This is a genomic window from Kribbella sp. NPDC055110 (genome assembly GCF_053607525.1).
This window is the reverse complement of the sequence record NZ_JBSGTS010000008.1, coordinates 1-55455: the sequence shown is the minus strand read 5'-3', so window position 1 is coordinate 55455 and position 55455 is coordinate 1. Positions and strand designations below refer to the sequence as shown.

The window sequence follows — 55455 nt, the reverse complement described above, 5'->3', positions numbered from 1 at the left end:
TGACGGACAGTGCGACCGCGAAGGGTGAGCAGACGCGTGAGCTGATCCTGTCGACCGCGTTGCGGTTGTTCCGGGAGCAGGGGTACGGGAAGACCACGATGCGCGCGATCGCCAACGAGGCGGGCGTGTCGGTGGGGAACGCGTACTACTACTACGGTTCCAAGGACCACCTCATGCAGGCGTACTACGACCTGCTGCAGGACCAGCACCGCGAGGCGGTCGAGCCGATTCTCGCGACCGAGAAGGCGTTCGTGCCGCGGTTGGCCGGCGTACTGCGGACGTGGCTGGACGTGGCTGCGCCGTACCACGAGTTCGCCGGCACGTTCTTCAAGACGGCGGCCGATCCGCGCAGCCCGTTGTCGCCGTTCAGCGAAGAATCCCGCCCGGCGAGGGACGCGAGTGTGGAGATCTTCCGGCAGGTCATCGACGGCTCCGACCTGAAGCTGTCCGCCGACCTCAAGTCCGAGCTCCCCGAGCTCCTCTGGCTGCTGCAGATGGGCGTGGTCCTCTTCTGGGTCCACGACCGGTCCGAGGACGTCCGCCGTACCCGCGCTCTGATCGACCGAGCCGTCCCGCTTGTGGACCGCCTACTCCGCCTGACCCGCATCCCCGGCGTCCGAGGCGTCACCACCGACATCGTCGCCCTGATCAACTCGATCAAGCCGTAGATCTACTCGCCGGTGGCGCCGTCCAGGCGTTCGCGGAGGAGGTCGGCGTGGCCGTTGTGGCGGGCGTACTCCTCGATCATGTGGATGTAGAGGTAGCGGAGCGAGTACGGCGGTTCGTGGCCGGGGCGGAGGAACGTGTCGTCCAAGGCGTAGGCCGAGGCCAAGGAGTCCGAGGTCTTGACGATCTCGCGGAATTCCTCGAGATCTCGCTCGGCCGCGGCGGGATCGGCGAGATCGAAGTCGCCGTCGGGATGCTCGGCGCTCCAGTGCTTCGGCGGCGAGTCGTGACCCGCCAGCGCGCGATGGAACCAGTACTTCTCGACCTCGCTCAGGTGCCGGACGAGTCCGATCAACGACATGCTGGACGGGTCCACGGTGCGCTGGACGAGCTGTTCACCGGTGAGCCCGGAGACCTTCCAGAGGAGCGTCCCGCGATGGTAATCGAGGAACCCCTGCAGCAGCACCCGCTCGTCGGCGGCGGTCGGCGGATCGACCCGAAACTGTTCCGTCACGAGCAGAACCTAACCCGTGTGACGAGCGTCCCGTAAGAAACGGCCCCGTTGTGCCGTAAACTAAGAGAGACGGCCCGCCCAGTTCTGCCTCGGGCCGGTGAGCGCAATTACTGTGCGCCAGCAGTCGACCACCACGCGCCGCGGCCCACCGGCCGCGCCGGGCAGGACGACCCCCGATCTTTTGGAGTACCACTATGGCGGCTCGCCGCCTCACGTCTACAACCACGTCCAACCAGTCCACCTCCCAGACCCGCAAGCCTGCCGGCGACAAGCCGGTCAGGGACGCGCGGGCCGGGCAGGGACGGCCGCGTCGCCGTCGCCGGTCGAGCGCCGGCGGCAGCCAGCAGCCCGCCGGCACCGACCAGCAGTTCGAAGTTGCCATCAGCAACGATGACGAGGTGACCGAACCGGTTGCCCCCGACAACCGCAGCTTCGCCGAACTCGGCGTACCCGCTCGGCTCGTCGCCAACTTGGCCGCGGCCGGGGTGGAGAAGCCGTTCCCGATCCAGGCGGCCACTCTGCCGGATTCGCTGGCCGGCAAGGATGTCCTCGGTCGCGGACGCACCGGCTCGGGCAAGACGTACGCCTTCGTCCTGCCGGTCCTCGCGCGGCTCGCGACCAGCGGCACGAAGCGCCGTCCGAACCACCCGCGCGCGCTGATCCTCGCTCCGACCCGTGAACTCGCGACCCAGATCCAGGCCTCGATCACGCCGCTCGCCGACGCGCTCGGCCTGAACTCCATGACGATCTTCGGCGGTGTCGGTCACGGCCCGCAGATCACCGGCCTGCGCAAGGGCGCCGACATCGTCGTCGCCTGCCCAGGGCGGCTCGAGGACCACGTCAAGACCGGTCACGCGAAGCTCGGCGCCGTCGAGATCACCGTGCTCGACGAGGCCGACCACATGGCCGACCTCGGGTTCCTCCCCGCCGTACGCCGGATTCTCGAGGCAACGCCTGCCACGGCGCAGCGGCTGCTGTTCTCCGCCACGCTGGACGCCGGCGTCGACGTCCTCGTACGGCGCTTCATGACCGACCCGGTCACGCACAGCGTCGACTCCGCGCGCTCGCCGGTCTCCCAGATGACGCACCACGTCCTGCACGTCCAGCCCGACACCCGGCTCCCGGTTCTCGTCGACCTGACCGCCGCACCGGGCCGCTCGCTGGTGTTCACCCGGACGAAGTACGGCGCCAAGTCGCTCACGAAGAAGCTGATCGCCCAAGGCGTCCCGGCCGTCGAGCTGCACGGCAACCTGTCCCAGGGCGCCCGTACGCGCAACCTCGAGGCCTTCTCCGACGGTACTGCGAAGACGCTGGTCGCCACCGACATCGCGGCCCGTGGCATCCACGTCGACAACGTGACGCTGGTGATCCACGCCGACCCGCCGATCGAGCACAAGGCGTACCTGCACCGCTCGGGCCGCACCGCCCGCGCCGGCGCCGAGGGCACCGTCGTCACGCTGATGACCGACGAGCAGGTCCGGGACGTTCGCGACCTGACCCGCAAGGCCGGTATCGCGCCGAAGGTCACCAAGCTCGGCGCCGACCACCCGCTGCTCGCCGAGCTGGCCCCGGGCGAACGAACCTTCGTCGAGCCGACGGCCAGGCCGGTCCAGCAGGAACGCGTCGTGGGCTCGGGCGGCAGCGGATCGGGCCGAGGCTCCCGCCGCCGGCGCGCTTCGGGCCCCGCCCAGCAGGCGACTGGCAAGCAGTCAGGCCAGAAGGCTTCCGGCCAGGCGACTCGTGCGGCAGGTGGCTCGCGGAATTCCGGTCGCTCCAAGGCTCGCGCCGGCTCGGGCGGCCCGAAGAGCTACAGCACGAGCACTCCGGGTTCGGCGGCTCGTCCCGCGGGAGCCGCTGCGTTCTCCGCAGGCTCGCGCGCCGGCGGCTCGCGCCGAGGTCGCTGACCCACTGAACGGCGCTTCTGTCGGGTTACGGTTCCACTGCTGGTGCCGTGACCCGACAGAGAGGTACTGATGCGGATCCGTACGGTCCTGAACGACCTCGCGCCGGACGCGCTCGGCATGACCGACTCGCACGACCACCTGTTCTTCCGCTCGGCTGCACTCCCCGGCCAGGAGCTGCACGACGAGGCGGCAGCCGTTGCCGAGGTACGGGCGTTTGCGGACGCGGGCGGCCAGGCGATCGTGTTCCGGAGCAATCCAGCGCGCGCCTTCGCGGCGGATTGGCGAGCGTAGCGGTACGTTCCCCGCATGAGCGTGATCGCGCAGATCTTCGTCGGTATTGCGGGTGTGTTCCATGTGGTCGTGTTCGCCATGGAAAGCGTGCTGTTCCGGAAGCCGAGCACGTACAAGCGGTTCCTGGTGAAGGACACCGAGGTCGAGACCGCTCGGCCGTGGGCGTTCAATCAGGGCTTCTACAACCTGTTCCTGGCGATCGGTGCGCTTGGCGGGCTGATCTGGGGTGGCGACAAGGGCCACGCCATCGCGCTCTTCGCCTGCGCGTGCATGGCCGGCGCGGGCATCGTGCTCGTCGCCTCCGATCGCCGGATGGTTCGTGCTGCCGCCACCCAAGCTGTGCCGCCGCTTCTCGCGCTCGTTCTCGCCGCGGTTCTCTAGTTGACTTAAAGCGCAGTTGAGCAACGATGGTCGTCGGCATGACCGTCGTTGCCGAGCCCCCTGTTGAGACGGGCGGCGTCCTTTCACCGAAGTACCGTGCACTGACCGTCGGGATGGTCGCGCTGATCACCCTGGTCGCGTTCGAGTCCCTGGCGGTCGCGACCGCGATGCCGACTGTTGCGCAGGCGCTCGACGGCCTTCCGCTGTACGCGCTCGCGTTCGGCGGCCCGCTCGCCTCCGGCGTGGTCGCGATGGTTGTCTCCGGCACCTGGAGCGACCTGAAAGGACCGACCCGTCCGCTCTGGCACGGTACGGCGTGGTTCCTGGCCGGCCTGTTGATCGCCGGTCTGGCGCCGTCGATGGAGATCCTCGTCGCGGGCCGGATCATCCAAGGTTTCGGCTCCGGCCTGCTCACGGTCGCGCTGTACGTCGTCGTGGGTCAGCTGTACCCGGCCCGCCTCCGCCCGCGGATCTTCGCCGCGTTCGCGACCGGCTGGGTCGTACCGTCCCTCGTCGGACCCGCGATCGCCGGCCTCGTCGTCGAGCACACGAGCTGGCGGATCGTCTTCCTCGCCGTACCGGTGATCGCGATTCCGGCCGCACTCGTGATGCGTCCCGGTCTGGCCCGTGGCAGCGCGTACGACGTACGTCCGGGGAAGTTGTGGGACAAGCGGGCACTGTGGGCAGTCGCGGCTGCTGTGGGTGTTGGGCTGCTGCATTACGGCGGACAGCAGCGTGGTGTCCTACAGATCGGGCTGCTCGTGGTCGGTCTGGCTGGGGTGATCGCGTTCGGGCCGCGGCTGCTGCCATCCGGGACGTTCGCGTTCGGGCGCGGGCTGCCGTCGGTGGTCGCACTGCGCGGGCTGGTGGCGGCGTCCGGGTTCGGCGCGGAGGTGTTCCTGCCGTTGATGCTGACCCGGGAACGCGGCCTGTCGCCGGCGCTCGCCGGTCTTGTGCTGACGGTCAGCGCACTGAGCTGGTCCGCCGCGTCCTGGTATCGCGGCCGGCCGAACCAGCCGTTCTCACACGCCGTCTTCCTGCAGGCCGGCATGCTCGCGATCCTGGTCGGCATCGTCACGGCGGCGCTGACCCTCAACCCGGACGTCCCGGTGCTGGTCGGCATCCTCGGCTGGAGCTTGACCGGTCTGGGTATGGGGACCGTGTTCCCGACGCTGTCGGTGCTGGTCCTGGAGTACTCCGAACGCGACGAGCAGGGCGCCAACAGCTCTGCCCTGCAGCTCAGCGACTCGTTGTCGACAGCAACAATCCTCGCGATCGGGGGATCGTTGTTCGCGGCAATGGAACCGCACTCCGCGGTGCTGGCGTACCTCGTCGCCTTCGGCCTCCCCGCGTTGCTCGCACTCCTCGGAGTACCCGCGGGCCGACGTACCGCTACTCCTTAGACCCTGTCACCGCGATGCTCGCGCCGAGGCCGATGATCATCAGGCCGCCCGTCCCGCCAACCAGCTCGAGCCGGCGCGGCGAACGAGCGAACCACTCGCGCGCCGTTCCGGCCACGAACGCCCACACGCTGTCCGAGCCGAGCGCGATCACGATGAAGATCAGCCCGAGCACCAAGATCTGCGCCCACGCCGGCGCCCCAGCCCCCTTGTCGACGAACTGCGGCAGCACAGCCGCAAAGAACACCGCCGTCTTCGCATTCGTCACCCCGACCAGGAACCCCTGCCGGATCGTCCGCCGCGCAGTGCTCGGCCTCGCCGTACCCTGCATCGCCTCGACCAGCGACTTCCGCGAACGGAACGCCTGTACGCCGAGATAGATCAGGTACGCCGCCCCGACGAGCTTCACCACGGTGAGCGCGATCGCACTCGCAGCGATCAACGTCCCGAGCCCGACCGAGATCCCGCCGAGCAGGACCGCCGCGCCCAGCGTGTTCCCCACCATCGTCAACACGGCCTCCCGCCGCCCCACCGCAAGCGCCCGCCCCACAATGAACAACACGCTAGGCCCCGGGACAACGATGATGATGAACGCAGTAATCGCAAACGCAAACAAGTGCTGAGCGGACGGCATCCCCCAAGGATAGATGCGACCAGCCGCTCGGCGCCCCGGGTTTCTGGAGGGTCTTCCCGCGCCCGCCGCCACACCGAAGGTTGGATAGCCGGCTCTTGTGACTGAGGTGTGGGTGGTCGACGGGTTCCAGGGCGGTGCCGGGCTTGGTGTGATGTGCACGCTCGACAGGACATGTCGGGTGGCCGGGTAGTGCACCTGAGCGTGAACGTGCCCGCGTGTACACCGTCTCGCCGGTGCACTACCTGTCGACCTTGCACATCACCCCCGCCCGCAAGCCGCCACGCCACTACCAACCCGATCACCCAGCCGGCACCACCACACCCCCACCTCGGGCACAAGAACGGATATCCCCTCGAATGGTGGGTTCTCCCCTCTAACACCAACAGAGAAGCCACAACACCATCGGATATCCCCTCGTGTGCGCGGGCTCTTGTCGCGCTCGGTCCGGGCCGTTCGGTGGGACGGTTCACCGGGCGGTGCATACCGGGTGCGGTGCGTGCGAGCCGCGCGTGCGGTGGTGTGGTGCGGTGGGGACTGGGGACAGGCGCTGGTGGGTGGGGACAGGAAATGTCGGGTTCCTGCACCCCATGGCCTGTCTCAAGTCCCGCATACCGCCACCAACACGCACGCATCGGGCCGAAGCGTCAGATAACCCCTGACGTGGTGTCCACACTGCGTGGGCTCGGGTGGGATAGGTCACCGGCGCGCCGTGGTGCGTTGACCGGGGGGTGGGCGGGCCCCTACGGTTCGAGGGTCAACCTGCGGTGCCATGAGGGAAGCCGGTGAGAAGCCGGCGCGGCCGCGCCACTGTGATCGAGTTTCGGCTCGTAAGTCAGGACGCTCGGGCACTCGCAGCCTTTCTAAGGGGACGCGCACTTCCCCAGGAGGTCAAGTTCAATGGCAGCTCCTGCCCAGTCGGTCGCCGTACCGGCTCTCTCTCCCAAGCTCCTTGCCGCCGCGCTGCTCAGCGTCGGCCTGATGCTGTTGCTCGCGTATCTGGTCGGGTTCGACCAGGGTGCGGTGTCCCGTTCGGGGATGTACCTGCACGAGCTGATGCACGATGGTCGCCACCTACTCGGCGTGCCCTGCCACTAGATCAGATGCGCACCTTTGGATCGCTCCTGGTGCGCGGACTGATCGTCGGACTCTTCGCCGGCCTGTTGGCCGGAACGTTCGCCTACGCGTTGGGCGAGTCGCGTGTCGACGCCGCGATCGCGATCGAAGAGGCCGGTGCCGCGCACACCCATGATCATGACCATGCTGTGCAGGCGGAGGAGGAAGAGCCGCTGGTCAGCCGTGAAGGCCAGAAGGCCGGCTTGTTCCTCGCTACCAGCCTGTACGGCGTTGCGCTCGGCGGACTGTTCGCCGTCGCGTTCACGCTGCTCCGCCGCAAGCTCCGGACCGGGAACGACGCGTACGCCGCGCTCGGACTGGCCGCGGCGGGTTTCGTCGGCATCGTGCTGGTCCCGTTCCTCAAGTACCCGCCGAATCCACCGGCGGTCGGTGATCCGGACACGATCACGCGCCGTACGGTCACGTATCTCCTGACGCTCGTGATCGGCCTGCTCGCGGTCTGGGCCGGTGTCGCGCTGTCCCGGTGGGCGGCGCGGTACGGCGAGGTCGCCCGGCTCGCGGGCGGTGTCGTCGGGTTGGTCGTCACCGTGGTGGCGGCGTACCTGATTCTGCCGCGAATCAACGAGGTTCCGGAGACGTTCCCCGCTACGCTGCTGTGGCAGTTCCGGTTCGCCTCGCTCGGTACGCAGGCGACGCTGTGGCTCCTGCTCGGATTCGGGTATGCGGTCGCGGTGGACCGCCGGCCGATCCGATCGAAGGTGGCTGCCGCTTGACCGCACCACCCCAGGCGCTGACCGTGGTCGCGCATGCCCTGACGCCCGCGTTGCGCGGACTCGTGCTCGGTGGTGACGCCGAGCCGGATCCGTCGAGTGTCGAGGCTGCGCGCGAGCTGAAGCTGTCCGCTGATGTCGTGTACGCCGGGCCGGAGCAGGCCGCCGTACGCACGGCCGACGTACTCGGGTTCGACCCGGTGGTGGAGCCCGCGCTGCGGGACCGTGAGTACGGCGACTGGACCGGGCGCGGGCTGGAGGAGCTGCTCGCGGCCGAGCCGTCGCAGGTGGCGGCGTGGCTCGAGCGGCCGCACACCGCCACGCCTGGCGGCGGCGAGACCGAGAACGACGTACTCGCGCGGGTCGCCGACTGGCTGGGCGATCTGGCGGCGCGCGAACACGGCTCCGCGCTGGCGATCGTCCATCCGGCGGTCGTCCGCGCGATCGTCCTGTACGTCGTCGACGCGCCGGCCGAGTCGCTCCGACACGTCGACGTACGCCCCCTGGCCACCGTCAACCTCTCGTACCACTCCGGCAACTGGTCACTGGCCTTCGTACCTTAGGCCTGACAAACTGCGGTTGGCTCGGTTGCACGCCCAGGTGACCGGCTGTCACGGGGAGTCACGATGACTGAGTCCGACCTGCTTGCCGAACGATTCCGCGCCAACCATGCCGTGCTTGTCGCGGCTCGCGACCGCCTGCAGGCCGCGGTTGACGCCGGCACTGCGAGTGACGACCAGCGGAAGCGGCTGGACACCGTCAAGGACCTGCTCACTCCGGTCAAGACGACGTCGGTGGATGCCGAAGGCAACGTCGTCGAGGTGGAGCGGCCGCGGCAGTTCTACGCGGTGGACCCCGAGGGGAAGGGCCGTGCGGTCGAGGTCCTCGGCGATCTCCAGGCGGCGAAGAACGTCGCGGTGCTGGTTCCGGGGATGGGGAACAGCCTGGACACGTTCCGCGGGCAGTCGGACCGCGGCGACCTGATCAAGCAGGAGGCCGGCCCCGGTACGGCGGTCGTGGTGTGGCTCGACTACGACTCGCCGCAGGGTCTGGTGCAGGCCGCGAGCAAGGATGCGGCGATCGCGGGCGGGCCGCCGCTCGCGGAGTTCCTGGACGAGGTCGACGAACTGAAGGCCGAGGACGCGGACGTCACGCTGGTCGCGCATTCGTACGGCACCGACGTGGCCGCGCAGGCGGTGATGGCGGGCGCCCGACCGAGGCGGCTGGTGATGACGGGCTCGCCGGGAATCGCGAAGTACGTCGACGAGGCCGCCGACTTCGTGCAGCCGCCGACCCGGCTGTACACCGAGCGCGCGCCGGGGGACTACGTCTCGTACTCCGAGTGGCACGGACCGGATCCAGCGAACTTCCCGGACGGGATCCGGATGGCGACCGCTGATCCGCGGGCCGGCGACGACCCGGTGTCGGTGCACTGGCACAACGAGTACTACCGGCCGAACAGCGAGGCGCTGCGCAACATCGGCCGCGTGGTCCGGGGCGACCTGACCCACATCACGACCACGAACACGAGCCGATCCGCCGAGACCAAGCTCCTCCTCGGTACGTCGTGGGGCGGCCCGCTGAACGCTGTCGCCGGAGCGGCGTCCAAGGTGTACGACGGAGTTGTGGCCCTCACCAAACCGTCGAAGGAGTCGGCCGGAGCCGCCGCCGGACAGGCTGCTCCGAGCCGGTCGAACGGTGCGGGCCGGGCGAACGGTACTGGCCAGACAAACGGTGCGGGCCAGACACACGGTGCGGGACGGGGCTCGGAAGGGCGGCGGCGATGACAGGCGAGCGGGAGTTCCTGCGGAGCGAGTTGCTGGCGGTGGCGGAGGCCGTCGTACCTGATCAGCGGCCCGTCGTGACGCACGATCCGGGGCCGGTGAATCCCGGCGTATTGTTCGACGGGCGCGGGACGGCCACGGTCTCCAGGGTCACCGTCGAGACCGGCAACCCGCGGTCGCCGGACCCGGCGGCGGCCGTCGAAGCCGCGGCCGAGGCGTTGCGCGCCCGCGGCTGGACCGCGGACGTCGTACCCGAGGAGAACGGTCATTTCCGGGTCGCCGCCACCCGGGACGGCTTCGATGTCGCGGTCCACGCGTGGGCGACGGACTGGCGGATAGCGTTCACCGGGGAGACACCGGTCGTTTCCTGACGATCGAAACGCGGCGTGACCTCGCGAGGGTTGGCCGGACGGTGTATCACGGAAGCGTGACCTTGACCGAAGCTCGCAACCACCTCCGCTCGGAACTCCTCGCGGTGGCGGCAACCGTCGTACCCGGCCAGAAACCGGCGGTGACCCAGGACGTCGGTCCCGTCGACCAAGGCGCCCTCTCCGACGAAAGCGGGCCGGAATCGGTCTGCACGATCACCGTCGAGACAGGCGACCCGACCACCACCCCGGACCCCGAGGCGCAGATCGGCTTCGCCGCCGAAACCCTCGAGTCCCGCGGCTGGAAGGTCACCGTCTCCGAACCCGCCGACGGCCGCCACGAACTGACCGCCCGCCGCCAGGGCTACGACCTCACCGTGACCGCCCAGAACACCGACTGGCGCCTGACGTTCACCGGCCAGACACCGTACGTCGACGATCTGTAGGAGCCTGCCAGATCCTGACACCACCGCGGGCAACGTTCAGCTCGTCGCGGCGCGTTCGGTGGCGCTGCGGAGGACGCAGAACTCGTTGCCTTCGGGGTCGTGCATGACCACCCAGCCGGTGCCGTCCGGGTTGCGGTGGTCGTTGGCGATCGTGGCGCCGAGGGTGAGAAGCCAGGCGACTTCCTCGTCGCGGGTGGTGTCGGGTTCGAGATCCAGGTGGCCGCGGTTCTTGACGACCTTCTCGTCGTTGTTCTGTTCGAAGAGCACGGTGAGACCGTCGGACTCGACCGAGGCGTACGGGTCGCCGGGATGGTCGTCGTCGGGGCGCTCGGCATTGAGGACCTGCAGCCAGAACCCGGCGATCTCGTAGGGGTCGTGGGCATCGAACGTCACCGTACGCACGCGAGAAGTCATGGGCAGAGGTTACTTCCGCAACAGCAGCCGGTCGTCGGGAATTTCGGAGTCCAGGTACGGCGTGAAGCCCGCCGCGACCGCGAGCTCGGTGAGGGCCGACGCGGTCCACCGGTGGACGTAGATGTTCATCGGATGGCCGCCGTAGCCGGACGTCTTGTGAGTCGACTCCTCGCCGACATGGAAACCCATCAGGAGGATGCCGCCGGGTGCCAGCACCCGGTGGAACTCGGCGAACGCCTGCGGGACGACGTCGCGGGGAAGGTGGATGATCGACCACCACGACACGACGCCGGCGACCGAGTCGTCCGGTACGTCGAGCGCGGTCATCGAGCCGACCCGGAACTCGAGCTCCGGGTGGTCGCGGCGGGCGACCTCGATCATCCCGGGCGAGAGGTCGATCCCGACGACCTGCAGCTCGCGCGCAGCCAGCAGCCCGGTCGTCCGCCCCGGCCCACATCCGACATCCAGCACCGCCTTGGAGTCGCTGGGCAGGAGGCCGGCGAAGAGGTCGAAGGCAGCGTCTTCCCATTCGGCGCCGGTCACGACGAGTTCGGCGTACGACACCGCGACGTTGTCGTACGAGCTGCTGATATCGGCGAGGAAGTCGGTCACCCGGCCGACTCTAAAGCCGGCCGGGGACAGTTTTCAGGCCTTGCCGAGGGACTGCTTCTGGCGGCCGAGGCCGTCGATCTCCAGCTCCATCGTGTCGCCGGGCGACAGGTACGGGAACCGGCCGGAGAGCGCGACGCCTTCCGGCGTACCGGTGTTCACGATGTCGCCAGGGCTCAGCACCATGTACTGCGAGAGGTCGCGGATCAGCGCGGCGACCGAGAAGATCATGTCGGCCGTGTTCGAGTCCTGCCGCGGCTCGCCGTTCACCCACGAGCGCAGGTTCAGGTTCGTCTGGTCCACCTCGTCGGCCGGAACCAGCGACGGCCCGAGCGGGTTGAACGTCTCGCAGCACTTCCCCTTCGACCACTGGCCGCCGGAGACCTCGATCTGGAACGCCCGCTCGGACACGTCGTTCGAGACGGTGTACCCGGCGACGCAGGCGAGCGCGTCTTCGTCGGTCTCGACGTACCGCGCCTCCTTGCCGATCACGACCGCGAGCTCGACCTCCCAGTCGGTCTTCGCGGAGCCGCGTGGTACCAGCACGTCGTCGTACGCGCCGACGACCGTGTTCGGGTGCTTGAAGAAGACGATCGGCTGCTTCGGCGGCTCGGCGCCACCCTCGGCCGCGTGGGCCGCGTAGTTCATGCCGATGCAGACCACCGCGCCCGGCCGTGCGATCGGCGCGCCGACCCGCAGGCCCTCGGTGTCGGCGACCGGCAGCTCGCCGGCTTCGAGCGCGGCGCGGGTGCGGGCGATGCCGTCGGCGGCGAGGAAGGCGCCGTCGATGTCTCCAGTGAGCGGGCTCAGGTCGTGAACGGTGCCGTCGGCGGCGCGCACGTACGGGCGCTCCTCACCGACCGCGCCCAGGCGTAGCAGTTCCACAAATGTCTCCCTAGGACGGATCAGCCTTGTCGAAGATGGGCCGCAGCCTGGCGCGGGAGGCCTCGATGTGCGACCGCATCGCCGCGGCCGCCTCCTCCGGGTCGCCCTTCCGGACGGCGGTCACCACTACCTTGTGCTCTCGCAACGCCTTCGTCGCGATGCCGCCACCGTAGTACAGCCGGAACAGGTGCAGGTGGCAGTGTGTCCGCTGGAAGGACAGCCGGGCGGTGTCGTTGCCGGCCAGCTCCAGAACCAGGTCGTGGAACCGCTGGTCGTGCGCGGCCATCGCCCGGTAGCTCTCGTACGACGGACGGTCCGGTACGTCGGTGTAGCTGAGCATCTCCGCCTTGAGCCGGGCCAGGTCGTCGGCGCCCGACCGCTCGGCGGCGCGCCCGGCCGCCCACGGCTCGATGTGCAGGCGGTACTCGAACAGGTCCTCGAACTCCTCGCGGGTCAGCCGGGACGACACCCGGTACCCGCGCAGCGGCTCCTTGATCACCAGGCCGTCGGACTCCAGCCGGGCCAGCGACTCCCGGATCGGGGTCTGGGAAATGCCCAGCTCACGGGTCAGTGCGTCGATGTTCAGCCGGGTGCCCGGCTCCACCACGCTGTCCATGATCAGGCCCTTGACCGTCTCGTAGACGTCGTCACTCAGCACCTGTCGCTGGGGCAGGCGGGCGAGCTGACCCGCCAGGCCCACGTGCGCATCAGTCATGTCGCTCCTCCCGGGAAGCTCACATTCTGCCGGACGTCATCGTTACCTCGACGAGTCTTGACGGCTCCAGTGTGAGGGGGCAGCATCGGATTCGCAATATCCTATAGGATCTGGAGCCGCCCCATGAACCTCACCATCCGTCGGACCGTGCTGTGCCTGGCCACGGTCGCGCTCGCAGCCGGCTGTACGACGAAGAGCGCCAACGAGTCCAGCGGTACCGGTACGGGCGACGGCGCGTCGACGTCGGCGTCCTCGGGACCGGTGACGCTGAAGGACGGCTCCCAGGTCAAGCTGGCGCTGATCCCGGGCGGCGCGCACCCGTACTTCCAGCCGTGGAAGACCACCGCCGACCAGGACAAGACCGAGTTCAAGCTCGGTGGCGTGACGTTCAACGAGACCGGCGAGTGGGACCAGGGCAAGCAGAACAACGTGATCAACTCGCTGGCCGCGCAGGGGTACAACGCGTTCGGCATCTTCGGGGTGTCGCCGACCGACATCAACTCGACGTTCGAGGACCTGAAGGCGAAGGGTTTCGCGGTCGGTTCGCTGGCGTCCTGCCCGGCCGGTGACACCAACTCGGCCGACTTCTGCCTGTCCACGGACGTCGAGACGGCGGCGTACAAGGCGGCCAAGGCGACCATCGAGGCGATCGGCGGCCAGGGCACGATCGTGCACCTGACCGGCAACAACGTCGACTCGAACACCCAGCGCCGGATCGCCGGCGTGAAGAAGGCGATCGCCGAGACCGGTGGCAAGGTCACCGAGCTGCCGGTGATCACCGATATCGACAAGGACCTCTCCACCGCACAGAAGGCGGTCGCCGACCTACTCGCGTCCAAGGGTAAGGAGATCAAGGGCATCGTCACCACCGCGTACAACCCAGCCGTGGCCGCCGCCGACGGCGTTGCCAGCAGCAAGCTTCCGATCAAGGTGGTGGCGATCGACGACGACGCCAAGATCTTGGCCGGCATCAAGTCCGGCGGTGTCGCCGCCACGGTCACCCAGAACCCGGTCGGTCAGGCGTACGTCGGCGGCTGGCTGCTCGCCCTGCTGCAGTCGAAGCAGTGCACGATGAAGGACCCGGGCGTGATCGTGGACTCCGGGTCGTTCGTGGTCACGAAGGCCAACGTCGACACGTACGACGACGAGCGCAAGGCGAAGACCAAGGAGCTCCAGTCCGAGTTCGTCAGCCACCTGAGCTGCCAGTGAGCACGATCACCAAGGCCGACGCGTACCTGGTCGACCTTGAGGTCGAGACAGTCCGAACCGACGCGGTACAGGCGTTCCTCAAGCAGGAGACGATCTTCGTCTCTTTGTCGACATCCGATGGGCTGACGGGGCTCGGGTATTCGTACACGATCGGCACGGGCGGCACCGCCGTACTGGCGTTGCTGCGGGACCACCTGTTGCCGCGACTCGTCGGCAAGGATGCGCGGAACGTCGAAGGGATCTGGTCGGACCTGTTCTGGTCGACGCACGCTACGACGGTCGGTGCGATCACTTCACTCGCTCTGGCTGCTGTAGACACCGCGCTGTGGGACCTGCGGTGTCTGCGGGCCGGTGAGCCGTTGTGGCGGCTGGCTGGTGGGTACAGGCAGCAGGTGCCGCTGTACGACACAGAAGGCGGCTGGTTGCACCTGACAACGGATGAGCTGGTGGCGGGTGCTCTCGCGTCGCAGAAGGCCGGCTGGCCCGGTGTCAAGCTCAAGGTCGGCAAACCGCGTGTACACGAGGATGTGGAGCGGCTGCGGGCAGTGCGGGACGCAGTGGGTCCGTCGCTGGACATCATGGTCGATGCGAACCAGTCCATGACATACCCCGAGGCTCGTCGTCGTGCTGCGGCGTTCGAGGCAGTGAATCTCTCGTGGTTCGAGGAGCCGTTGCCTGCCGACGACGTGACCGGCCATGTTCAGTTGGCGTCGTCCACCTCGATTCCGATCGCTGTGGGGGAGTCGCTGTACTCCGTCTCGCAGTTCCGGGAGTACGTCGCTTCCGGTGGCGCCGGGATCGTGCAGGTGGACGTGGCGCGCATCGGTGGGATCACGCCGTGGTTGAAGGTCGCGCATCTGGCGGAGACGTTCAACCTGGAGGTGTGTCCGCACTTCCTGATGGAGCTGCACGTCAGCCTGACCGCCGCGGTGCCGAACGGGCGGTACGTCGAGCACATCCCGCAACTCCGGGCGATCACGCGATCGGAGATGGCGGTGGTCGACGGGCATGCGGTAGCGCCCGACGTACCGGGTCTGGGGATCGACTGGGACCCGGACGCCATTGACGATCGGCGGGTCGGATGAGCGTCTCCTCGACCGCCACCGAGGCGCTGCAAGAGGACGCGCCGGCTGCTGAGGTACGCCGTCCGCCTTGGTGGGCCAACCAGCGGATCGGGTTGCTGATCCTGGTGGTACTGCTCTCCGCGCTGTTCGGCGTACTGCGGCCGGCGTTCTTCAACCAGCAGCTCGTGGTGTTTCCGTTGCTGCGGGACATCGCCATGTTCACCGTGGTCGGGCTGGCGCAGTTGTGCGTGCTGTCGATCGGCCACATGAACCTGGCCGTCGGGCGGATGGCCGCCTTCTCGATGATGATCACCGGCATCTCGTACGACCTGTGGCATTTCGGTCTGTACGCCGGATTGCTGGTCGGACTCGTTGCCGGTACGGCGATCGGCGCGCTGGCGGGATGGGTGATCGCCCGGACCGGGGTGAACTCGTTCGTGGTGACGCTGGCGCTGGACTTCCTGCTGCTCGGGCTGATTCCGCTGGTGTACACGGCGTTGACGGAAAACGCTGCATTTGTGACCAAGCCGGCCGGGATGCGGGAGCTGCGCAACTACTCGCTGGCTGATGTCTGCGTGGGGAATGTGTGCGGGTCGCCTGCGGTACCGCAGCTGGCGATCTTCGCGGTCGTCGCGATGGCGGTCGTCGGGTGGATCTACGCGCGGACGCGGCTCGGTCGTGAGCTGCTGATGACGGGCTCGTCGGTGCGGGCCGCTGAGTTGTCCGGGATCCCGACGGCGCGGCGGGTGATCGTCGCGCACGCGATGTCGGGGTGCCTCGCGGCGCTGGCCGGGTTCATGCTCGCCGTCTCCACCGGGTCGATCAAGGCGACGATCGGCGAGGAGTTCATGCTCCCGTCGTTCCTCGGCCCGATCCTCGGCGGCACGCTGCTGGCCGGCGGGTTCGTCTCCATCTGGGGCACGCTCCTCGGCACCGCGCTCACGACAGTCATCCGCAAGGGTCTGGACCTGCTGGGCGTGGGCCTCGAAAGCCTCAACATCTACCTCGGCCTGATCCTCCTGGTCGCCTTGTCCACCGACCGAGTACGAACCCTCCTCTCAGAACGCCAGTCCCTCACCCCAACCCACCGCCCCACCGCGCCGCCGCCGCCTCCACCACCAGCGGAGGTTGAACAGGAAGGGCGTCGGCTATGAACCGCTTCGTTCGTTCGACCGAGATGACTCTGCTGGCCATCGGTGTCGTGTTCTTCGTGTTCCTGGTGATCGCGTCGAACGGAGACCTGCTGTCGGCGAACTCGCTGCGCGTGTTGCTGCAGTTCCTCGCGGTGCCCGTGCTGATCGGCCTCGCGCAGATGGTCGTTCTGGCCGTGGGGCAGCTCAACCTCGCCGTCGGAGCGATCGGCGGCTTCGCCGCGGCCGCGACGGCCGTGCTGATGGCCGACCACGGCGTACCGGCTCCGCTCGCGTTGCTGATCGGGTTCCTGCTCGCGGCGGCCGCCGGTCTGGTGAACGGCGTGCTCGTGGTGCTCACCCGGATCAACGGCTTCATCGTCACGCTCGCGACGATGACCATCCTGCTCGGGGTGCAGTACCGCCTCGTCGGCACCCGCACCGTCGACGCGTATCCCCAAGGATTGAAGAACTTCGGGTCGTCCGCCCTGTTCGGCGTCCTCCCCTGGATCTTCATCGTCGCTCTGATCGTCGCGGGCGGTCTGTCCGTCCTGCTGCGCCGTACCGTCCCCGGCCGGCAACTGCTCGCCTCCGGCGGAAACCCGATTGCCGCGCGTCTTTCCGGTATTTCCAACGATCGATCGGTGATCATCGCGCACACGCTTTCCGGCGCGGTACTCGGCGTCGCCGCGATCCTCACCGTCGCGTCCTCGCCGGGCGTGAACAAGAGCATCGGCGGCGACTGGCTGCTGCCGTCCTTCGCGGCGCCGATCATCGGCGGCGCGTTGCTCACCGGCGGGTCGGCCGTCGTACTTGGGACCGTCCTGGCCGCGTTCATCGTCCGGTTCGTCGACACGGCGCGGGCGGAGTTCTCGCTCGAGCCGTCCTGGGTGAACTTCGTCGTCGGCACGGTCGTCCTCGGATCGGTCGTCCTCGGCCAGGTCCGGAGCCGTCGGCAACAACGAAGTACGGTCGTGAAAGCGCCGGACGCGACCGTGGCGGGAGGTGCGGTATGACGCTGTTCCAGGCCGAGAACGTGGTGAAGGTGTTCCCCGGCGTACGGGCGCTGGACGGCGTGGATCTCGCCCTCGAAGCGGGGTCCGTGCACGCCCTGCTCGGTGAGAACGGGGCCGGAAAGTCGACGTTGATCAAGGTCGTCACCGGGCTGTACCGGCCTGACGGCGGACGGTTGCTGCTCGACGGCCGCGAGGTGTCGTTCGGGTCGCCGCACGAGTCAGCCTCCGCGGGCATCGGCGTCGTACACCAGGAGCGCAACCTCATCCCCGGGTTCACCGTCGGCGAGAACATCCTGCTGCAGAACCTCCCGACCTCCCGCGGCCTGGTCGATCGCGCCGCGATCCGGTCGGAGGCGTCGCGTTGGCTGGCCGAACTCGAGCTCGACATCGATCCCGACCAGCCGGTGACGGAACTGTCCGTCGCGCAGGCGCAGCTCGTCGAGATCGCGAAAGCGTTGTCGATCGAGAGTCGCGTGCTGTTGCTGGACGAGCCGACCGCCTCGATCACGCCGAACGAGGCCGCGTTGCTGTTCCGCGTCGTCGAGAAGCTGAAGAACGACGGGCGCGCGGTGCTGTTCGTGAGTCACAAGCTGGAAGAGGTCTTCCAGATCTGCGACACGGTAACCGTCCTCCGTGACGGCGCGTCCGTCTTGACCGGCGGTGCGTTGGCCGACCTCACACGCGACGAGGTCGTCGACCTGATGGTTGGCCGTACCCACGAGGCGCTGTCCTTGCCGCCACGAACGGTGGATGCTTCTGCGGAACCGCTGCTGGAGCTCCGAGGCGTGAGTACGGCGACCGGGCACGTCGGCGTGGATCTTGCCGTACGGCCAGGAGAAATCGTCGGACTGTACGGTCTCGTCGGCGCCGGGCGCAGCGAGCTGGCGAAGGCTCTGCTCGGGCTGGACCGGATTACCGGCGGCGAGGTCCGTGTCCGCGGCACAGCGGTACGGATCCGGAACGTGCGGGACGCGCTGCGGAACCACAAGATCGGCTACGTGACCGAGAACCGCAAGGAAGAAGGCGTTTTCCTCGAGCAGTCGGTGAGCCGGAACATCGCGGTGACGATCTGGGACCGGTTGCGGAAAGCGCTCGGATACGTGCCGGCGAAGGCCGAGGCCGCGACCGTCGCGACGTACGTCGAGCAGCTCGGCATCCGGATCGCCTCGCCCGAGCAGTCCGCCGGAACGCTGTCGGGCGGAAACCAGCAGAAAGTTTCCTTGGCGAAATGGCTCGCGGCGCAGACCGAGATCCTGATCATCGACGAGCCGACGGTCGGGATCGACGTCCGGACGAAGGACGCTTTCCACACGCTGATCTGGGACCTCGCGGCCAACGGGCTGGCGATCCTGCTGATCACGTCCGACCTGCCGGAAATGATCACGCTTGCCGACCGGGTCCTGGTGATGCGCGACCACGCCGTACAAGGTGAACTGCCGAACGATCACGACTACGACCGCATGAGCCAGCAAGTCATCCGCCTCATCCACGCCGAGGGGACCACCGCCGCATGAGCCGAGTCGACGCGCACCACCACGTCTGGGATCTGACCGTTCGCGAACAGTCGTGGATGGTCGGACCGGAGCTGGACCCGATCCGGCGCAACTTCTCCATCGACGACCTCGTCCCACTCGCCGCGGCCGCCGACATCAGCGCGACCGTACTCGTGCAGACCGTCGGCCTGGTTGCGGAAACAGTAGAATTCCTGGAGATTGCCGCTGGCAACGACCTCGTGGCCGGGGTGGTCGGGTGGGTCGACCTGACCGCTCCCGACGTGGCCGACACGCTCGCATCGCTCCAGGCCCGTCCGGACGGCGCGTACCTGAAGGCGATCCGCCACCAGGTCCACGACGAACCCGATACCAGTTGGCTACTGCGTCCCGACGTACAACGCGGTCTGACTGCAGTCGCCGAGGCCGGCCTCGCGTACGACCTCCTCACGAAGACCCCACACCTCCCCGCCGCAATCGAGACCGCCCGCAACCTGCCGCAACTCACCTTCGTCGTCGACCACATCTCCAAACCCGTCATCGGCGAACCGCTGGACCCGTGGGCAACCCAACTCCGCGAACTGGCCGCCCTCCCCAACGTCACCTGCAAACTCTCCGGCATGGTCACCGAGGCCGACTGGACCACCTGGACCCCGAAAGACCTCCAGCCGTACGCCGACACCGTCCTGGAAGCCTTCGGCCCCGACCGAGTCATGTTCGGCTCCGACTGGCCCGTCTGCCTCCTCGCCGCGTCGTACGCCGACGTAGCGCAAACCGCCGAAACCCTCACCTCACCCCTGACCCCAACCGAACAAGAAGCCATCTTCAACACCACCGCCACCCGCACCTACGACTTGTAAGGGTCTTGCCCACGAGCGGCTGTTGGGATTTTCCCAATTCGGGGCTATCCTCGGTGTATGAGCAGCATCGGAGGACGTGTGCACGAGCGCATCGCATCGGCTCTCCCGGCGACTCGGCAGCGAGACATCGCCGAGCAGATCGGGATGACGCCGGATGCGTTCTCCCGTGCGCTCAACGACAAGCGCGCGTTCTCCTCGATCGAGCTTTCGATGCTGGCCGAGCTTCTTGACGCGGATCTCCATTGGCTGATCACCGGCAAGGCCGATCCGCACGGTGTGCGGATCGCGGCTCGGCACGAGTTCGACCGCGTGACCGGCGAGCACAGCGTCCCTGGCCGCGAGCAAGACGACCAGGAGTTGGCCAATGTCGCGCTCGCCTATCGGCAGGCATATCCAGACGCAGGGCATCCATCTGCGGCTCTTCCGATGTCAGCAGGTGAGCTCCGCGAAGCGCTAGGCGACGACTTCGTGCGCCGGATTGCCGATCGCGTCGAGGAGCGGCTGGACGTGGACGTCGTACGGGTAGCCGGTCTGACGACCGACTACTCCTTCACCGTCGGTGGCCGGCACGTCATCCTCCTGGCCGCCCGGGCTAACTGGTTCCGCAGCAACTGGTCTGTCGCGCACGAGTTGGCCCACCTCGCCCTGCGCCATCACGATGTCGAGGATGCCCAGGGTGGCCAGGAGGCAGCTGCCAACGCCTTCGCTGCTGAATTGCTGCTGCCGAGGTCGGTCCTGGGTGCCGTTGACTGGCGTGCCAGCAGTCCGCCCGAGCTGGCCCAGTTCGTGTGGGACGCAGGCGTGTCCTGTGAGGCGCTCGCGACGCGGCTGACCAGTTTGCAACTCCGAGTGTCCCCCCGGGTGCGGAAGCTCCTGGATGGTTCCACTCAGCGGCTGCTGCGGGAGCATTTGAGCGAGGTCGCTGGGCCGGCCGCGACCAGCGGTCAATTCGCTCTGCCGATCGACCTGATCACGGAGCGTATGAGTGCTTCGGCAATGCGACGGTTCCCCCTGTCGTTGCAGGCCGCCCATGTTCGGCGGATCGCAGTCGGTGAGATCTCGCCGGGCACGTTGGCATGGATGTTGGATACCGCCGAGGAGGACCTGGTCGTGGATCGACCGACCCCGGTGCACGAGTCCGTCGACTCTCTCGCGTCAGCGCTCGGCCTCTGAGCGCTGACGCGTGAGCCTGTTCTTTCCGGACAACACCGTCCTGATCAACTTCGCCATCGTCAGTCGGGTCGATCTCCTCGAGAAGCTTGCCAACGGCAACGGCCGCTGGTGTCTCTCGGTCTCGCAGGAGTGTGCGAAATCGGCCCGCGTCGATGGCCTGGCGGCGCTCAACGGAGTGCGTGACTTCCTTGGCGAGCCGCTCGAACCCACGCCGGCCGAGTTGCTGACCACCAGGGTGCTGCGGGATGGCATGGCCGCGCCTGGCGACCGGCCGACCAAACACCTGGGCGAGGCCGAGACGATTGCCATCGTCACGAGCCGCGGCCTCCATTCCACGGCGGTCTTCATCAGCGATGACACCGGCGCCCTCATCCACGCTGAGGTTCACGGTCTCAGGGTCGCCGATACGTGGGATTTGCTTGACCTTGCCGAACGTGTAGGCATGATCTCCGGCGCGGAGCACGCGCGGTATGTGGCTGCGCTGGAGTCCGCCGGCCGGCGCAGGCCGAGGCGCTGAGCCACCGCGCCATGGAGCTTCAGGTCGTTCAGCGGGGAGCGGGGGCGTTTCAGCGGTCGTTGAGCGCCGCCGAGATCGCGGCGGTTTGCCAGCGGGCGTTTGGTGGTGGTGTGGTACCAGTGAGGGCGGTCGAGCTGGGGTTCGCCGGATACAACAGCGTCTATCGGGTGGAGCTTGGTGGACGGGATGCCCCGGTGATTCTGCGGGCGGCGCCGGAGGATGCGGCGCAGTTCGGGTCCGAGGTGCACCTGATGCGGAACGAGTATGCGAGCGTTCCTTGGCTGACGGCGATCGCGCCGTTGATGCCGCAGGTGCTGGCCGTGGACTGGTCGCACGACGTCATCGACCGGGACTGGATGATCCAGACCTGCCTGCCCGGAATCCCGGCACCGGAACACCTCGGCCGGTATCCGCGGTCCAGCCGTACGACGTTCTTCCGCCAACTCGGCGCGATCACCCGGACCGTGCACGACGTACGCGGCCCGTACTTCGGTCGCGTGGCCGGACCGTCGTACGCGCGCTGGAGCGAGGTCGTGATCGCATCGTTCACGCAGATCGCCGACGACCTGGAGCAGGCGGGTCTCGACGCCGCAGACGTACGAACGGCCGCCGAGCTGGCTGCACAAGGGCGCGCGAAGCTCGACGAAGTACGCGAGCCGCGGCTCCTGACGGGCGACCTCTGGACGGTCAACACCCTCCTCGCCGCGAACGCGCCCGAACCGCTGATCACCGGCGTACTGGACTTCGACCGCACCGAGTTCGGCGACCCCGCCGCAGACTGGACCATCCGCATGGCCCAGGCGAAACCCGACGAACGCGAGTCCTTCTGGCAGCCGTACGGCCCCTTGAACCAAGCCCCCACAGCACTCTGGAGAGCCAAAATCTACGAGGCCCGCCACCTCGCCGCCATCCGCCTCGAACGCCACCGCCTAACCAACCCCAAACCCCTCCACGAAAGCTACGCCACGATGGCCGAGGTCCTCGCTCAACTCGCCTGAGCGATCCGCCGGCTGGCTGAGTAGGTGCGCCAGGAAGCCCCCCGCAGCACGAACGGGCCCGCGATCGCCGGAGGTTGGGTCACGTCGGCCGCTATATAACTTTCTTCAGCCAAAGTTATATAGCGGTTCGTTCAGGCGTCGGTTGGGACGAATTCGACGCGGACGCCTAGGAGGCGGATGGGGCGGGTCAGGGGGAACTTTTCGAGGAGGGTCAGGGCTGTGGTGGCTATTTGGTCGGGGTCTTGGGTGGGGGACTTCAGTTTGCGGCTTTTGATGGGGGTGTAGAAGTTGACGAAGCGGACCTTGACCGAGACGCGTTGGATGGTGCGGCCCTCGGCTACTACCTCGCGGGTGACCTCGAGGGCGATGCGGTGGAGTTCGCGTTCGACACTCGCACGGTCGGCGAGGTCCTCGGGGAAGGTTTCCTCGTGGCTGCGGGAGACGGGTTCGCGGGGTACGTCGGTGACCTCGGTGTCGCCGAGGCCGCGGCCCAGGGCGGCGTACCAGGTGCCCATTTTGGGGCCGAAGCGTTTCTTCAGCACGTCGAGGTCGGCGGCGGCCAGTTCGGCGACCGTCTGCACCCCGAGTTCGCTGAGGTTGCGTTCCATCCGGGGGCCGATGCCCCAGAGGTCGCGGACGGGGCGGTGGTCCATGACCTCGCGCCAGTTGGCCGCGGTGAGGCGGTAGATGCCGGTGGCGGGGCCCGCGCCCTCGAAGGGTTCGGCGTGCGAGCGTTCGTGTTTGGCGAACCCGGTCGCGAGTTTGGCGTGGGTCTTGTTGTCGCCGATGCCAACGCAGCAGGTGAGCCCGGTCCGTTCCACCACGGCGTCGCGCAACTGGGCGGCCAGCGCTTCCGGGTCGTCGGTCTCGGCGCCGACGAAGCACTCGTCCCAGCCCCACACCTCGACAACGACCGGAAACGACCGCAGCGTGTCCATCACCTCGGTCGACGCCGCGTCGTACGCAGCCGGATCCGACGGGAGGAAAACGGCTTCCGGGCATTTCTTGTACGCCGCCCGCACCGGCATCCCGGAATGTACGCCGAACGCGCGGGCCTCGTACGACGCGGTGGCGACCACCTGCCGTGGCTGGGTCGGGTCGCCGGACCCGCCCACCACGACAGGCAGCCCACGGAGCTCAGGCCGCCGCCGGATCTCGACGGCCGCGATGAACTGATCCATGTCCACGTGCAGGAGCCACCAGCTCATAGCTGACAGATAACCACATCAGCTGGACGCGCTGGAGTACGTCAGCAGACCGCGCCGCCACACCAACCGGACCAGCAGCATCGCCACCACCGCGAGCCCGACCCCGACTGCCACGGTTCCCCAGCCGAGATCGCCCGCCAGGGCCCGCACCGGGAACGTCGTCGCGAAGGCCACCGGGAACGCGAACGTCAGGAACGTCCGTACCGCGCCTGGGAAGAACACCAGCGGGTACCGCCCGGCCTCCATCAGGCTCAGGAACACGAACCCGATCGGGTTCACCGACTGCAGCCAGAACGCCAGGAACGACATCGCCGACCACACCGCGGTGAGCAGCACCAACCCGGTGCCGACGAGTACGACGGACTGCACGATCTGCCCCGCTCCGGGCTTGAGGTCGGCCTGCACGAGCCCGATCACCAGGACGACGATGCCGCTGGCGACGTTCGTGAGCTCCGCGACGTTGATCCACCGCAGCGTCAGGTAGAACTGGCTCGACACCGGCCGCAGCAGGACGCCGTCCAGCTCGCCCTCGGTGAGGTACGTCGTCATCCGGTTCAGGTTCGGCGCGACGAACGTCGCCAGCAGCCCGGTGACGATCTGGAACACACCGACCAGCGCGATCACCTCGGCCCGCGTCCACCCGTGCACCTCGGACGTGAAACCGAACAGCAGCAGCGTCGGCACGATCCCCAGCCCGAGCTGCACCAGCCCGACGAGCAGCGTGGTCAGGAAATGCGCACGGAAATGAGTTTCCCGCACCACCGCCTGCGCGAAGAACCGCCGCCACAACCGTGCATGCCGCCACTGCTTGTGCCACCAGGTCCGATCGAGTGTCCTCATGCGCCCACCGCCGAGTACGCGCGGATTCCTGCGGACCACACGAGTCGGGCGATCGCCGCGAACACCACGACGTACCCGAGCTGGAATCCCAACCCTGCAAGGAGTTCGGGCCCGGTCAGCTGACCCGCGACGATCTCGACCGGGAAGGAAACCGTGTACCGGAACGGCTGGTGGTCGACGAATCCGCGCGACCATTCCGGCATCAGCGCCAGCGGTACGACGGCACCTGACAGCACGCTCGCGATGATCACGCGCGCCTGCACGAGGGCGCTCACATCGTCCATCCAGAACGCCAACGACGCGATCAGGATGTCGATCGTGAACACCAGCATCGCCCCGAACAGGATGCTGACCGCGAACAGCGCCCAGCGCCCGACGCCGGCCGGGAGGTTCATCGAGTCGCGGAAGATCCACCACACGATGCCGATCATCGGCACCAACGCGAACAGCTTGAGGAACTTCTCCGACAGGTTGTTCGCGACGAAACTCGACAGCAACGACGCCGGCCGGATCATCCAGCTGGACAACTTCCCCATCCGGATGTCCTGCGCGAGGAACCCTGCCATCCAGGACGAGGTCGCCATCGTGACGAACCCGAGCAGCACGAAGTACGTCGTCACGTACCGCTCGTCCACCGGCAACTGGGCACCGCTTGCGAGCGCAGTCCGCCAGATCAGCAGCGAGATGATCGGCATGCAGATGTTCGCCAGCATGAAGATGATCCACGCGCCGCGGTACACGGACTGCTGCGCGATATCGGCCGCCGTCATCCGCCGTACGACGCGAAGGTTGCGGACGAATGCGTTCACGACGCGTCTCCCAGCGTGCTGCGGTGCTGGAACAGGTCACGCATGATGTCCTCGATGTCGGCGTCCGCGACGTCGAGGTCGACCAGCGGACCGAGTCGGGTCAGCTGCTCCATCACGAATCCGGCGCGCTCCCGATCCGCCTGGAGCTTCACCGTCGGCCCGGACACCTCGACCGCGGTCACACCGTCCAGCCCGGTCAGCCGATCCGCCTCGACCGGCGTCGCGTACGTCGCGCGCACGAGCTTGCGCGGTTGCGCCGTACGGACGAGATCGTCGAGACCGCCGTCGAACTGGAGCCGGCCGTGGTCGATGATCATCACCCGCGAGCAGAGCGCCTCGATGTCGTCCATGTCGTGGCTGGTGATCAGGATCGTCGTACCGCGGAGCCGGTTGACGTCGGCGAGGAACGAGCGGACCCGGGCCTTCGCGACCACGTCGAGACCGATCGTCGGCTCGTCCAGGAACAGGATTTCCGGCCCGTGGACGAGCGCGGCCATCAGTTCGAGCTTCATGCGTTCACCGAGCGAGGTCTTGCGGACCTGCACGTTCAGGAGGTGCTCGACCTCGAGCAGTTCGGCGAGTTCGGCGACGTTGTGGTCGAACTCCGCGGTGGACAGGCCGTACATGTCCTTGTGCAGCAGGAGGCTTTCCATGGCCGGCACGTCCCACCACAGCATCGTCTTCTGGCCCATGACGAGCGCGATCCGGCGCAGGTAGTCGTGCTTGCGATCCGACGGCGTGTGGCCGAGCACCTGCAGGTCGCCGGAGGTCGTGTAGAGCAGGCCGGAGAGCATCTTCAGCGTGGTCGTCTTGCCGGCGCCGTTCGGGCCGAGCAGTCCGACGACCTCACCGCGGTCGATCGAGAAGGTGACCCGGTCGACGGCGAGCCGCGTCTCGTACTTGCGTCGCACCAGGCTCTTCAGCGCACCGCTGAGGCCGGCGCGCTGCTGGTGGAAGGTGTAGGTCTTGGTCAGATCGTGTGCCGCGATGACAGACGTCACGAAGCAACACCGCCTTCGAAAGTGTCGGTTGATTGCAGGACCGGGCAGCACCACCGCGCAAACGCGCAGAGCGCAGGACGATCACCGAATCAACCGATATCTCGGCGAGGTGTCGACATCGCTCCCTGTGGGTCCTTCCGACGTGCGGCTGCCACCGACCACGGTATGCCGGGACGGAAAGCGTCGTCCACCCGGTTTCAGAGGTCCTTGCGCATCTGCTGGGAGATCACGGTGTAGCCGAGCGAGTCGTAGAGCGCGATCGCCGCACCGTTGTCGCCGAAGACGTTCAGGTCCAGTTGGGTGTGGCCGAGGCGACGGCACTCTTCCTCGGCGGCCAGCATGATCGCCCGGCCGTAGCCCTTGCCGCGGTGGGCGTGGTCGACCTCGATGCCGTAGATGAACGGCACCTTCGACTTGATGCTGATCCACAGGCTGCCGACCGGGTCGTCGTCCGCGACCGCGATCCAGATCAGTTGCTGATCGGTGGCCGGTCCCTCGGGCAGGAGATTCTCGGTCTGCTCGTACGCGAATGCGAGCGCCTCATCCGGGGTCATTCCGCGGGCAGGTCCGACGCCGGCCGCGAACGACGCGGCGGCGCGCTCCATCCAGTTCGGGTACTCGTTGTCAGTGATCGGGCGCAGGAGCACCGGCGGCGTGGTCACGAGGCCGACGATATCCCGCTCTTCTGTCCGGTGTGTGGATGATGGTCGCCCCAAGCGGGGACTTGGGACAGGTCGTGGGGGGCTTGGACACGCTATTCGCTGTTCGCAGTACCTGGAAGGTGTCGCCGTCCCCGGCAACCGGCCGACCGCGCTCACGGGTAGCCGGAGTCCGCCGGGAAACTGCAGCTCGACGACCGGGGCGACCGGGGACGCTGGCTGGTCACTTCAGGTGGGTAGCAACCCCCAGACCTGGCCACCGTTAGCCATACCGACCTACACATCCAACACACAGAGAAACGGATATCCCCTCGCGTTGGGGGTTCTCTGCTGGTGTGCGAGGGGAGAACCCACAACACGAAGGGATATCCACTCCCGTGCGACGGCTCGCCGAGTCGCCGGATATCGTGCGCAGGTGGCGGATTTGACGTTAGAGGTGGCTCAGAAGCTGTTGGCGGCGCAGCCGTTCAGCGTGCTGGTCGGGGCGCGGGTGACCGCGTTCGGCGACGGCGGCGCGACGCTCGAGCTGGACATCCGGCCGGACCTTCTGCAGCAGAACGGTTTCCTGCACGGCGGCGTACTCAGTTATGCGGCCGACAACGCCCTCACGTTCGCCGGTGGTACGGCGCTAGGCCCCGAGGTACTGACCGGTGGGTTCACGATCAGTTACCTCCGCCCGGCCCGGGGCGCGCTGCTCCGGGCCGAGGCGAAGGTTGCCCACTCGAGCAAAAGACAGGCGACCTGCACGTGTGAGCTCACGACGCTCGACGACGCGGGTACGACGACCCTGTGCGCCATCGCCCAGGGCACCGTTGTCGGGCTGAGCCGATGACGGCGCGTGTGCTCGTCACGGGAGCGAGCGGGTATGTCGGTTCGCGGCTGACGTCGTACCTGCGATCGGCCGGATGTTCGGTGATCGCGTTCGGTCGATCTCCGTCCGGCGACGCCGACATCAACAGGACGGGAAGCTTCACCAGCGCCACCGACCTTGCGCTGCTCGACGACCTGCGCATCGACGTCGTCGTCCACCTGGCCGGAGTCACCGGCGCGGCGACCGAGGCGGACGCCGTGGGTGTCAACGTGGAGGGGACCCGGTTGCTGCTCCGGACCATGATCGACCGGGGTGTGCGGAGGTTCGTGGTGGCGAGCTCGATCGCGGCCGCGGGCTGCCTCACCGAAGGTTTCCTGCCGCGGGAGCTGCCGATTCCCGCCGACCATCCGTGCCTGTCCGCGAACCCGTACGGATTCTCCAAGTACGTCGTCGAGGAGCTGGCCCGGTACCTGGCCCGCACCGACGACACCTTGGAACTGGACCTCTTCCGGCTCGGTGTGGTCGTCGACGACCCGAACCATCAGGTGGAGCTGTCCGCCGTGCATCTCCCGTTCTGTCAATTGGGCACGGTCCCGATCGGCACGGTTGCCGAACGACTGACCCGCGCCGTCGTGGCTCCTCGGGGACCCGGCGCCCGCGTCGAGAACCTCGTGTCACCTGAGATCCCGTCCCGCTATCCGACCATCGAGACGCTGACGGCTGTGCTCGGGGAACGGGTCGGCGACCTGGACCTGAGTGCCTACCGCCGCCCCGGGTACGAGCGGGCCGGTCTCTGGGCCGTGCCCGAGAGCACCTGACCGTCAGTCGAAGAGGTCTTCGAGGAACGACTTCTTTTTCTTCTTGTGCTGGTTCCCGTACCGCGGGTCGTACCGCCGATCGTCGTCATAGCGCCGGCCGTCGTCGTACCGCTTCTTCTCCTCGTACCGAGGTTGCTGTTGCTGCGGCGGGTTGTTGAACTGCGCCTCGGCGTCGACGAGCCGCTCGAGCTCGCCCCGGTCGAGGAAGATCCCGCGGCAGTCACCGCACTGGTCGACGGTGATCCCGCTGCGCTCGTACGTCCGCATCGCGCCGCGGCACTTAGGGCAAACCATGCTCTCCATCCGGCAACCCTAAGTGACGAAATCCCCGTCACAGCGCGCTTTCAGCGAACTTTCAGGAAGTCCTCATTTGAAGGTACCAAGGAAGTTCTTCAGGATCGGGCCGGCGGTGTGCGAGCCGGACTGGCCGCCTTCGACGATGACCGCGAACGCCACGTCACCGCGGTAGCCGGCCATCCACGCGTTGGTGGTCACCTTGCCCTTCACGACGACCTCGGCGGTACCGGTCTTGGCGGCGACCGCGCCGTTCCCGGCGAGCACCTTCCCGGTACCGCCGGTGACCGTGGTCCGCATGAACGTCCGCAGCGCCGCGACAGTTGCCGCAGGCAACGGGGAGGCGGCCGCGCCGGCGGCGTCCTTGCCCGGCACGAGCACCGGCTTCATCGCCGTACCGTGGTCGACCGTCGCGGCGACCAGCGCGATCGCCAGCGGGCTCGCGGTGACCGTGCCCTGACCGATCATCGACGCGGCCTCTTCGACGTCGTCCTTCGGCGCCGGCACCTGGCCGCCGTACGCCGACAGCGACAGGTTGAGGTCCCGCCCGATGCCGAACATCGCCGCGGCCTTCGTCATCCCGTCCTTCGGCAGCCGCGCGTGCTGCGAGATGAACGCGGTGTTGCAGGACTGGTTGAACGCCTGCTGCATCGTGCCGTTGCCATACGCCGTCAGCGCGTCGTAGTTCTTGAACGTCTTGCCGAACACGTTGATCGTGTCGGTGCACGGCAACGGCGTCGCGGCCGTCAGCCCACTGCCCAGCAGTGCCGCGGAGGTGACGATCTTGAACGTCGAGCCCGGCGCGTACCGGCCCTGGAAGGCGCGGTTGTAGCTGGCCACCTGCGGCCCGTTCGCCGCGGCGAGGATCTGCCCGGTCGACGCCTGGACGGCCACCAGTGACGCCGGCAGTTTGCTGGTCGCCAGCGCGGCCTCGGCAGCCTTCTGCAGGTTCGTGTCGAGGGTGGTCTTCACCGGCTGGCCGGCGGTGCCCTTCTGGGTGAAGACGGTCTTGAGCGTCAGCTTGGTTTTGCCGTCCCGCAACGCGACCGTGCCGCCCGGCGTACCGGCGAGCTGCTGCTGGAACGCGTACTGCAGGCCGGTCGTGCCGACCTGGTCCTGCGCCGACGCGGTCGGGCCGGCGTTCTTCAGGGTCTCGTCGGTCGCGGTCTTCATGGTGCCGATGAGCGACCGGGCGAACGTCGAGGTCGGCGGCAGCGACTGCGTGCCGCCCATCGTGAGCACCCCGGGCAGCTTGCTCATCGTCGGCCGGAGCGCTTCCCACTCCTCGGCCCGGATCGTGATCGCGTCCACGAACTGCCCGGCCGGGGCGGCCTTCGCCCGCGCGGCGAGCTTGGTGCCGTCGACGTCGAGGTACTTCGTGAACGCGGCGTACGTCGCTGCCGTCGCCTTGGTGCCCGCCGCGACGCCGACGATCACGACCGGCCGGTTCGCGGTCAGGGCGACGCCGTTGCGGTCCAGGATCGAGGCCCGGGCCGGCAGCGCCCGGACCCGCTTGAGGTAGTTGGTGTCGCCGAGACCGGGGTAGATCGTGTCGCCCGACGCCTTGACCTTCCACGTGTCGCCGGTCTTCACCGCGGTCGCCGTACTGGTCCACTTCATCGCGCCGATGCCGCGCAACTGCGCCTCGACGGCCAGATCCTGGGTGCAGCTGGCGTCGGCGCACTTCGGGTCGCCCTGCGGGGTGACCGTCACGGTGCTCGCGACCAGCGCGCTGTCGACGTCGTCGAGCCGCTTCGCGAACACCGTCGGGTTGTCGGTGAGCGCCCCGGCCGCGTCCGGCTTGCCGTCCGGCGCCCACGCCTTCACCCAGGCGTCGGCGAACTGCTTGATGACCGCGCCGGATGCCTTCTGCTCGTCACTCCCGGACTTACCTCCGCCGCCGGACTTGCTGTCCGAACAACCAGCGGTGATCAGCAGACTACTCAGGCAGACGATCGCAGTGGTTCGCTTCACAATCCCAACTCTCGCACGACGACGGATGGACACCGGGGCACAGTCTTCGGCGTGTGGCTACCTCGGAAACCTACTCAACTCACCCAAGTAGGACGCGCGCACCCGCTCGCGAGTTGGCGTCAGAGGGCCGGTGAATCGGTACCGAGACGTTGCGCGAATCGGCGTACCCGGATTCTGGAACCGCGTTCCAGAGGCGCGGCGCCGGGCGTATTCTGCTCCTTTGTGACCCGCCTTGCGCTGCACAGCCGCCTGATTCCCGGTACCGAAGAGGCCTACGAGATCGAGCACGCTCGCGTCTGGCCGGAGCTGATCACCGCGATGCACACCGCCGGGATCAGCGACTGGTCGATCTGGCGCAGCGGCCGCGACCTCTTCCATCTGGTGGAGGCCGACGACTTCGAGGCCGCGGTCGCGTACCTGCGCAACGACCCGACCGACCAGCGCTGGCAACAGCACATGAGCCAGTTCGTCGAGGGCTTCGCCGAGAACCCGGAGGGCGTAGCCGGCCAGTCGCTGCGCCACGTGTGGACGATGAGCGAGCAGGCCGACTAGGCGCACCTGCATGCAGGCAGAACCCGCCTAATCGGGCCAAAATGCGTCCTGGCGAGGGGTTCTGCCTGCGTGGCGGTTCGCTTACCCGTGCATCTCCCAGACGAGAACCTCGGCGCCGGACGAGCCCGCGGTCAGGCGTTCGCCGTCCGAGCCGTTCAGTCGTACGGCGTCCGCGGTACCGAGCTCGCCAGCGCCTTCGAGGGTCGCCGTACCCGTCGCGACGAAGAGATGCAGGTACGCCGCCGCGGGCAACCTGGTCGTGCCGCCCGGGGCGAGGCGGGCGACCGACATCCCGGCGGCGGACTGGTTGAGGTGGATGGCGGTCGACGACGCGTGCTTGGCGAGACCGGACGCGACCGGGACGAGCTCGCCTGTACTGAGGTCGAGCTCGGTCTGCTCGTACGACGGGGGAAGGTCGAGGCGATCGGGGCGGACCCACATCTGGACGTAGTGCACCGGATCCGCGCCGTCGTTCCACTCCGAGTGCTGGATGCCGGTGCCGGCGGTCATCCGCTGCGCGAGTCCCGGATGCACCTCGCCGCTGTTCCCCTGCGAGTCCCGGTGCGCCAGCGCGCCCCGGAGTACCCAGGTGACGATCTCCAGGTCCTGGTGTGGATGCGTCGCAAACCCGGTGCCGGGGGCAACTGTCTCGTCGTTGTGCGCGAGCAGGAACCCGAACCCGACGTTCGCCGGGTCGTAGTGCGGCCCGAACGAGAACGAATGCCGCGAGTCCAGCCACTCGTTCGCGGTCCGGAACCGCTCGTCCGCGCGATGGATCTCCACAGGCTCTAGTAGTACCCCTTGTTGCCGTCCAGTAGTTCCCGCATCGCGTCGAGGTGGCCGACGTGGCGCGCGGTCTCCTCGACCATGTGGATCAGCATCCACCGCAGCGTGGCCTGGGCCGACTTGAAGTCGGGGTGTTTCCCGATGTCGTCGAGCGAGTGCGCCGCGACGATCTCGTTCGACTCAGCGCACTGCGCCTCGAACTCGTCCAGCAGCTTCGCCAGCGGTACGCCGGTCACGCGCATGTCGGCGTCCTCGGGCTCCTCCTGGAACTGCGGGTTGTCCGCGTACGACTCGCCCAGGAACAGCACGTTGAACCAGCAGTGCTCGGTCCACCGCATGTGTGACACCAGCCCGGCCGGCGTCATCAACGGGGAGTCCGGCAGCACCGACCGGTACTCGTCGGCTTCGGCCAGCCCTTCCAGCTTCCAGCGCACCAACGCCCGCTGCTGGTCCAGCCAGCCCACCAACTGCGTCCGCTCATCCGCAACCAGGGGCGGCCGCTCCCGCGAAAGTGTCATGGCGGGACGGTAGCCAATCGGCCCCGCCGGCGCAGCGCATTAACAACGGAGCGCATCAAAAAACGGACTGCGCCGCTCGGTGGGCGGCGCAGTCCGGTCTAGTGAGTAGACGTCCGGTCAGCCGGTCGGGTTCCCGTTGTCGGAGCCGAGAGTGGCCTTGATGGACTGGGGCTTGCCGTTGCGGGTGACGGTGAGCGTCACCTGATCGCCCGGGCGGTGCGAACGGACCGCGGCGACCAACGCGTCCCCTGACGCGATCGCCTTACCGTCTACAGCGGTGACAATGTCACCCGACTGCAGACCGGCCTTGTCCGCCGCACCGCCGGACGTAACCTCGCCGAGGCGCGCTCCGTTCGTGAGCCCGTCGGAGGACTGCGCGTCGCCGACCGTCACACCGAGCCGCGCATGCGTGGCCTTGCCCTTGGCCACCAGCTCGTCGATGATCGGCTTGGCCTGGTCGATCGGGATCGCGAACCCCAGGCCGATGTTTCCGCCTTCGGATTGTCCCGATCCGCCGGCGGTTTTGATCGCGCTGTTGATACCGACCACCTGGCCGGCGAGGTCGATGAGGGCGCCGCCGGAGTTGCCCGGATTGATCGCGGCGTCCGTCTGGATTGCTGGGAAGACCGTCGTACTGTCCTGCTGCGTGTCGCCGGACGTCACCGGGCGGTTCAGCGCCGAGACGATTCCGCTGGTCACGGTCGCTTCCAGGCCGAACGGCGAGCCGATCGCCACCACGCCCTGCCCGACCGCGAGCTTGCCGCTCTGGCCGAGGGTGGCCGGTGTCAGGTCGGTCGCGTTCGCGTGGATCACCGCGAGGTCCGTGAGCGGGTCGGTGCCCTTGACGGTGGCCGAGACCGTGCGGCCGTCGTTCAGCATCACGGAGATCGTCGCGCCCTGCCCGGCGCCGGCGACCACGTGGTTGTTGGTGACGATCAGGCCGTCCTTGCTGATCACGATGCCGGATCCGGTCGCCTCGCCCTGCGAGGTCGCGACCGCGATCTTCACCACGCTCGGCAAGACCTTCGCGGCGGCGCTCTGCACCGAGCCGTCCGGCGCCGACACGGGCGCCGCCTGGTTGCCGTTCAGCGGGGAGGTCACCGACGGGGTGTTCGCGGTGTGGTCGCTGGTCGCCGAGTAGACGGCTGCGCCGCCGACACCGCTCGCGGCGCCGACCAGTAGCGCGGTCAGCGCCACCGCGGCCAGCCCTGCCCGGCGCTTCGGCTTCACCGCGGTTGCGGTCGCCGGCTGCGGCCCGACGGGCCAGTTCGGGCCCGGAGACGTCCCCTGATGCGTCCCCGGCGCCCCGAACTGCGGATAAGTACTCCCACCTGCGGGGTACTCTCCCGGCCGCTGCCCTTGCGGCCCCGAGTCCAGCCGCGGCTGCCCACCCTGCGGCGCAGACTGCTGCTGCTGATGCTGCCCGTACATCGGCAGCTGCTGCGTCCGCTCCGGCCCCTGCGGTCCCTGTGCGTTCTGGCCGGGCTGGTTCTGCGGCTGCTGCGGCTGGTTCTCGGTCATGGCAAGTACTTTGTCGGCCGGACCTGAGAGGGCCCTGAAGATCCCCTCGGAGCGACCGAAGAACTCTGTGAAGATCCCCTGAAGAACCTGTTAGCGCGTTTGGGTCGCGGCGTGCGGCAGCCACAAGGTGAACTGCGCGCCCGCGCCCGGCACGTTGCGGGCGTAGATCATCCCGCCGTGTTGCTCAGCTGCGTGCTTCACGATCGCCAGGCCCAGGCCCGATCCAGGACGGCTGCGGGCCTCGCTGGAGCGGTAGAAGCGATCGAACACGTGGGGCAGGTCTGCCTCGGCGATCCCGGGCCCGGAGTCGGTCACAGTCAGTACGCCGTCCAGCAGCCGGACCGTCACGTGTCCGATGGGCTGTCCGTCGCTGCGCTGCGCCGTACCTTCAGGAACGCTGTACTTCGCCGCGTTGTCGAGCAGGTTCATGACAGCGCGTCCGAGCAGCCGCTCGTCACCCCAGACCGGGAACGGCGTGAGCTGGACGTCCCACTCCAGCCCGGGCGCGCGTCGCCGTACCTTGATGACCGCGTCCTCGACCACGTTGGACAGCTCGATCAGTTCCGCGTTCCGCACCTGAGGTGTGTCGCGGGCCAGCTCGGTCAGGTCGCCGATCAGCTGCGTCAGTTCGTCCATCTGGGCTCGTACGTCGTCCAGCAGTTGCTGCCTGTCTTCGGGCCGGAGGCCGCCGCGCTTGTCCGCCTGGGCGAGCAGATCGAGGTTCGTGCGGACGCTGGTGAGCGGCGTACGCAGCTCGTGGCCCGCGTCGCCGACGAGCCGGCGCTGCCGGTCGCGGGACTGTGCGAGCGCGCCGAGCATCGCGTTGAACGCCATCGCCAGCCGGGAGATCTCATCGGTGCCGGCCACCGGAATCGGCTTCAGGTCCTCGGTCCGCGCGACGTGCTCCGCAGCTCCCGTCAGCCGCGCCAACGGCCGCAGACCGGACCGTGCGACGGCGTTGCCGGCGAGCGCTGCGCCGATCACACCGATCAGCCCGAACGCCCACAGCACGATCCCCAGGTTGTGAAGCGTCTGGTCGATCGGCCCCAACGACTGCGCCACAACCAGCGCGCCCGGCTGGAACAGGCCGGGTTCGTAGTCGCACGGCGTGCGAACCGGGCAGAACCGAGCGGGTACGGCGACGACGCGGAAATGCGAGCCGCCGTTGCGTATGCCGACTGTTCGCAGGCTGGCCTGGTCGCCCTGGTTCTGGGCGATCTGGAGCTCGTCGTCGCCCATCGGCGGCAGCGGACTGTTCACCGGTGCGTACTTGTCGCCGTTTGCGCTCAGTACGCCGACGCGGATGTCGCTGAGGCCGAACGCGTCGGCGGAGGCCTTCTGCAGGTTGTCGAGGTTGGTCAGGACGCCCTTCTGCGCTGCCTGCCCGGCCCGCTGGATCAGGCTGTCGTCCAGGTTCTGGTACATCTGCTGGCGCACGGTGATGTACGCCGCGACGCTGACGATCGCCACCGCGAGGCCGACCGCGACCGCCGCGAGCAGTGTCACGCGGGCATGCAGCGTGAGCTTGTGGAGCGTCTCGTTCCACCAGGTCTGGGTCCGGGCAGCGGTCGCCGCCACGCGATTGCCGTTGCTACTGGCAGCGGGCCGCGCGGAGTGCGTCGGCTGCTGCTGCGATTGCTGCGGACGGTCGGCGTACGAGGGGAACTGCTCGGGGTGTTGCTCACTCACGGCGGAGTGTCCCTCAGCACGTACCCGATGCCGCGCACGGTGTGGATCAGCCGAGGCAGACCGTTGACCTCGGTCTTACGGCGCAGATAGCCGACGTAGACCTCGAGCGAGTTCGCCGTGGTGGGGAAGTCGTAGCCCCAGACCGCGTCCAGGATGACCGCGCGCTCCAGCACCCGGCGCGGGTTGCGGATCAGCAATTCGAGCAGCGAGAACTCGGTCCGGGTGAGCTGGATCGCCACGTCGCCGCGGTGCACCTCGTGCGCGTCGACGTCGACCACGAGGTCGGTGTACTGCAGCACCTCGCCGCGCTGGCCGCCCTCTCCGGGGGTGCTGCTGCGGCGCAGCAGTGCACGCAGCCGGGCCAGCAGCTCCTCCAGCGCGAAGGGCTTGGTCAGGTAGTCGTCGCCGCCGGCGTCCAGGCCGTCCACCCGGTCCGCGACCGCGTCCCGCGCGGTCAGCACCAGGATCGGCACATTGTTGCCCGCGGCCCGCAAGGCCTTGGTGGTCTCGAGCCCGTCGAGGCGCGGCATCATCACGTCCATCACCACGACGTCCGGCTCGACGTTGCCGATCACCGCGAGCGCCTCGGCGCCGTCGGACGCGGTCACCACCTCGAAGTCGTTGAACTCCAGCGAACGGCGCAACGAGTCCCGGACCGCCCGGTCGTCGTCCACCACCAGTACCCGCATCGTCTTGCCCCGCTCCGCTCGAAGTTCCGCTCAGCCGAGAGTAGGTCGCTTCTTTGAGAATCGCCTGAGAACCCGCTGATCGCTCGCACAACACCTCCTGCACACCTTAAGTTGCCATCCGTGGACGTCATCGAATTCACGCCCGAGCCCGCCGACTTCGCCTGGACCTTCGGCGGAGCCCCTCCGGTACGCCGGGTCAAGCCCGGCGCCGCGCTCCGCCTGTGGACCGAGGACGCGTTCGCCGGGAGCCTGCGCAGTACGACGGACCTCGCGAGCGCCTCGCTGACGATGCCGTTCGTGAACCCGCAGACCGGGCCGTTCTACGTCGAGGGCGCCGAGCCGGGCGACACGCTGGTCCTGCACTTCGTCGAGCTGACCCCGGCCCGGAGCTGGGGTGCATCGGCGACGATCCCGTTCTTCGGTGGTCTGACCAGCACCGACCGGACCGCGACGCTGCAGGATCCGCTGCCGGAGCGGACCTGGATCTACGAGGTGGATACGGCGAACCAGACCGTCGGGTTCCAAGCGCAGGGGAGTGCCCTGGAGATCGCGCTGCCGCTCGAGCCGATGCTCGGCACGGTCGGGGTGGCGCCGGCCGCCGGTGAGGTTCGCTCGGCGCTGGTGCCGGACATGTTCGGCGGCAACATGGACACGCCGGAGATGCGGGCCGGGACTACCTGCTACCTGAACGTGAACGTCGAGGGCGCACTGTTCTCGGTCGGCGACGGGCACTACCGGCAGGGCGAGGGCGAGTCCTGCGGCACCGCGGTCGAGGGCGCGATGAACGTCGTACTGATCGTCGACCTGCTCAAGACGCCCGGGCCGGTCTGGCCGCGGCTGGAGAACGACGAGTACCTGGCCGTGGTCGGGTCGAGCCGGCCGCTCGAGGACGCGTGGCGGGCCGGTCAGGTCGATATGGTCCGTTGGCTCAGTGACCTGTACGGACTGGACAAGCTGGACGCGTACCAGCTGCTCAGCCAGGTCAGCGAGGTCCCGCTGGCGAACGTGGTCGACGCCAACTACAGCGTGGTCACCAAGATCCCGAAGCGCCTGCTCCCGCAAGTGACGGCGTACGACGGCCTCCACCGGCACCTAGCTGAACTGGGGCACGACCTCCTCGGCGAACCGCTCTAGTGGCTCGTGGTCGTAGGCGACGCCGGGGATGTACGAGATCACGTAGTCGATCCCTGCCTCCGCCAGCTGCTCCACGTGTTCGCTCAACTGCTTCGTCGTGACCACCTCTGCCAGTACGTGGGATGTCCCGCCGGAGCCGATCTCCAGGAACTCCTCCAGGCTGTACCGTCCACGTGCCCTGGCCGTCGCGGCCACCGGGTCAGCGCCGTCCTCGATCGGGAAGACGTTCAGACTGGTCGACTTGATGATCTCGTCGTAGTCGCGGCCAATCTCCTCGCAGTGCTTCCGGAGGATCGCCAGCTTCTGTTCGATGACGTCGACCCGGCCGGTGCCGAAGTTGCACGCGTCGCCGTACATTGCAACTAGTCGCAATGTAACGCGTTCACCCCCGCCACCGATCCAGAGCTTGGGCTTGCGCCGCGGGACGACGTACGGCTTGTCGACCGAGTGGTACTGCCCCTGGAACACCACGTCGTCCTCGGTCCACAGCCGGTGCAATAGCTCGACCGCCTCGACGAACGAGCCCATCCGCTCCTTCTGGCTCGTCCACGGGTAGCCGTACGCCTTCCACTCGCGCTCCGACCAGCCGGCACCGATTCCGGCGTACATGCGGCCGTGGCTGGCGACATCGACGGTGGCAGCCATCTTGGCGAGCAGGGCCGGGTTGCGGTACCCGTTGCAGCCGACCAGCTGACCTAGGTTCACCCGCGACGTGTCACGCGCCAGCGCGGCCGTGGTCGTCCACATCTCGAAGACAGTCTCCCGGACCGGCTCCGGGACGGTGTGGAAGTGGTCGAAGAGCCAGATCGAGTCCCACGGACCTGCGTCGGCTGCCTTGGCTACAGCGGTCATGGCTTCCCACTGCTCGACTGGGTCCGCCAGCTCCACCAGATCCATCCGCCAGCCTTGAGGAACGAACACACCGAACTTCATGCAGTCCTCCTCGAGATAGCGACTCCGGCCAGGCACAGAGCACCACCGGCCAACGCCAGCACGGTGGGAGCCTCACCGAGGAGCAGCCAGCCCAGTACGATCGCGACCACCGGCACGGCGTACACGGTGACCCCCATCCGGCCAGCACTCGTACGGCGGAGCGCAAAGGCCCACGTGGTGAAGCCGAGCGCGGTCGGGAACGCCGCCAGGTACACGATCCACCAGATGGTCCCCGCGTCGGCGGAGCGGACTTCGTCGACCAGAGTGGGCGCGAACGGCAGGCACACGACCGCACCGATCGTGCAGGCGAGCCAGGTGACCTCAGCAGCCGGCAGACGGCTCAGGAGAGGCTTCTGGGTGACCACGCCGACGGCGTACGAGATCGCGGCGACTACGCAGAGCACAACGCCCCACGTCTCGGCGCGGCCGCTCGAGGTCGACGTACCGATCACGACGATGCCGGCCAACGCGACCAGGCCGCCGATCACCAGCTGCCGTGGGAAGCCCTCACCGAGACCGACTCCGGCGAGTACGGCGATCAGCAGCGGGGCGATGTGCACGAGCATGGCCGCCGTACCGGCATCGAGCCGCCGCTCGGCCTCGTTGAGCGCCACGTTGTAGACGCCGAACCACAGCACGCCACATGCGATCAGCGGCAGCCAGTCGCGTCGCGTCGGCCATCGACGTACGGCGGGCCGTGGTCGCCTCAGCAGGAGGACGCCGAGGAAGATGCTGCCCAGCCCGAGCCGGGCCAGCGACAGGGCGCCGGCGGAGATCTCGGTGCCGACATGCCGGATCGCGACGAACGACGACGCCCACAGGACGACCGTGACGGCGGCGGCGACGGCCGCGAGCCGACCGGCCCGCGGCGGAGCTTCGGTAAGGGTTGTCACTCTCACTACAGTAGGAATGAGGTCTGCGAAGATCCATGGCGGATCGGAGCCTAGGAGGCGGTTTTGCTTACCGAAACGAGAAGTCCCGTGCTGGATGAGCTCAACACCCGGATCCTGACTGAGCTCACAGCCGATCCCCGGTTACGGACCACCGAGCTCGCTCGCCGGCTGGGTGTGTCGACGCCGACGGTGCGCGAGCGGGTCGCGCGGCTGGAGGAGTCCGGCGTGATCCGCGGGTACCGCATCGACATCGACCCGGCCGCGCTCGGCCGTCCGGTCGCCGCGTGGGTGCGGCTCCGCCCCGGCCCCAACCAGATCCCGAAGATCATCGAGCTGGCCGGCCGTACGCCGGAGGTCGTCGAGTGTCACCGGATCTCCGGCGAGGACTGCTTCCTGATGCGCGTCCAGGTCGCCGAGATCGCCGCACTGGAGGACGTGCTGGACAAGTTCCTGGTGCACGGCCAGACCACCAGTTCGTTCGTCGTCTCCACCCCGGTGCCGCCGCGGAGCGTGCCGTTGTCCGCTGGGTGAACCCCAACCACCTCCGGGAGTGGTCTGCATCACTAGTCTGTAGCCGACTTCAGTGACCGTTGGAAGGACCTTGACCCATGGCTGCCGACAAGTCTGTCCGCAGAGTTGCCCTGCTCACCGCCGGCGGGCTCGCACCCTGCCTGTCGTCCGCCGTCGGCGGGCTGATCGAGCGCTACACGGACGTGGCGCCCGACGTGGAGATCATCGCCTACCTGAACGGGTACCACGGCCTGCTGAGCGGCCGGTTCCTCACTGTGACGCCGGAGGTGCGGGAGAAGGCCTCCGTGCTGCACAAGTTCGGCGGCAGCCCGATCGGCAACAGCCGGGTGAAGCTGACCAACACCGCGGACCTGGTGAAGCGCGGTCTGATCCAGGACGGGCAGAACGCCCTCCAGGTCGCGGCCGAGCGGCTCGTCGCGGACGGCGTCGACGTACTGCACACCCTCGGCGGTGACGACACCAACACCACGGCCGCCGACCTCGCGGCGTACCTGCACGAGCACGACTACGACCTGACCGTGGTCGGCCTGCCGAAGACCATCGACAACGACGTGATCCCGATCCGGCAGAGCCTGGGCGCGTGGACCGCCGCCGAGCAGGGCGCGCTGTTCGCCCGCAACATCATCGCCGAGCACAGCTCGAACCCGCGGATGCTGATCGTCCACGAGGTGATGGGGCGGAACTGCGGATGGTTGACCGCGGCAACGGCTCAGGCGTACCAGCAGTGGGTCGACGAGCAGGAGTGGAACCCGGGCATCGGCCTGGACAAGGCCGGCTGGTCGGTGCACGCCGTGTACGTGCCGGAGGCAACGATCGACCTGGACGCCGAGGCGGAGCGGCTGCGGAAGGTCATGGACGAGGAGGACTGCGTCAACATCTTCCTGTCCGAGGGCGCCGGTGTGCCGTCGATCGTGGCCGAGCTGGAGGCCCGTGGCGAGGATGTCCCGCGAGACCCGTTCGGGCACGTCAAGCTGGACACGATCAACCCGGGCGCCTGGTTCGCGAAGCAGTTCGCCGAGCGGATCGGTGCGGAGAAGACGATGGTGCAGAAGAGCGGGTACTTCAGCCGCTCGGCCGCGGCAGGAGACCGCGACCTCGCGCTGATCAAGGAGTGCACCGACTACGCGGTCGACGCAGGCCTGCGCGGTGAGTCCGGCGTCGTCGGCCACGACGAGGAGCGCGGCGACGAACTGCGCGCGATCGAGTTCCCGCGGATCGCCGGCGGCAAGGAGTTCGACCCGACCGCCGACTGGTTCGTGAACCTCAAGTCGGAGATCGGTCAGTCCTGACCACATTTGGCTGGTGAACCCAGCAAACTGCGGGCTGCCGCGGCGGGGGCGGGAGGGTTAGTGCACTTCGGCCTTGTCCGGTAGCACCGCGTTGAGGATCATGCCGACGACGCTGATGATCAGGGCGCCGAAGAGTGCGGACCAGAAGCCGTCGACGTGGAACTGGACGTCGAGCTTGCCGGTGATCCAGGACGTCAGCAGGAGCATCGCCGCGTTGATCACGAAGGTCAGCAGACCCAGGGTGAGGATCAGCAGCGGGAAGGACAGCACCTTCACCACGGGCTTCACGATCGCGTTCACGATGCCGAAGATCGCGGCGACGATCAGCAGCGTCAGCACGCGCTTGCCGGTGGTCGCGCCCTGCAGGGTGATTCCGGAGACGAGCCAGCTCGCCGCCGCCAACGCGATCGCGTTGACCAGCAACCTGATGATCAAGTTCTTCATGCACCAGATCCTCCCACCCGACGGGTAACACCACTCCCTGTACGCGCCCTGATCCAACCCTGACTCTTGACAGCGAAAATGACCAAGTGATCTGATCATTTTCATGTCACGACGCTTTGGGCTGGTTCTCGCGTTGTCCTTGACGGCTGCGGGCCTGAGTGTGCCCGCGGTCCCTGCCGCCGCCTCCGCCTGCGGTGCCGTCCAGACGAACTGGACCGCCCAGTCGACGCCACATGCCGCGCCCGAGGGGTTGCTCAACGCCTACAGCGACACCGGGAAGGGGTGGACGGGTGCGGACAGCACCTACTCCGTGCCGCTCCCCGGTGGACGTACGGCGTGGGTCTTCTCCGACACGTTCCTCGGCCCGGTGAACCCGGACGGCACCCGTCCGACCACCACGCCGTTCGTCAACAACAGCTTCGTGATCCAGCAGGGCACGAGGCTGAAGACGGTCACCGGCGGTACGGCGACCAACCCGACAGCACTGGTTCCGCCGCCGTCCAACGGCTGGTACTGGTTCGGGGCCGCGCAGACCAGCCACTCCGGCCGTGACCTCGACGTGGTCGCACTGCGCTTCGAGAAGACCGGGACGGGGCAGTGGGACTGGCGCTGGGCCAGCAACTACCTGGCTCGGTTCGACAGCACCACGTTCAAGCTGAAGAGCCTCACTCCGATTCCGTCGGGTGCGAACGTCCAGTGGTCCGGCTGGCTGCTGCGCGACCAGGGGTACACGTACGTCTACGGCGTCGAGGACCTGGGCGCAGCGAAGTACCAGCATGTCGCCCGGGTGCGTGGTGACGACCTGACGGCGAAGCCGTGGGAGTACTGGACCGGCTCAGGTTGGTCGAGTGACGAGACCGCCTCCGCGCGTGTGCTCCAGGGCGTCGCCAACGAGCACAGTGTGACCCGCTGGAGCGACGGCTACCTGCTGGTCACGCACGACACCAACGAGCTCTTCAGCAAGCGTGTCCTCGGGTACTTCTCCTGCTCGCCGACCGGTCCGTGGGTGAAGCCGGTCGAGCTGTACCAGACCCCCGAGACGGGCGGGAACATCATCACGTACAACTCCCACGACCACCCGGACCTGCGACGCGGCACCTCGCTCCTGGTGAGCTACAACGTCAACAGCCTGGTCAGCGACGAGCTGTACGGCGACGTGAGCATCTACCGCCCGCGGTTCGTCTCGGTCACCCTGGCGGCGGGCAAGTGAGCGCCACGGGAGGCGTCGTACGGCGGAGTCTGCTGGACGATCTGGCGACGTCCATGCTCGCTCTGATCGCGGAGCGGAAGCTGGCGCCGGGTGATCAGTTCGAGGCCGTGCGGTCGCTGGCGGACCGGTACAAGGTCGCCGTACCCACTATCCGGGAGGCGCTGCGCCGACTGGAGGCAACCGGAGCTGTCGAGCTCCGGCACGGTTCTGGCGTGTACGTCGGTCCGAACGTCGACCGGCTGGTTCTGGCGAACCCCCTGGCGCTGGCGCCGAGTCCGGACCGGCTCGTGGAGCTCCTGCAGGCACGTGCGCTCATCGAGCCGCCTGTTGCCGCACTGGCTGCGCAGACGCGTGGGGAGGCCGCGCTGGAGCAGATGGCCAAGGATCTGGACACTGCAGCCGAGCTGATCGCGTCGGGCGACCATGCGCAGTTGGCCGAGGTGAACATGGACTTCCACCGCTCACTGGCCCAGGCGTCCGGGAACGCGACGCTGGCCGAGGTGGTCGAGTCGGTGACGGTCGTGAACGCCCGGGAGCAGTTGGAGATCCTGCACATCCACGGTGACCGGCAGGCCGACCTGGACGAGCACCGCGCGATCTACGACGCGGTCCGGTCCGGCGACGCGGACCTGGCCGAACTACTCACCCGCGAGCACCTGGACGGCGTACTGGCCGTCATCAACGAACGACTTCAGCATCCCTGAGCTGAGAGGAACAGCATGATTCACCGGAAAGCGCTGACTGCGTTGGCCGTGGCCGGAGCGCTGGCTCTGTCCGCCTGTGGAGGTGGCGGGGCCGCTGCCCCGAAGAAGGGCGAGGACAAGCCGGTCGACTCGCTGAAGTTCTACAACGACAAGGGCGGCTGGAAGGACGCATTCACCCAGGTCGGGGCGGCCAGCAAGAAGGACGTCGGTGTCGGCATGGAGCCGGTCGGGTACTCGGACTCGAACACGTACACCGCGTTCATCCGGTCCTCGTTCCGGACCAAGGAGAAGGCCGACCTGTTCACGTGGCACACCGGCAAGGAACTTCAGGACCTGGTGGACCAGAAGCTCGTTGCCGAAACCACCGAGCAGTGGACCAAGGCGGTTGCTGATGGCAACATCCCCGAGCAGCTCAAGCAGTACTTCACGTTCGGCGACAAGCAGTACTGCGTCCCGCTGAACGCCGGCTACTGGGTGATGTACTACAACAAGGCCGTCTTCAAGAAGGCCGGTATCACCGCGACCCCGAAGACCTGGGCGGAGCTGACCCAGGTCGCGGACAAGGTGAAGGCCGCCGGCGTGAAGCCGTTCTACCAGACAAACATCCTGTTCTCGTTCGTCTGGTTCGAGACGCTGCTGGCCGGCAAGGACCCGGACCTGTACGACGCGCTCGCCGCCGGTAAGGCGAAGTACACCGACCCGGGTGTGGTCGAGGTGATGAACGAGTGGAAGAAGATGATCGACGCCGGGTACTTCAGCGACCCGGGCGCGAAGACCGAGCCGCAGGCGCAGCTGAAGAACGGCGACGTCGCGATGATCAACTTCGGCACCTGGTTCAGCGGCAACCTGAACACGCTGAAGATGAAGGCCGGCACCGACTACGACTTCTTCGTGATCCCGAACGTCAATCCGGCGCTCCCGAAGACCTCAATGATCTTCGAGACCGGACCCGTGTGCTCGGCCGCAGCCAGTGACCACGCGTCGACGGTGAAGAAGTGGACCGACTGGTGGGTCACGCCGCAGGCGCAGACCGCGTGGGCGAACTCCCGCGGCGACCTGTCGTTCAACCCGAAGGCGGAGGTCAAGGACCCGGGGCTGGCGCAGCTGAACAAGGACGTCAACGGATACCGCCTGATCAACAGGTGGTTCGAGGCGACGCCCGTGCCGGTGGCGAACAAGGCACTCGAGGTGTTCGGCGCGTTCGTGACCAAGCCGGGTGACCCGATGCCGGGCCTGCAGAAGATCCAGGCCGAGGCGGACGCCTACTGGGCCAAGCAGAAGTGAGTGATCGGACTGGTGCGCGAGCGGCACCACTGTTCGGACTTCCGGCAGTAGGTGTCGTCGCGCTGCTCTTGTACCTGCCGTTCCTTTGGACGACGTACGTCAGCTTCACCGACTACGACGGCCTGGCGTCACCGGTGTGGTCCGGGCTGGCCAACTACAAGGCGATGTTCAGCGACCCCGACTTGATCGGGGCACTGGTCAACACGCTGCTGTGGGTGGTCGGCATGGTGACGCTGCCCGTGGCGCTCGGCCTACTGGTCGCCGTACTGACCTACGGGCACAAGTGGGGCACGTGGCTGCGGCTGCCGTTCCTGCTGCCGTATGCGATCTCAGGTGTGGCCGTTGGCGTCATCTGGGGATTCGTATTGCAGCCGGACGGCGCACTGGGTCAGGCACTCGGGTTCTTCGGGCTCCCGGGTGCCCACACCGGCTGGCTGCAGGCAGGTCCCGGCAACACGCTGATGATGATCGTCGCGGTCACCTGGCAGGCGGCGGGCGTGAACGCGCTGCTGTTCGTGGTCGGCCTGCAGTCGATCCCTGCTGAGCCGCTGGAGGCTGCGAGGCTGGACGGCGCGGAGGGGTTCAGCCTGTTCCGCCACCACCTCTGGCCGCAGCTCCGGCCGATCACCACGGTGGTCATCGGCCTTTCGATCGTCGGCAGCCTGAAGACGTTCGACGTGGTGTGGGTGATGACGCAGGGCGGCCCGGGTACGTCGTCCGAGACGCTGGCGCTGTCCATGTACAAGGAGACGTTCGTGCTGAACGACTACGGACAGGGCGCGGCGATCGCGCTGTTCCTGAGCCTGGTCACCTTCGCGGCCTCGATCCTCTACCTGCGCTACCAGTTGGGGGACACGCGTGAGCAAGGTTAAGACGGGCGTTCTCGTCGTACTGGGGCTGATCTGGCTCGCGCCGGTCTACCTGCTGGTCGTGAACGCGTCCAAGTCCGTCGACGGGTACGACGCGAAGACCGTGTGGAAGCTGGCCGGGTTCTCGTTGTTCGCGAACTTCGGCGACGCGTGGAGCAAGGCGGCGCTCGGGGACACGTTGGTGGCGACCACGATGTACAGCGTGATCGCGCCGGTGCTCGCGGTGCTGATCGGCTCGGCGGCCGGGTACGCGATCGTCGTACTGCGGTTGAAGCGCGGCTTCGGTTGGTTCGTGTTCATCTTCGGCGGGACGATCTTCCCGCTGCAGATGATCCTGATGCCGTTGTTCTCCGGGTACGCGAACTCCGGGCTGTACGACACCCGGACCGGGATGATCATCGTCTACACCGCGATCAGCGTGCCGTTCTCGGCGTTCGTGATGCGGAACTTCTTCACCGGGATCGCGCGCAGCGTGTTCGAGGCCGCGGTGGTCGACGGCGGCGGGCTGTTCCGGATCTTCCGCAGCATCTACCTGCCGATGGCCGGGTCGGCGCTGGCCGCGATCTTCATCCTGCAGGCGACGTTCGTCTGGAACGACCTGCTGCTCGGCCTGACGTTGAGCCAGTCGGACTCGGTCCGCCCGATCATGCCGGCCCTGACCGGCCTGCAGAGCACGTACGGCGGGGCGTCGCTGCCGACCGTGCTGGCAGGTGGCCTGCTCGTCTCGCTGCCCACGGTCATCCTCTTCCTCGCCGCCCAACGCTTCTTCTCCCGGGGCCTCGCCCTCGGCCAGTTCTGAGAGGACATATATGAGTCGCACAGTCGTCGTCACAGGCGGCGCAGCCGGCATCGGTCGCGGTGCGGTCGAACGCTTCGTAGCAGCCGGAGACCGGGTGATAGCCCTGGACCGTGATGCGAAAGGGTTGGCGGGCCTGAGCGGTGTCACTGCTGTGCAAGTGGATGTCTCGGACCGGGCCGCGCTTGCATCTGTCGCGGAGAAGATCGGCGCGGTGGATGTGCTGGTGTGTGCTGCGGGCGTCCAGCGGTACGGGACTGTGGTTGATACGCCCGGGGCTGTGTATGACGAGGTGATGGCGGTGAACGTCGGCGGCGTGTTCTTCGCGTGCCAGGCATTCGTCCCTCGGATGTCGCGGGGCGGGAGTGTCGTGGTGGTGTCGTCCGTGCAGGCGTATGCGGCGCAGACGGGCGTGGCGGCGTACTCGATGGGTAAGGGCGCGTTGCTGAGTCTGGTCCGGGCGATGGCGGTGGATCACGCTCCGGACGGGATCCGTGTGAACGCGGTCTGCCCGGGTTCGGTGGACACGCCGATGTTGCGTACGTCGGCCGCGCAGTTCGCCGGCGACCGGACGACGGACGAGGTGGTCGCCGAATGGGGGCGCTCGCACCCGCTCGGCCGGGTCGCGACACCGGGAGAGGTTGCCGAGGTCATCTACTTCCTGTCGTCCCCGGCCGCGTCGTTCGTGACCGGAGCGGACGTGAAGGTCGACGGCGGGTTGACCGCCGGGCTGGCCGTGGTACTGCCGGAGGACGCGAAGTGAAGATCGTCGACGTACGCGCGACCACGGTGACGATGCCGTTGGAGGCGCCGCTGCGGCACAGCAACGGAGCGCACTGGGGACGTTTCGTGCGGACTGTCGTGGAGGTCGAGGCCGACAACGGGCTGATCGGGCTCGGCGAGATGGGCGGCGGCGGGCAGAGCGCCGAGGCCGCGGTCACCGGGCTGAAGGAGTACCTGGTCGGCCACGACCCGGCCCGCACCGAGGCGCTGCGCTGGATGCTCGCCAACCCGACCGCGAGCCTCTACAACAACCGCACTCAGTTGCTGGCGGCAATCGAATTCGCGTGCTTGGACCTGCAGGGCCGGGAGCTCGGCGTACCCGTGCACGCGTTGCTGGGCGGAAAGGTGCGCTCGCACGTGCCCTTCGCGAGCTACCTGTTCTTCCGGCATCCCGCCGAGGACGGCACGGGCGAGATCCGTACGGCGGAGCAGTTGGTGGCGCACGCCCGTTCGCTGGTCGACGAGCACGGGTTCAGCGTGCACAAGCTGAAGGGTGGCGTGTTCCCGCCGGACTACGAACGCGAGTGCTTCCGCGCGCTCGCCGAGGCGTTCCCCGGTCATCGCGTGCGCTTCGACCCGAACGGCGCGTTCAGCGTCGAGGAGGCGATCCGGTTCGCCCGCGGGATCGAGGATCTCGACAACGACTACCTCGAGGACCCGACCTGGGGCCTGAACGGGATGCGCCGGGTTCGTGAGAACACCCCGATCCCGCTCGCGACGAACACGGTCGTGGTGAACTTCGAGCAGCTCGCCGCCAACGTCCGCGACCCCGCGGTCGACGTGATCCTGCTCGACACCACGTTCTGGGGCGGCATCCGGCCGTGCATCAAGGCGGCCGGCGTCTGCGAGACGTTCCAGCTCGGTGTCGCCGTGCACTCGTCGGGCGAGCTCGGCATCCAGCTCGCGACGATGCTGCACCTCGGCGCCGTCGTACCGAACCTGTCGTTCGCCGCGGACGCGCACTACCACCACCTGAAGGACGATGTCATTGCCGGCGGCAAGCTTCCGTACGCCGACGGCGCGATCGCGGTCCCCGATGCGCCCGGCCTGGGCGTCGAGCTGGACCGCGACAAGCTGGCCGAGTACGCCGAACTCTTCCGCGAACTCGGCCCGTACCCCTACGACCGAGATCCGGCCCGCCCGGACTGGTACCCCCTGCTCCCGAACACCGATTGGGCCGACCCCTCATGACGATCCCTCGCAGCACCGACCTGGCCAGCGACGTCCTCACGCACACGTACGACGACATGTTCAACCCACCCGGGCTGACGAACTTTCTCGGTACGGCGCAGGTCGACCACGACGTCGTCGCGATCCGCAGCGTGAACTTCCCGCCGTACTCGCACGGCGACACGATCACCGGCCAGCTGTACGTCGACGGGCGCCTGGCGCGCTCGTACGGCGGACCGGTCGAGGTGGTGTGGCGCCCGGACCGCGTCGTCCGCTCCACCGTGGTAGACGGGCTGTCGGTGCGCACGACCACCGCCTGCGCCCCCGGCAGACCAGCTGTCGTCGTACAACTAGAATTCTCCGGAGCGCCGGGGCGGTCGGTTCGACTGGGGCTTTCGCTCGACAGCGGCGCGACCCGCTCGCCCGGGGCCTGGAGCAACTACCAACCCCCGTCCGAGCCCAACACGCTGTCAGCTGCCGGCAATCGGGTTGTCGGCACCGGTGCGTCCGAATCAGCCGTAAGCCTGCAAGGTCTCGACGTTCCGAGCACTGTGGACGGGGCGATGCTCGAAACGACCGTTGTACTGGACGCCGACGGGCGTGCGGGGCTGTCCTACGTCCATGTGCTGGCCGGTTCGCTGGAGGAGGCGACGGAGCACTTCGACGTGTGCGTGGCCGACGTACCGGCCGTGATCGCGGTTGCGGAAAGCGTGTGGGACTTGGCGATTGCGGACGCGTTCGACCCGTCCAGCGACGGCTTCAGCGGGTCCCTGCCCGTGCTGGAGACGTCCAACGAGGCGTTGCAGAAGCTGTACTGGTGGGGTGTGCTCGGGGTCATCTGGTTCCGGCGGGACAACCCGGCCAGCGTGCTCGGGCGGACGTACGACACGTTGATGCCGCGGTACTGGCAGACCACGACGTTCATCTGGGACTACAGCCTGTCCTCGCTGACGCATGCGCTGCTGGACCCGGAGCCGATGCGGAAGCACATCGAGCACTGGATCGACCTGGACATCCACGAGCACTTCGGCACCGAGTGGCTGACCGGCGGACCGGTCGGGCAGTGGTACTCGGTGAACGACTTCGCCATGACGCGACTGGTACGCGACTACGTGCGGTTCACCGGAGACGAGGCGTTCCTGGACGTTTCCGTTGGTCCGAAGCCAGTTGGGGAGCATGTGCACGACTGGGCGACCGCCTGGCGCGGTCTGCGCGGTGAACACGCGCTGGCCGACTACGGCGGCATCGACAACCTGCTGGAGTGTGTGAGCAGCTACGTGCACGAGGTGGCCAGCTTCAACGCGGCCAACGTCTGGTGCATGCGAGTCGCGGCCGAGATCGCGGACCGCTCCGGTGACGCGGACCGTGCCGCTCTGCTCCGCAAGGAGGCGTCTGCGCAGGCGGGCCACGTCAACGAGCTGTATGTCGAGGGCAAGGGGTTCTGGCACGCGCGGCAGCCGGACGGCACACTCGTCCCGGTCCGGCACTGCTACGACTTCAACATCATCGGTACGACGATCCCGGACGACCTGTCCGAGTCGCAGTGCGCCGAGATGGTGGCGTTCTTCCAGCGGGAGCTGCAGACGCCCACGTGGATGCGCGCGCTGTCGCCGTACGACGCGGATGCTGCGTTCAGCGTGCGCCCGGACCACCAGTGGAACGGTGCGTACCCGGCGTGGCCGGCCGACGCGGGGCGCGCACTGTTCGCGCTCGGGCGTGGCGACGTACTGCTGGACTGGCTGCCGGGTCTCGCCAAGACCGCGAACCAGGGACCGTGCGGTCAGGCGCACTTCGTCGAGGAGGCGCAGCTGCCGATGGCCGGCGGAGCGCGGAAGGCGCCGTCGCAGTTCCCGTACCTGATCGACTGGTCCTGCTCGTCGTCCGGCGCCTGGGTCAGCCTGGTCCTGGAGGGCGTCTTCGGCATCGAGGTCGCCCTGGACGGCACCGTGACCGCGAGCCCACAGGTCGCGGCGCTCGACCCGCACGCTCGGCTGACCGGCCTCCGGGTCGGCTCGAAGACGTACGACGTGACGGCGGACGGACTGGTCTGAGCCGCCCCGGAACCGCTCAGCTGGGGGGCATCGCGATGGCCTCGAGGAGGGACTCCTCGGCGCCGGCGAGATGACGACGGAGCTCCTCGACGCACTCGTCGAGCTCGCCCCGCTCGAGCAACCGGACAAGCTTGCGGTGGGACGCGACCTGCTGGCGCGCGTCCTGCCGTAGCGCGTCGACCCGGGCCAACGCGAGCCGCGCCTCGCCGGTAACCGAGTCGGCGGTCGCGATCAGCCGCTCGCTGCCGGTGAGCGCCACCAGGCTGCGGTGGATGGCCAGGTGGGTCTCGGTCAGGGCCTCCGGGTCGGCACCGTCCTTGGCGGTCGCGGCGAACACCCGCATCGCCTCCCGAACCCGCTCCCGGGCCGCTTCGTCGGCGTCGTACCAGGCCCGGATCCCGGCGGACTCGAGCACGAAGCGGGCGCGGCAGATGTCGGCCACCGCGTCCGGGTGCAGGATCGCGACACTGACGCCCTTGTTCGGCTCGCGGACCGCGAGGCCCTCGGTGACCAGCATCGTCATCGCCTCGCGGATCGTGCTCCGCGCGACCCCCAGCGCCTCGGCGAGCGGCTGCTCACGCAACGGCGTACCCGGCTCCAGATCACCGGCGAACAGGGCGGCCCGCAGCGCGTCGACCACCCGGTCCACCGTGGTCGAGCGGTCCACCCGCAGCCGTTCGTACATGGTGTGATTCTCGTCCAGACCCGGTCCGTTGTCGCGCTCGACCCGGCCCCGGCCGGTCGCCTGTGGATAACTTCCGGCAGATGACCCGGTTTTCGGGCAGCATTTCCCTAGTGGCCGCCCCTTCCCGCGGACCGGCGCGGGGAGTCACACGGAGGAGCGAGGAGCAGAGCGTGGGAAAGATCAATCCGCTGCAGCTCCTCGGCGCCTTCGGGCTGGCGGTGATACTGCCGTTGATCATGGTCGCGATGATGCTGTTCAGCATTCTGGGTGGGACGGACTCGGCCGCGGCGCAGTGCGCGCAGCAGGAACAGGACCAGCCCCTAATGGGCTGGCCGACCGACCGGCACAAGATCGACGGCGACTGGACCATCTTTCACCTGGGCTACGACTTCCAGGTGAAGGAGGACGACAAGGTCTACGCGTCCCAGGACGGAAAGGTCGTCTACGCCAAGGGCAACGAGGTCCGGATCCGCCTCGAGAGCGTCGAGACCCGCTACAAGTACCTGAAGACGATCACGGTCAGCGACGGCGCCGACGTCAAGCGGGGTGCCCAGATCGGCACCGCCGGTACCGGCGACGAGGGCACCGACGGCAACGGCGCCCCGATCGGAATCGCCGGCGCGCATATCCACTGGGAGATGTGGGCCGACCAGGAGAACAAGAACAAGTGGTCCATCGTTCCGAAGCCGGAAGAGAACCCGTTCGAGCTCGATACCTCGAAGGGCGGCGGTGCCAGCTGCAGCTGCGTCGGCGGTGACCTCTCCGGGGCCAACAACCAGCAGAAGGCCTTCAACTTCTTCGTCCAGAACGGCTACTCCAAGGAGCAGGCCGCAGGCATCGTCGGCAACATGATCAGCGAGTCGAGCGTCGAGCCGGGACGCCTGCAGGGCACGAACCCGGGCACCGTCAGCAAGCCGAACGAAGTGGTCAACTCGTCCCTCGGCTGGGGAATCGTGCAGTGGACGCCGGCCGGCAAGATGATCAACCCGTCCCGGGACGCCGGGGTCCAGGACGACCAGATCGGCTCCCTGGGCTACCAGCTGGAATTCCTGGTCAAGCAGCTCAACGGCGACCCGCCGCTCGCGGAAGGGGCAGCCGGGAAGGCGATCAAGGGGGCAACCTCGGTGGAGGACGCCGCGTACCAGTTCGGGCACATGTTCGAGCGGTTCGCCGGCAGTGAGGACCCGAACCACGAGCGGTACGCCGAGCGTAAGGCGAACGCGCGGCACGTGTTCGACACGTTCGCCGGTTCGGCACCCGCGGGAGGGGCTGCGCAGAACGCGAGCACCGCCGGCGGATGCGGCGCGGGCAGCGGCAACATCGCCGAGGTCGCGAAGAACCTGGCCTGGCCCGAGGACGGTCACGACGGGGTCGAGGCGAGCATCGCGAAGAAGGAGTACGTCGATGCGATGGACCAGTACAACGACGGCTCCGCCGGCGAGGATCCGTACAGCGACTGCGGGCGGTTCGTCGCGACCGTGATGCACATGAGCGGCGCCGACAAGGCCTATCCGAATGTGGGAACCGACGTGCAGCGGGCGTACCTGGAGAGCTCCGGGAAGTACGACTCGTGGCACGGGGAGCCTCCGGGTGGCATGAAGCCGGGTGACATCCTGAACGGGCCCGGCCACACCTACCTCTACGTCGGTCCGTGGGGTAAGGACGGCGGAGGTTACAACGCGGCGTCTGCGTCGCTGCACGGTCATGTGCCGGAGGCAGGCCACCTGTACGACGTCGGCGGAGGCTCCGGCAACTTCACGGTCTACCGGCTGAAGAGCGCGCCGCAACCGGCGAGCTGAGCAAGGACAGGAGCAGCGGACAGTGGAAGAGAACCGGAGACCGTTGATGATCGGCGTCGTCGCGCTGGCGGTCGTGCTGATCCTGATCGGCGGCGTCGTGCTGTTCCGAGGCAGCGGATCGGAGACGACGCTGGTCGTCCAGTCGATCCCGAACGACCTGACCCTGAAGCTCGACGGCCACGAGATCCCGGCGAACGGCGAGGTCAAGATCAAGGCCGGCCCGCACACCCTGGAGGGTTCGCGGCGCGGCTTCCAGACCTACACCCAGACCTTCACCTCCGGCAGCGACGCGCTGACCTACAAGATGTACCTGTACGCCAACAGCGCCGAGGGCCGGGAATGGAGCAAGAACAACCCCGAGCAGCAGCGTCAGCTGGAGGCCGAGGCCGGCCGGAGGTACGACGAGATCCAGTACCGGCTCAAGGTCAAGTACCCGATCCTGTCGCAGCTCCCGTACGTCGGCGACGGCTTCCAGGCGACGTACACCAAGTCCAAGACCGACCCGAACAACCCCGAGGCGATCTCTGTCGTCATCGAGGTCTTCGGCCCCCAGGGCAAGAAGAAGGCCCTCGAGTGGATCAAGGGCTACGGTTGGGACATCAACACCCTCGACGTCATCTGGACCACCGGCAAGTAGGCCGGTCAGGCGGGGAGGACGAGCTCCCCGCCCGGAGTGCTGATCGCGGACAGCGGGAAGTCCAGCGGGTTCGTCAGGCACCGGATCGAGCCGCCGCCCTTGTGGAACTCCGACAGGTCCAGTACGACCACACGCAGCCCGAGACCCGTGAAGACGTCGTACAGCCGCGGGGAGCAGGCCGGCATGATGATCGTCTCGCCGACCACGATCGAGTTCGCGCTGAACGCGAACGCCTCCTCGTCGGTGAGCACGATCGGGTCCGGGACGATCCCGGACAGCTCGGCCTGGCTCGCGGCGTCGAACGCCGGCGGGTAGATCATCGCGTGGGTGCTGTCCACCGGGCAGAACGGCAGGTCGAGGTGGTACATCCCCTCGTGGGCGATCCGCAGCCCGCGGACCCGGATGTTCCAGCCGGTCGCCAGGTGCTTGAGCGCCTCCTCCTCGGTCCGCGGCCCGTACCCGACGACCAGGCTGTCGCCGAACACGAACGCGTCCCCGGACTCGAAATGCGGCCCGACACCCTCACCGCCGGTCCGGTCGAGCCGGAAACCGGCCGCGGTGAACCAGTCGGCCGCGCTCAGCGACTCCTTCCGGCGGGGCGCGAACCGCATGTGCGAGAGCATCGCGCGGCCGTCCGCGGCGGCCAGTCCGAGGTTCATCGCGTACACCATGTCCGGCGAGTCGGCCCGCTGCGCGAGGACCTCGACCTCGCCGCCGGCGTCCACGATCGCCTGCCGCAGCGACTCCCACTGCGCGAGCGCGAGCGCCGGGTCCGGCTGGTCCAGCGTCGACATGTACGGGTTGATCACGTAGTCGATCCGGAAGTGGTCCGGCCGGACCATCAGATAGCGACGACCCCACTCCAGCGGCTGTCCCATGAACCCTCCTGACGACGTGTGGCGGTATTGCCAGATTCCCCGATTGTCCGACAATCAGTCAGTTTGAGGCTCGAGGTTTCCGGAGTCAAACGGCGTGCTGTACGTCGCTTCCGGGAGGGTGGTTCCGGGGCGCGGGTAAGGACTAACCTGCGGGCATGACCCCTGACAACGAGGTTCGCTTTCGCGCTTGCCTGGACGATGTCGCGGCTTACAAGCCGGGCCGTCCGCCGGAGCGCTCCGACGGTCGCCCGACGTACAAGCTCTCCAGCAACGAGAACCCGTATCCGCCGCTTCCGGGCGTGCTCGCCGCCGCGACCGAGGCCGCCGCGCAGATGAACCGCTACCCGGACATGGGCGCGGTCGACCTGCTCGAGGCGCTGTCGGACCGGTTCGGCGTACCGGTGAGCGATCTCGCGGTCGGGACCGGGTCGGTCGCCCTGCTGTACCACTTGCTGCAGGCGACCGTTGCGGACGGCGACGAAGTGATCTACGCCTGGCGCTCGTTCGAGGCGTACGCGATCGCGGTCCAGCTGACCGGCGCGACGTCGGTCAAGGTGCCGCTGACCACCGAGGCCCGGCACGACTTCAAGGCGATGGAGGCCGCGATCACCGACCGCACCAAGGTCGTGCTCGTCTGTACGCCGAACAACCCGACAGGCCCGGTGGTACGACGCGACGAGCTGCTCGCGTTCCTGGACGCCGTACCGTCGAACGTGCTGGTGGTGATCGACGAGGCGTACCGCGAGTTCGTCCGGGAGACCGACGTCGTGGACGGGGTCGAGCTGTACCGCGACCGGCCGAACGTGCTGGTCCTGCGGACGTTCTCGAAGGCGTACGGGCTGGCCGGGTTCCGGGTCGGGTACGCGATCGGTCACCCGTCGGTC

The 55455-nt window shown here is 68.0% G+C and carries 61 protein-coding genes and 1 riboswitch (2 of these 62 cut by a window edge); of the genes, 38 read left to right on the top strand and 23 right to left on the bottom strand.

Annotation, left to right across the window (positions count from 1 at the left end):
• Positions 1 to 28 carry the 3' portion of a thiol-disulfide oxidoreductase DCC family protein gene (locus tag ACWF0M_RS14670; RefSeq protein WP_452236163.1) on the top strand. The gene continues 806 nt to the left of window position 1, outside the view, so the window shows 28 of its 834 coding nt (coding positions 807-834); its start codon lies off the left edge, out of view; the stop codon is at positions 26 to 28.
• Positions 1 to 668, top strand: partial view of a TetR family transcriptional regulator gene (locus ACWF0M_RS14665; protein WP_452236162.1) — the 3' portion only. 1 nt of this gene lie to the left of the window's left edge; only the last 668 of its 669 coding nucleotides appear in the window; only part of the start codon is in view: it crosses the left edge, with 2 bases visible at positions 1 to 2; it ends in the stop codon at positions 666 to 668. The genes ACWF0M_RS14670 and ACWF0M_RS14665 overlap by 29 nt, the downstream gene beginning before the upstream one ends.
• A gap of 2 nt (positions 669 to 670) precedes the next feature.
• Here the strand turns inward: ACWF0M_RS14665 and ACWF0M_RS14660 are convergent, their stop codons facing one another.
• On the bottom strand, positions 671 to 1180 hold the full coding sequence (locus ACWF0M_RS14660) for a DinB family protein (protein WP_452236161.1): 510 nt from the start codon (positions 1178 to 1180) through the stop codon (positions 671 to 673).
• 194 nt (positions 1181 to 1374) lie between these two features.
• Here ACWF0M_RS14660 and ACWF0M_RS14655 point away from each other — a divergent pair, with 194 nt between their 5' ends.
• The 4 genes from ACWF0M_RS14655 to ACWF0M_RS14640 all read left to right on the top strand — a co-directional run bounded on the left by ACWF0M_RS14655 (position 1375) and on the right by ACWF0M_RS14640 (position 5159).
• Positions 1375 to 3084, top strand: a complete 1710-nt coding sequence (locus ACWF0M_RS14655) for a DEAD/DEAH box helicase (protein WP_452236160.1) — start codon at positions 1375 to 1377, stop codon at positions 3082 to 3084.
• Between the two features lie 69 nt (positions 3085 to 3153).
• Entirely contained in the window at positions 3154 to 3375 is a 222-nt protein-coding gene (locus ACWF0M_RS14650; protein WP_452236159.1) for a hypothetical protein, read from the top strand.
• Positions 3376 to 3390: 15 nt separating this feature from the next.
• Positions 3391 to 3756 carry a DUF1304 domain-containing protein gene (locus ACWF0M_RS14645; protein WP_452236158.1) on the top strand — a complete coding sequence of 122 codons (366 nt, stop codon included), beginning with the start codon at positions 3391 to 3393 and terminating at the stop codon, positions 3754 to 3756.
• 38 nt (positions 3757 to 3794) lie between these two features.
• Positions 3795 to 5159, top strand: a complete 1365-nt coding sequence (locus ACWF0M_RS14640; protein ID WP_452236157.1) for an MFS transporter — start codon at positions 3795 to 3797, stop codon at positions 5157 to 5159.
• Here the strand turns inward: ACWF0M_RS14640 and ACWF0M_RS14635 are convergent.
• A complete protein-coding gene (locus tag ACWF0M_RS14635) occupies positions 5149 to 5790 on the bottom strand; it encodes a LysE family translocator (RefSeq protein WP_452236156.1) in 642 nt (213 codons plus the stop codon). The two genes, ACWF0M_RS14640 and ACWF0M_RS14635, sit on opposite strands and share 11 nt — an antisense overlap.
• A gap of 735 nt (positions 5791 to 6525) precedes the next feature.
• A riboswitch (cobalamin riboswitch) is annotated at positions 6526 to 6654 on the top strand.
• 33 nt (positions 6655 to 6687) lie between these two features.
• On the opposite strand from ACWF0M_RS14635, the gene ACWF0M_RS14630 reads away from it, so the two are divergent.
• The 6 genes from ACWF0M_RS14630 (at position 6688) to ACWF0M_RS14605 (ending at position 10232) form a co-directional block, all read left to right on the top strand.
• Positions 6688 to 6885, top strand: coding sequence for a CbtB domain-containing protein (locus ACWF0M_RS14630; RefSeq protein WP_131284143.1), 198 nt, complete (start codon positions 6688 to 6690; stop codon positions 6883 to 6885).
• Between the two features lie 5 nt (positions 6886 to 6890).
• Positions 6891 to 7637 (top strand): CbtA family protein, encoded by a 747-nt coding sequence (locus tag ACWF0M_RS14625; protein WP_452236155.1) that lies wholly within the window; start codon positions 6891 to 6893, stop codon positions 7635 to 7637.
• Complete coding sequence (locus tag ACWF0M_RS14620; protein WP_452236154.1) at positions 7634 to 8197, top strand: histidine phosphatase family protein; 564 nt, start codon at positions 7634 to 7636, stop codon at positions 8195 to 8197. Before ACWF0M_RS14625 ends, ACWF0M_RS14620 begins: the two co-directional genes overlap by 4 nt.
• A 63-nt stretch (positions 8198 to 8260) precedes the next feature.
• The gene (locus ACWF0M_RS14615; protein WP_452236153.1) at positions 8261 to 9421 is read left to right on the top strand and encodes an alpha/beta hydrolase; all 1161 of its coding nucleotides are present in this window, start codon (positions 8261 to 8263) and stop codon (positions 9419 to 9421) included.
• Positions 9418 to 9789 carry a hypothetical protein gene (locus tag ACWF0M_RS14610; RefSeq protein WP_452236152.1) on the top strand — a complete coding sequence of 124 codons (372 nt, stop codon included), beginning with the start codon at positions 9418 to 9420 and terminating at the stop codon, positions 9787 to 9789. Before ACWF0M_RS14615 ends, ACWF0M_RS14610 begins: the two co-directional genes overlap by 4 nt.
• A 56-nt stretch (positions 9790 to 9845) precedes the next feature.
• The gene (locus tag ACWF0M_RS14605; RefSeq protein WP_452236151.1) at positions 9846 to 10232 is read left to right on the top strand and encodes a hypothetical protein; all 387 of its coding nucleotides are present in this window, start codon (positions 9846 to 9848) and stop codon (positions 10230 to 10232) included.
• A gap of 36 nt (positions 10233 to 10268) precedes the next feature.
• On the opposite strand, the gene ACWF0M_RS14600 is transcribed toward ACWF0M_RS14605, so the two are convergent.
• Genes ACWF0M_RS14600 through ACWF0M_RS14585 form a run of 4 tightly spaced genes read right to left on the bottom strand, consistent with a single transcriptional unit; the run spans position 10269 to position 12855 of the window.
• On the bottom strand, positions 10269 to 10646 hold the full coding sequence (locus ACWF0M_RS14600; protein WP_452236150.1) for a VOC family protein: 378 nt from the start codon (positions 10644 to 10646) through the stop codon (positions 10269 to 10271).
• Between the two features lie 9 nt (positions 10647 to 10655).
• On the bottom strand, positions 10656 to 11258 hold the full coding sequence (locus ACWF0M_RS14595) for a class I SAM-dependent methyltransferase (RefSeq protein WP_452236149.1): 603 nt from the start codon (positions 11256 to 11258) through the stop codon (positions 10656 to 10658).
• A gap of 33 nt (positions 11259 to 11291) precedes the next feature.
• Complete coding sequence (locus tag ACWF0M_RS14590) at positions 11292 to 12140, bottom strand: fumarylacetoacetate hydrolase family protein (RefSeq protein ID WP_452236148.1); 849 nt, start codon at positions 12138 to 12140, stop codon at positions 11292 to 11294.
• A 10-nt stretch (positions 12141 to 12150) separates the two neighbouring features.
• Positions 12151 to 12855 carry a GntR family transcriptional regulator gene (locus ACWF0M_RS14585; protein WP_452236147.1) on the bottom strand — a complete coding sequence of 235 codons (705 nt, stop codon included), beginning with the start codon at positions 12853 to 12855 and terminating at the stop codon, positions 12151 to 12153.
• Positions 12856 to 12978: 123 nt separating this feature from the next.
• On the opposite strand from ACWF0M_RS14585, the gene ACWF0M_RS14580 reads away from it, so the two are divergent.
• The 9 genes from ACWF0M_RS14580 to ACWF0M_RS14540 all read left to right on the top strand — a co-directional run bounded on the left by ACWF0M_RS14580 (position 12979) and on the right by ACWF0M_RS14540 (position 22312).
• The gene (locus ACWF0M_RS14580) at positions 12979 to 14064 is read left to right on the top strand and encodes a sugar ABC transporter substrate-binding protein (RefSeq protein WP_452236146.1); all 1086 of its coding nucleotides are present in this window, start codon (positions 12979 to 12981) and stop codon (positions 14062 to 14064) included.
• The gene (locus tag ACWF0M_RS14575; RefSeq protein WP_452236145.1) at positions 14061 to 15149 is read left to right on the top strand and encodes a mandelate racemase/muconate lactonizing enzyme family protein; all 1089 of its coding nucleotides are present in this window, start codon (positions 14061 to 14063) and stop codon (positions 15147 to 15149) included. The genes ACWF0M_RS14580 and ACWF0M_RS14575 overlap by 4 nt, the downstream gene beginning before the upstream one ends.
• Positions 15146 to 16282 carry an ABC transporter permease gene (locus tag ACWF0M_RS14570; protein ID WP_452236144.1) on the top strand — a complete coding sequence of 379 codons (1137 nt, stop codon included), beginning with the start codon at positions 15146 to 15148 and terminating at the stop codon, positions 16280 to 16282. Before ACWF0M_RS14575 ends, ACWF0M_RS14570 begins: the two co-directional genes overlap by 4 nt.
• Complete coding sequence (locus ACWF0M_RS14565) at positions 16279 to 17274, top strand: ABC transporter permease (protein WP_452236143.1); 996 nt, start codon at positions 16279 to 16281, stop codon at positions 17272 to 17274. The genes ACWF0M_RS14570 and ACWF0M_RS14565 overlap by 4 nt, the downstream gene beginning before the upstream one ends.
• Entirely contained in the window at positions 17271 to 18788 is a 1518-nt protein-coding gene (locus ACWF0M_RS14560) for a sugar ABC transporter ATP-binding protein (protein ID WP_452236142.1), read from the top strand. The genes ACWF0M_RS14565 and ACWF0M_RS14560 overlap by 4 nt, the downstream gene beginning before the upstream one ends.
• Positions 18785 to 19624, top strand: coding sequence for an amidohydrolase family protein (locus tag ACWF0M_RS14555; protein WP_452236141.1), 840 nt, complete (start codon positions 18785 to 18787; stop codon positions 19622 to 19624). Before ACWF0M_RS14560 ends, ACWF0M_RS14555 begins: the two co-directional genes overlap by 4 nt.
• A 57-nt stretch (positions 19625 to 19681) precedes the next feature.
• On the top strand, positions 19682 to 20797 hold the full coding sequence (locus ACWF0M_RS14550; RefSeq protein WP_452236140.1) for an ImmA/IrrE family metallo-endopeptidase: 1116 nt from the start codon (positions 19682 to 19684) through the stop codon (positions 20795 to 20797).
• A gap of 10 nt (positions 20798 to 20807) precedes the next feature.
• Complete coding sequence (locus ACWF0M_RS14545; RefSeq protein WP_452236139.1) at positions 20808 to 21314, top strand: hypothetical protein; 507 nt, start codon at positions 20808 to 20810, stop codon at positions 21312 to 21314.
• Positions 21315 to 21433: 119 nt separating this feature from the next.
• A complete protein-coding gene (locus tag ACWF0M_RS14540) occupies positions 21434 to 22312 on the top strand; it encodes a phosphotransferase family protein (protein ID WP_452236138.1) in 879 nt (292 codons plus the stop codon).
• Between the two features lie 131 nt (positions 22313 to 22443).
• Here ACWF0M_RS14540 and ACWF0M_RS14535 read toward each other — a convergent pair whose 3' ends face one another.
• From ACWF0M_RS14535 to ACWF0M_RS14515, 5 genes are all read right to left on the bottom strand, one after another.
• Positions 22444 to 23520: a DNA polymerase IV gene (locus ACWF0M_RS14535; RefSeq protein WP_452236137.1), complete on the bottom strand. Its 1077-nt coding sequence runs from the start codon at positions 23518 to 23520 to the stop codon at positions 22444 to 22446.
• A gap of 18 nt (positions 23521 to 23538) precedes the next feature.
• Entirely contained in the window at positions 23539 to 24360 is an 822-nt protein-coding gene (locus tag ACWF0M_RS14530; RefSeq protein WP_452236136.1) for an ABC transporter permease, read from the bottom strand.
• Entirely contained in the window at positions 24357 to 25169 is an 813-nt protein-coding gene (locus ACWF0M_RS14525; RefSeq protein WP_452236135.1) for an ABC transporter permease, read from the bottom strand. The genes ACWF0M_RS14530 and ACWF0M_RS14525 overlap by 4 nt, the downstream gene beginning before the upstream one ends.
• Complete coding sequence (locus ACWF0M_RS14520; protein ID WP_452236134.1) at positions 25166 to 26170, bottom strand: ABC transporter ATP-binding protein; 1005 nt, start codon at positions 26168 to 26170, stop codon at positions 25166 to 25168. Before ACWF0M_RS14520 ends, ACWF0M_RS14525 begins: the two co-directional genes overlap by 4 nt.
• A gap of 197 nt (positions 26171 to 26367) precedes the next feature.
• On the bottom strand, positions 26368 to 26832 hold the full coding sequence (locus tag ACWF0M_RS14515) for a GNAT family N-acetyltransferase (protein ID WP_452236133.1): 465 nt from the start codon (positions 26830 to 26832) through the stop codon (positions 26368 to 26370).
• 412 nt (positions 26833 to 27244) lie between these two features.
• Between ACWF0M_RS14515 and ACWF0M_RS14510 the strand changes: the two genes are divergently transcribed.
• Entirely contained in the window at positions 27245 to 27661 is a 417-nt protein-coding gene (locus ACWF0M_RS14510) for a PaaI family thioesterase (protein ID WP_452236132.1), read from the top strand.
• Positions 27658 to 28458, top strand: a complete 801-nt coding sequence (locus tag ACWF0M_RS14505) for an NAD-dependent epimerase/dehydratase family protein (RefSeq protein WP_452236131.1) — start codon at positions 27658 to 27660, stop codon at positions 28456 to 28458. The genes ACWF0M_RS14510 and ACWF0M_RS14505 overlap by 4 nt, the downstream gene beginning before the upstream one ends.
• A gap of 3 nt (positions 28459 to 28461) precedes the next feature.
• On the opposite strand, the gene ACWF0M_RS14500 is transcribed toward ACWF0M_RS14505, so the two are convergent.
• A complete protein-coding gene (locus ACWF0M_RS14500; protein WP_452236130.1) occupies positions 28462 to 28761 on the bottom strand; it encodes a TFIIB-type zinc ribbon-containing protein in 300 nt (99 codons plus the stop codon).
• A gap of 63 nt (positions 28762 to 28824) precedes the next feature.
• Positions 28825 to 30726, bottom strand: a complete 1902-nt coding sequence (locus ACWF0M_RS14495; RefSeq protein WP_452236129.1) for a penicillin-binding transpeptidase domain-containing protein — start codon at positions 30724 to 30726, stop codon at positions 28825 to 28827.
• A 222-nt stretch (positions 30727 to 30948) separates the two neighbouring features.
• Here ACWF0M_RS14495 and ACWF0M_RS14490 point away from each other — a divergent pair, with 222 nt between their 5' ends.
• Positions 30949 to 31278 (top strand): L-rhamnose mutarotase, encoded by a 330-nt coding sequence (locus ACWF0M_RS14490; protein ID WP_452236128.1) that lies wholly within the window; start codon positions 30949 to 30951, stop codon positions 31276 to 31278.
• An 81-nt stretch (positions 31279 to 31359) separates the two neighbouring features.
• Here the strand turns inward: ACWF0M_RS14490 and ACWF0M_RS14485 are convergent, their stop codons facing one another.
• From ACWF0M_RS14485 to ACWF0M_RS14465, 5 genes are all read right to left on the bottom strand, one after another.
• Entirely contained in the window at positions 31360 to 32061 is a 702-nt protein-coding gene (locus tag ACWF0M_RS14485) for a pirin family protein (RefSeq protein ID WP_452236127.1), read from the bottom strand.
• 5 nt (positions 32062 to 32066) lie between these two features.
• Positions 32067 to 32582, bottom strand: coding sequence for a DinB family protein (locus tag ACWF0M_RS14480; RefSeq protein WP_452236126.1), 516 nt, complete (start codon positions 32580 to 32582; stop codon positions 32067 to 32069).
• Between the two features lie 117 nt (positions 32583 to 32699).
• The gene (locus tag ACWF0M_RS14475) at positions 32700 to 34103 is read right to left on the bottom strand and encodes a S1C family serine protease (protein WP_452236125.1); all 1404 of its coding nucleotides are present in this window, start codon (positions 34101 to 34103) and stop codon (positions 32700 to 32702) included.
• 90 nt (positions 34104 to 34193) lie between these two features.
• On the bottom strand, positions 34194 to 35792 hold the full coding sequence (locus tag ACWF0M_RS14470; protein WP_452236124.1) for a sensor histidine kinase: 1599 nt from the start codon (positions 35790 to 35792) through the stop codon (positions 34194 to 34196).
• Positions 35789 to 36481 carry a response regulator transcription factor gene (locus ACWF0M_RS14465; RefSeq protein WP_452236123.1) on the bottom strand — a complete coding sequence of 231 codons (693 nt, stop codon included), beginning with the start codon at positions 36479 to 36481 and terminating at the stop codon, positions 35789 to 35791. The genes ACWF0M_RS14470 and ACWF0M_RS14465 overlap by 4 nt, the downstream gene beginning before the upstream one ends.
• A gap of 120 nt (positions 36482 to 36601) precedes the next feature.
• Between ACWF0M_RS14465 and ACWF0M_RS14460 the strand changes: the two genes are divergently transcribed.
• A complete protein-coding gene (locus ACWF0M_RS14460) occupies positions 36602 to 37615 on the top strand; it encodes an acetamidase/formamidase family protein (RefSeq protein ID WP_452236122.1) in 1014 nt (337 codons plus the stop codon).
• Here ACWF0M_RS14460 and ACWF0M_RS14455 read toward each other — a convergent pair.
• Complete coding sequence (locus ACWF0M_RS14455) at positions 37574 to 38548, bottom strand: TIGR03560 family F420-dependent LLM class oxidoreductase (protein ID WP_452236121.1); 975 nt, start codon at positions 38546 to 38548, stop codon at positions 37574 to 37576. The two genes, ACWF0M_RS14460 and ACWF0M_RS14455, sit on opposite strands and share 42 nt — an antisense overlap.
• Positions 38545 to 39441, bottom strand: coding sequence for a DMT family transporter (locus tag ACWF0M_RS14450; protein ID WP_452236120.1), 897 nt, complete (start codon positions 39439 to 39441; stop codon positions 38545 to 38547). Before ACWF0M_RS14450 ends, ACWF0M_RS14455 begins: the two co-directional genes overlap by 4 nt.
• An 87-nt stretch (positions 39442 to 39528) precedes the next feature.
• Between ACWF0M_RS14450 and ACWF0M_RS14445 the strand changes: the two genes are divergently transcribed.
• Positions 39529 to 39972 (top strand): Lrp/AsnC family transcriptional regulator, encoded by a 444-nt coding sequence (locus tag ACWF0M_RS14445; protein ID WP_452236119.1) that lies wholly within the window; start codon positions 39529 to 39531, stop codon positions 39970 to 39972.
• Positions 39973 to 40049: 77 nt separating this feature from the next.
• Positions 40050 to 41261, top strand: a complete 1212-nt coding sequence (locus tag ACWF0M_RS14440; RefSeq protein ID WP_452236118.1) for a pyrophosphate--fructose-6-phosphate 1-phosphotransferase — start codon at positions 40050 to 40052, stop codon at positions 41259 to 41261.
• A gap of 57 nt (positions 41262 to 41318) precedes the next feature.
• Here the strand turns inward: ACWF0M_RS14440 and ACWF0M_RS14435 are convergent, their stop codons facing one another.
• Positions 41319 to 41705, bottom strand: a complete 387-nt coding sequence (locus tag ACWF0M_RS14435) for a phage holin family protein (RefSeq protein ID WP_452236117.1) — start codon at positions 41703 to 41705, stop codon at positions 41319 to 41321.
• Between the two features lie 103 nt (positions 41706 to 41808).
• On the opposite strand from ACWF0M_RS14435, the gene ACWF0M_RS14430 reads away from it, so the two are divergent.
• From ACWF0M_RS14430 to ACWF0M_RS14395, 8 genes are read left to right on the top strand one after another with little or no spacing between them, the layout of a single operon-like run.
• Entirely contained in the window at positions 41809 to 42915 is a 1107-nt protein-coding gene (locus ACWF0M_RS14430) for a DUF4185 domain-containing protein (RefSeq protein ID WP_452236116.1), read from the top strand.
• Positions 42912 to 43619 (top strand): FadR/GntR family transcriptional regulator, encoded by a 708-nt coding sequence (locus tag ACWF0M_RS14425; protein WP_452236115.1) that lies wholly within the window; start codon positions 42912 to 42914, stop codon positions 43617 to 43619. Before ACWF0M_RS14430 ends, ACWF0M_RS14425 begins: the two co-directional genes overlap by 4 nt.
• Before the next feature lie 15 nt (positions 43620 to 43634).
• On the top strand, positions 43635 to 44903 hold the full coding sequence (locus ACWF0M_RS14420; protein ID WP_452236114.1) for an ABC transporter substrate-binding protein: 1269 nt from the start codon (positions 43635 to 43637) through the stop codon (positions 44901 to 44903).
• Positions 44900 to 45775: a carbohydrate ABC transporter permease gene (locus tag ACWF0M_RS14415; RefSeq protein WP_452236113.1), complete on the top strand. Its 876-nt coding sequence runs from the start codon at positions 44900 to 44902 to the stop codon at positions 45773 to 45775. The genes ACWF0M_RS14420 and ACWF0M_RS14415 overlap by 4 nt, the downstream gene beginning before the upstream one ends.
• Positions 45762 to 46571 (top strand): carbohydrate ABC transporter permease, encoded by an 810-nt coding sequence (locus ACWF0M_RS14410; RefSeq protein WP_452236112.1) that lies wholly within the window; start codon positions 45762 to 45764, stop codon positions 46569 to 46571. Before ACWF0M_RS14415 ends, ACWF0M_RS14410 begins: the two co-directional genes overlap by 14 nt.
• Before the next feature lie 10 nt (positions 46572 to 46581).
• Positions 46582 to 47331, top strand: a complete 750-nt coding sequence (locus tag ACWF0M_RS14405; protein ID WP_452236111.1) for an SDR family NAD(P)-dependent oxidoreductase — start codon at positions 46582 to 46584, stop codon at positions 47329 to 47331.
• Positions 47328 to 48542: an enolase C-terminal domain-like protein gene (locus tag ACWF0M_RS14400; protein ID WP_452236110.1), complete on the top strand. Its 1215-nt coding sequence runs from the start codon at positions 47328 to 47330 to the stop codon at positions 48540 to 48542. Before ACWF0M_RS14405 ends, ACWF0M_RS14400 begins: the two co-directional genes overlap by 4 nt.
• Positions 48539 to 50572, top strand: a complete 2034-nt coding sequence (locus tag ACWF0M_RS14395) for a hypothetical protein (protein ID WP_452236109.1) — start codon at positions 48539 to 48541, stop codon at positions 50570 to 50572. Before ACWF0M_RS14400 ends, ACWF0M_RS14395 begins: the two co-directional genes overlap by 4 nt.
• A 16-nt stretch (positions 50573 to 50588) precedes the next feature.
• Here the strand turns inward: ACWF0M_RS14395 and ACWF0M_RS14390 are convergent, their stop codons facing one another.
• Positions 50589 to 51257 carry a GntR family transcriptional regulator gene (locus ACWF0M_RS14390; RefSeq protein WP_452236108.1) on the bottom strand — a complete coding sequence of 223 codons (669 nt, stop codon included), beginning with the start codon at positions 51255 to 51257 and terminating at the stop codon, positions 50589 to 50591.
• A 170-nt stretch (positions 51258 to 51427) separates the two neighbouring features.
• Here ACWF0M_RS14390 and ACWF0M_RS14385 point away from each other — a divergent pair, with 170 nt between their 5' ends.
• Together ACWF0M_RS14385 and ACWF0M_RS14380 are read left to right on the top strand one after the other, a co-directional pair.
• The gene (locus ACWF0M_RS14385; protein ID WP_452236107.1) at positions 51428 to 53056 is read left to right on the top strand and encodes a phage tail tip lysozyme; all 1629 of its coding nucleotides are present in this window, start codon (positions 51428 to 51430) and stop codon (positions 53054 to 53056) included.
• Positions 53057 to 53078: 22 nt separating this feature from the next.
• The gene (locus ACWF0M_RS14380) at positions 53079 to 53693 is read left to right on the top strand and encodes a PEGA domain-containing protein (RefSeq protein WP_452236106.1); all 615 of its coding nucleotides are present in this window, start codon (positions 53079 to 53081) and stop codon (positions 53691 to 53693) included.
• 5 nt (positions 53694 to 53698) lie between these two features.
• On the opposite strand, the gene ACWF0M_RS14375 is transcribed toward ACWF0M_RS14380, so the two are convergent.
• Entirely contained in the window at positions 53699 to 54571 is an 873-nt protein-coding gene (locus tag ACWF0M_RS14375; protein WP_452236105.1) for a dimethylarginine dimethylaminohydrolase family protein, read from the bottom strand.
• A gap of 155 nt (positions 54572 to 54726) precedes the next feature.
• On the opposite strand from ACWF0M_RS14375, the gene ACWF0M_RS14370 reads away from it, so the two are divergent.
• Positions 54727 to 55455 (top strand): aminotransferase class I/II-fold pyridoxal phosphate-dependent enzyme (locus ACWF0M_RS14370; protein WP_452236104.1); only part of this gene is annotated, 729 nt, incomplete at its 3' end.

Excerpts from the sequence above, each read along its gene's own strand:
- ACWF0M_RS14580 (WP_452236146.1), top strand. The coding sequence starts at position 12,979 with ATGAACCTCACCATCCGTCGGACCGTGCTGTGCCTGGCCACGGTCGCG.
- ACWF0M_RS14505 (WP_452236131.1), top strand. The coding sequence starts at position 27,658 with ATGACGGCGCGTGTGCTCGTCACGGGAGCGAGCGGGTATGTCGGTTCG.
- ACWF0M_RS14615 (WP_452236153.1), top strand. The coding sequence starts at position 8,261 with ATGACTGAGTCCGACCTGCTTGCCGAACGATTCCGCGCCAACCATGCC.
- ACWF0M_RS14555 (WP_452236141.1), top strand. The coding sequence starts at position 18,785 with ATGAGCCGAGTCGACGCGCACCACCACGTCTGGGATCTGACCGTTCGC.
- ACWF0M_RS14420 (WP_452236114.1), top strand. The coding sequence starts at position 43,635 with ATGATTCACCGGAAAGCGCTGACTGCGTTGGCCGTGGCCGGAGCGCTG.
- ACWF0M_RS14560 (WP_452236142.1), top strand. The coding sequence starts at position 17,271 with ATGACGCTGTTCCAGGCCGAGAACGTGGTGAAGGTGTTCCCCGGCGTA.
- ACWF0M_RS14570 (WP_452236144.1), top strand. The coding sequence starts at position 15,146 with ATGAGCGTCTCCTCGACCGCCACCGAGGCGCTGCAAGAGGACGCGCCG.
- ACWF0M_RS14625 (WP_452236155.1), top strand. The coding sequence starts at position 6,891 with ATGCGCACCTTTGGATCGCTCCTGGTGCGCGGACTGATCGTCGGACTC.
- ACWF0M_RS14650 (WP_452236159.1), top strand. The coding sequence starts at position 3,154 with ATGCGGATCCGTACGGTCCTGAACGACCTCGCGCCGGACGCGCTCGGC.
- ACWF0M_RS14640 (WP_452236157.1), top strand. The coding sequence starts at position 3,795 with ATGACCGTCGTTGCCGAGCCCCCTGTTGAGACGGGCGGCGTCCTTTCA.
- ACWF0M_RS14405 (WP_452236111.1), top strand. The coding sequence starts at position 46,582 with ATGAGTCGCACAGTCGTCGTCACAGGCGGCGCAGCCGGCATCGGTCGC.
- ACWF0M_RS14500 (WP_452236130.1), bottom strand. The coding sequence starts at position 28,761 with ATGGAGAGCATGGTTTGCCCTAAGTGCCGCGGCGCGATGCGGACGTAC.
- ACWF0M_RS14600 (WP_452236150.1), bottom strand. The coding sequence starts at position 10,646 with ATGACTTCTCGCGTGCGTACGGTGACGTTCGATGCCCACGACCCCTAC.
- ACWF0M_RS14440 (WP_452236118.1), top strand. The coding sequence starts at position 40,050 with ATGGCTGCCGACAAGTCTGTCCGCAGAGTTGCCCTGCTCACCGCCGGC.
- ACWF0M_RS14390 (WP_452236108.1), bottom strand. The coding sequence starts at position 51,257 with ATGTACGAACGGCTGCGGGTGGACCGCTCGACCACGGTGGACCGGGTG.
- ACWF0M_RS14480 (WP_452236126.1), bottom strand. The coding sequence starts at position 32,582 with ATGACACTTTCGCGGGAGCGGCCGCCCCTGGTTGCGGATGAGCGGACG.
- ACWF0M_RS14535 (WP_452236137.1), bottom strand. The coding sequence starts at position 23,520 with ATGAGCTGGTGGCTCCTGCACGTGGACATGGATCAGTTCATCGCGGCC.
- ACWF0M_RS14655 (WP_452236160.1), top strand. The coding sequence starts at position 1,375 with ATGGCGGCTCGCCGCCTCACGTCTACAACCACGTCCAACCAGTCCACC.
- ACWF0M_RS14430 (WP_452236116.1), top strand. The coding sequence starts at position 41,809 with ATGTCACGACGCTTTGGGCTGGTTCTCGCGTTGTCCTTGACGGCTGCG.
- ACWF0M_RS14475 (WP_452236125.1), bottom strand. The coding sequence starts at position 34,103 with ATGACCGAGAACCAGCCGCAGCAGCCGCAGAACCAGCCCGGCCAGAAC.
- ACWF0M_RS14645 (WP_452236158.1), top strand. The coding sequence starts at position 3,391 with ATGAGCGTGATCGCGCAGATCTTCGTCGGTATTGCGGGTGTGTTCCAT.
- ACWF0M_RS14395 (WP_452236109.1), top strand. The coding sequence starts at position 48,539 with ATGACGATCCCTCGCAGCACCGACCTGGCCAGCGACGTCCTCACGCAC.
- ACWF0M_RS14550 (WP_452236140.1), top strand. The coding sequence starts at position 19,682 with ATGAGCAGCATCGGAGGACGTGTGCACGAGCGCATCGCATCGGCTCTC.
- ACWF0M_RS14530 (WP_452236136.1), bottom strand. The coding sequence starts at position 24,360 with ATGAGGACACTCGATCGGACCTGGTGGCACAAGCAGTGGCGGCATGCA.
- ACWF0M_RS14585 (WP_452236147.1), bottom strand. The coding sequence starts at position 12,855 with ATGACTGATGCGCACGTGGGCCTGGCGGGTCAGCTCGCCCGCCTGCCC.
- ACWF0M_RS14435 (WP_452236117.1), bottom strand. The coding sequence starts at position 41,705 with ATGAAGAACTTGATCATCAGGTTGCTGGTCAACGCGATCGCGTTGGCG.
- ACWF0M_RS14455 (WP_452236121.1), bottom strand. The coding sequence starts at position 38,548 with ATGAAGTTCGGTGTGTTCGTTCCTCAAGGCTGGCGGATGGATCTGGTG.
- ACWF0M_RS14375 (WP_452236105.1), bottom strand. The coding sequence starts at position 54,571 with ATGGGACAGCCGCTGGAGTGGGGTCGTCGCTATCTGATGGTCCGGCCG.
- ACWF0M_RS14610 (WP_452236152.1), top strand. The coding sequence starts at position 9,418 with ATGACAGGCGAGCGGGAGTTCCTGCGGAGCGAGTTGCTGGCGGTGGCG.
- ACWF0M_RS14565 (WP_452236143.1), top strand. The coding sequence starts at position 16,279 with ATGAACCGCTTCGTTCGTTCGACCGAGATGACTCTGCTGGCCATCGGT.
- ACWF0M_RS14630 (WP_131284143.1), top strand. The coding sequence starts at position 6,688 with ATGGCAGCTCCTGCCCAGTCGGTCGCCGTACCGGCTCTCTCTCCCAAG.
- ACWF0M_RS14465 (WP_452236123.1), bottom strand. The coding sequence starts at position 36,481 with ATGCGGGTACTGGTGGTGGACGACGACCGGGCGGTCCGGGACTCGTTG.
- ACWF0M_RS14635 (WP_452236156.1), bottom strand. The coding sequence starts at position 5,790 with ATGCCGTCCGCTCAGCACTTGTTTGCGTTTGCGATTACTGCGTTCATC.